Below are 57,671 nucleotides of genomic sequence, written 5' to 3' on the forward strand. Positions count from 1 at the left end.
GAACCGGTTCACCGTTGTCAGCGGCTTCGGCGCCCGAGCCGCCGCGGGTGACGGCGAACCCGATCCCGGCGGCGAGCAGGACCGCGAGGGTCGCTGCGCCCGCGATCCAAGGCCATCGTCGACGATGGGACTCAGCACTTTCGATGGAATTGCGTAGTTCAGACATGGTCTGCCCCCAGCTCGATCGGGGTCGGATGGCGAAGAGAGACGGCCGGCGGCAGGTTGGCGGCCAAGGTCTGGCCAAACTATAAGCCCTATAGGTTCAGTAGGATAATCCTTGTCCCGCGACTCAGGACGGATCCCTTGACGGGCTCGATGCACGCCCGGCAGGGCGAGCCACTCGCCGCCCGCGATCCTTCACCAGCCACCCCGACCCTGGTCGGCGGCAGCCTCAGGAACCGCTCCCTGCGGTCAGATCCCGCGGCCGGCTCCAGATGTCGCCGCACCGCTCACAGGTCGCCTCCGGGATCACGCCGAGACGCATCAGAACCGCGAAGATCCGGCAACCGAGGCAGTACGCGAACACCGCCTCCAGAGTTGCCGCGGCCGCCACCGCCCCGAGAAGCACATAGGCGGCTGGACGCTTGTCGAATCCCAGCGCCAGCACGGCCGCGCTCACCGACAGCGCCGCACCGATGCCCTGAGCGAAGCGCTTCGGCGGACCGGGAACGAGCTTGGCCGGCAACCGCAGACGGGGCGTGATCACTCGGGTGACCAGCTGCCCGAGCGGGCTCAGGGTCGGACCGGTCAGCACGCGTGCCACGAAGCCGTATGCGATCACCGCGGACAGCCACGGCAGGTCGAACGCGATGGACACCAGGCACATCGCGCCCACACCGGCCGCGACCAGCCGCGCCGACACCTCGTTGACCGGGTCCGGGAAGTCGAACAACCGGCGCACCTTCTTTTGACCATTATTCATATAGGCATGGTAGGCATGGCGGCCGGTCCGAGGTCGCGGGCCGGCACGATGCTCGCTACCGTGACACCTACAAAACCGATAGGTTTTATGGAGTGACGTCAGCCGCAGCCGTTCGTCGATACGCCCAGGAGGCTCACGTGAGCAGCGAATACCTCTGGTACATACCCAACCAGGTCACGCCCGGACACCGTGGCGACGACGTGGTGGAGGGCCACAACAGCCTCGACACGCTCACTCAACAGGCCCGCGCACTGGAACAACACGGCTGGGGCGGCGCGCTGCTCGGCACCGGTTGGGGACGGCCCGACACGTTCACCGTGGCCACCGCGCTGGCCGCCCGGACCACCACGTTCCAGCCCCTCATCGCGATCCGGCCGGGCTACTGGCGGCCGGCGAACTTCGCATCGGCGGCCGCCACCCTGCAGCACCTCTCCGGCGGGCGGGTGCTGGTGAACATCGTCTCCGGCAAGGACAACCTGGGCGCCTACGGCGACAGCGAGAAGGACCAGGCCGACCGGTACGGGCGCACGCGCGAGTTCCTGCGGCTGGTGCGCCGGTTGTGGACCGAGGAGAACGTCACCTTCACCGGCGAGCACTTCGGGGTGACCGGCTCGACGGTCGTACCGCGCATCACCAGGCCGCCGCGGCTCTACTTCGGCGGCGCGTCCGAGGCCGCCGAGCGGGTCGCCGCCACCGAGGCCGACGTGCAGCTGTTCTGGGGCGAGCCGCTCGACGGCGTCGGCGAGCGCATCGACCGGCTCAAGCGGCTCAGCGCGGAGCTGGGCCGCGAGCACGCGCCACTGGAGTTCGGGCTGCGGATCACCACGCTGGTCCGCGACACCAGTGAGCAGGCGTGGGCGGACGCCGAGGCCAAGGTCGCCCAGATGGCCCGCAACCAGGGTGCGCCCCGTGACTTCCAGCGGCGCGAGGCGGTCGGCCAGCAGCGGCTGCTCGACCTGGCCGCCCGCGGCGAGGTGCTCGACGACAACCTCTACACCACACCCGGCAAGTTCGGTGGCGGCGGCGCGGCCACCACCTGGCTGGTCGGGTCGGCCGAGGACGTGGCGAAGTCGCTGCGCCGTTACCAGAGCCTCGGCGTCACCCACTTCGTGCTCTCCGACACCCCGTACCTCCCGGAGATCCGCCGGCAAGGTGATCAACTGCTGCCGCTGCTCAGGGCTTGACGGCCCCGGTAGTACCCGGGTTCCGGCGACCGGCCGTTCACCAGGTGGTCGCCGACCACCCGTGGCTTGTAGATCACCGGGTTGTGTGAGGCCAGCGTGCGGGCGTTGCGCCAGTGCCGGTCCAGGTGCACCGGGTTGCGGGCGGCCGACGAGCCCAGGGCGTTGAAGGCGGTCGACGCGGCGTCCAGGACGGCCTCGATCGACGCGATCTGTGCGGCCGAGGTGTCCTGGTAGGCGCGGGTGAAGTCGCCGTCGTGGTGCGCGGCCTCCAGACGTTCAGCGGCGTGGCGCAGCAGCGTGTCGGCGACCAGCCGCCGGGCCTGGAGGGTGCCGATGACGCCCAGCACCTCGGGGTCCTCGGCGGCGGACTCCGTGAGCCCGTGCAGGCTGGTCCGGGTGCGACCGCGGACCAGGGTGACGGTCTCGGCGACCAGGTTGCGGGCGATCCCGGCCAGATTGGCCAGGTGAACGATCTGGACGAACGAGTCGAGCCCGGCCAGCGCCTCCCGGTGACGGCCGACGTCGCCGAGCTCCTCGACCGGCACGTCGGCGAAGATCGTGGTGCCACTGCCGGTCTGCCGCTGGCCGATGCCGTCCCAGTCGTCGACGTGGGTCACCCCGGGATGCCGGGCCGGGATCACCACGAACCCACGGTTGCCGTCGTCGTCGGTGACCGCGGCCCGGATCCAGTCGGCGAACCGGGCCCCGGTCGAGTAGAACTTCGTGCCGCTCACCTGCCGACGACCGTCGGCGCCGGTTCGGACCCGAGTCACCGTGCCCTCCGCGGCCAGCGCGGACGGCTCCGACTGGGCGTTACCGAAGATCGCGCCCTCGCCGATCGCCCGGAACCACTTCTCCCGTACCGCCCGGTCGGTCTCCCGCCGCAGGATCTCGGTGGTGGTGAAGTGGCCGCGCCAGATCTGCGGGACGTTGGAGTCGGCCTCCCCGGCCTCGGCCAGTACCTCGAACAGCGCGGGCAGGGGCAGGTCGAAGCCACCGAACTCGACCGGCACGCGCAGCCTGCCGAACCCGGCGTCGGCGAGCTTCCGGATCAGCGCGTACGGGTGCTCGCCGGTCCGGTCCCGCTCGCCCGCGCCCGCGGCCAGCTCGGCCAGGACCGCCCGGATGCCGTCCAGGTCGGCGCTCATCGGGCACCCACCAGCAGGTCGCGGCCGGCGATGGCGTCGAGCAGCTGCACCGTGTACTCGTGCTGCGGGTTGCTGAACACGTCCTGCACCGGCCCCTGTTCGACGATGCGCCCGTTGCTCATCACCGCCACCCGGTCCGAGATGGCCCGCACCACCGCCAGGTCGTGCGAGATGAACACGTAGGTGAGCCCGCGGTCCTCCTGCAGCCGCCGGAGCAGGGCCAGGATCTGCGCGGCGACCGACACGTCGAGCGCCGAGATCGGCTCGTCCAGCACCACCACAGTCGGCTCCAGGACCAGTGCCCGGGCGATGGCGACCCGCTGCCGCTGCCCGCCGGACAGCTCCCGCGGATGCCGTTCTGCGAAGTCGGCCGGCAGCGCGGCCGCCTCCAGCGCGGCAAGCACCCGGTCCTCGTGGGCGGCCCGCCGTTTCCACGGCCACCGGGCCGGGGCGAACGCGCGCAGCGGCTCCTCGACCACGTCGAAGACGTCGAAACGCGGATCGAACGAGGAGTACGGGTTCTGGTGGACGATCTGCACGTCGCGGCGCAGTGGCCGGAACCCGCGGCGGCTCAGCGCGGTCACGTCGGCGCCGAGCACCGTCACGCGGCCCGAGGTGGCCCGGGTCAGGCCGGTCAGGATGCGGGCGGTCGTCGACTTGCCACTGCCGGACTCCCCGACGATGGAGAAGGTCTCGCCCCGGCGTACCTCGAAGGAGGTGTGGTCCACGGCGGTGTGGCGGCCGAAGACCTTGGTCAGGTCGCGTACCTCGATCACGGTGTCACCGGACGGGCGCCCGGCGGGCCGCCGGTCGATCCGGGACGGCACGCTCTCCACCAGTTTCCGGGTGTACGGATGCTCCGGCGTGCCGATGACCCGCGCGGTCGGCCCGGCTTCGACCAGACGGCCGCCTTGCATCACGCCGATCAGATCGGACCGGTCGGCGGCCACCCCCAGATCGTGGGTGACGAGCACCACCGCCGTGCCGCTGCGCGCCCGCAACTCGTCGATCAGATCGAGCACCTGCTTCTGCACGGTGGCGTCCAGGCCCGAGGTCGGCTCGTCGGCGATGATCAGCTCGGGGTCGGCCGCGATGGCCGCGGCGATCAGCACCCGCTGGCGCATGCCACCGGACAGCTCGTGCGGATACTGCCGGTAGCGCCGCTCCACGTCGGTGAACCCGACCTGCTCGAACAGCTCGTGCACCCGCTCGCGACGAGCCGCCCGGTCCAGGTCGGTGTGCAGCAGCAGGACGTCCTCCACCTGCGCGCCGACCGGCCGGACCGGATCCAGCGAGACGCCCGGGTCCTGCGGGATCAGGCTGACCGCCCGCCCCCGCAGGTCGCGCCGGCCCTTGGCGGACAGTTCGGTCAGCTCCTGGTCGCGGAACCGGATCCGGCCACCGATCACCTGGCCGTTGGCCGGCAGCAGCCCGAGAACCGCGTGCCCGGTGGTGGTCTTGCCGGAGCCGGACTCGCCGACCAGCGCGAGCACCTGCCCCGGCTCGACCTCGAAGGACACCTGGTGCACGACCGGGGTGAGGCCGTTCGGACCGCGGTACCCGACGGTCAGGTCGTCGACGGTCAGCAGGGTCATGGCGTTCTCCTTCGGCCCAGGTGATGGGAGAGATGGTTGGTGGCCAGCACGACCGCGACGACGGTGAGACCCGGCCACAGCGTCAGCCAGCCGCGGCTGGCGATGTAGTTGCGCCCGTCGGAGACCAGCAGACCCCACTCCGGCTGCGGCGGCTGCGCGCCCAGGCCGAGGAAACTCAGCGACGCGATCCAGATGATGGCGATGCCGAACTGCACGGTGATCAGGGCGAGCGTGGCCGTGAACGAGTTCGGCAGCACGTGCCGGCGCAGGATCGCGAACGTGCTCGCGCCGCTGGTGATCGCCGCCTCGACGTAGTTGCTGGACCGGGCCTTCAGTACCTCGGAGCGGATCAGCCGGGCGAACGTGGCCGACGAGGTGAGTCCGACCGCCACCGCGGCCTGCAGGACGCCGAACCCGAGCAGCACCACGATGGTGATCGCGAAGAGGAAGCCGGGAATGGACAACACGACGTCGATGGCCCGGCCGATCACGCTGTCGGTGACACCGCCGAACCAGCCGGCCACGGTGCCGAGGATCGCGCCGACCAGCACCGCCAGCGCAACCGCCACACCAGCGCCGGTCAGGGAGGCGCGGGCGCCGTACACCACCCGCGTGTAGAGGTCGCGGCCCAGCTGGTCGGTGCCGAACCAGTGGTCCGCCGACGGTGGCCGGAACCGCAGCGCCGGCTGCACGGCGAGCGGATCGGCGCTGGTGAACAGGTTGGGAGCGACCGCCCACAGGAGGGCGACGGCCACCACCAGCGCCGCCAGGTAGACGCCCGCATCGCCGAGAGGTCGGCGTGACCGGCGCGGTGGCGCGGTGCGGGTCTCCGCCTCGGCCTCGGCGATCAGGGTCATGAGGTCACTCCCACCAGCACTCGCGGGTCGATGAACGGGCAGGCGACGTCGACGGCCAGGTTGACCAGCACGTACGTCGTGGTGGACAGCAGCACCACGCCCTGCACCACCGGCAGGTCCTGGGTGTTGACCGCGCCGACGACCAGGTTGCCGACGCCGTCGCGGGCGAACACCGACTCGGTCACCACCGACCCGGCGATCAGCTCGCCGAACGCCAGGCCGAGCAGCGTGAGCACCGGCAGCGACGAGTTGCGGAACACGTCCTTGCGGAAGATGTAGCCCTCCCCCGCGCCCTTGGCGTGCAGCACGTGCACGAACGGCTGGGACCGGGTGGTGCGGATCGAGGCGCCGAAGACCTGGGCCAGCGGCGCCGCGATCACCAGCCCGAGCGTGACCGCCGGCGCCAGCAGAGCCGTCAGTGAACCATCGTCGACCGACGGGATCAGGCCGGCTGTGAAGGAGAGATACTGCAGGGCCAGGATGCCGACCACGAACGTGGGCACCGAGGCGAACAGCGACGGCGCCCCGGCGAACAGGCCTCGCAGCCGGGCCGACGGCAGGTAGTTGACCGCCAGCGCGATCACCGCAGCCAGCAGGATCCCGACCATCAGGGCCAGGCCGGTGAGCGCCAGGGTGCTCGGCAGGGTGTCGGCGAGCAGGTCCTGTACGGGCTGCGCGGTGTGCAGCGACAGTCCGAGGTCACCCCGGGCGGCCCGGGCGATACCGCGCAGATACTGCTCCCACAGCGGCTGGTCGAGGCCGTAGTAGCGCAGCAGCACCGCACCGGACTCGGCCGTCAGCCCCGAGTCGGGGGACGCGATCCGGTTGCTTATCGCATCCCCTGGCAGGGCGCTGAGCAGGGCGAAGGAGAGGCTGTAGGCCGCCCAGAGGACGAGCAGCGCCTGGCCCAGCCGCCTGATCAGGTAGCGGCGCATGGCTACTTGTCCAGCCAGGTGTCGTAGAGCCAGGTGCGGCCGGTCGACTCGGTGGCGAACCCGTGCACGCTCGGGGCAAGGCCGAAGACCTGTGTCTCGTCGTACAGCGGGATGATGTAGGCCTGCTCGAAGATCCGGTCCTCGACCTTCTGGATGGCGGCCTTGCGCTCGGCGGGGTCGAAGGTGACCGCCTGTGCGTCGAGCAGCGACTCCAGGGTGGGATCCGGGGTGAGGAACCGCAGCGCGTTGTAGCGGCCGGCGCCCAGCGAGACGCGGAGCACGTTGGCCTCGGCGGTCGAGGTCTGGCCCTGTTCGAAGGTCCAGTCGTCGTCGGTGGCCTTGGCGGCGGCGGCCTCGGCGGCGGTGTACTCGGCCTGCGACGCGGAGCGGATCCTCAGGTCCACGCCGGCCTTCTTCCACTGCGCCTGCAACAGCTCCAGCACAGCCTGCGCGACCTGGTAGTAGGGCGCGACCCAGATCTCGAACTCGAGCCGCTTGCCGTCCTTGACCCGCACGCCGTCGGCGCCCGCCTTCCAGCCGGCCGCCTCCAGCAGCGAGGTGGCCTTGGCAAGGTCATAGGCGAGGTACGACGACGCGTCGCCCCGGAACGGCGTCCCTTTGACCAGCGCGCTGGACGGGATCGGGTAGTTCGGCGACAGGACCGTCTTGTTGATCTCGGTGCGGTCGGTGGCCGCCTGCAGAGCGAGCCGCACCTGCACGTCCCGGGTGGGCGCGTCGGTGTCGAGCTGGATCTTCAGCGAGTTGACCTCGCCCTGCACCGGGATGCCGATGACGCTGCCGCCGCCGTCGACGATGGTCTGCTCGTCATACGGTGCGATGTTGCGAGAGATCTGCGCCTCGCCGGACTGCAGCGCGCCGACCCGGGTGCCGGCCTCGGGAACCGACTGGTAGACGATCCGCTCCAGGTACGCCTTCCCCTGATGCGCCGAGCCCTCGGGTGCCCAGTTGTAGTCGTCGCGGCGTTTGAGCGTGACACCGGTGGTGCCTGCGACCTTCTCCACCGTGAACGGCCCGGTGCCGACCCAGTTGGTGAGCTGCCCCTGACCGGCCAGATCGAGCTTGAGGAACGGCTTGCCGAGAATCGAGCTGGCCCGGTAGTTCGACAGGATCTGCAGGAACGCCGCGTTCGGCTTGGTGATCCGGACCCTGACCGTCTGGGCGTCGACCACGTCGGTTCCGGCGTAGTCGGTCCAGAACGAGTCCTTCGGGATGCCGAGCTTCTCGTCGCCCGAGCCGTGCTGGTCGAAGTTGAGCTTCACGGTCTCCGCGTCGAGCGGGTCGCCGTTGCTGAAGGTGACGCCCGGGCGCAGCTTGAAGGTGTAGCTCAGCTTGTCGGCGCTGATCTCCCAGGACTGCGCGAGCCAGGCCTTGAAGTCGCCGGTCTTCGGATCCTGCCAGATCAGGCGCTCGGCCACGTTGCCGGCGACGTTGCTGTTGGACCAGATCGACGCGGTGGGCACCCAGGCGGCGTACTGGATCGGGTCGTAGAAGGTGAGCGTACCGCCGTGGACCGGCTCGCCGGAGGCCGTGTCCCGTGCGTCGCCGGAGCCGCCACAGGCGGCGGTGAAGAGGGTCGCCGCCAGGCTCACGGCCAGCAGCGTGCGGAGTCTCGTCGGTCCCATGCCCTGGAGTAAATCATACTCAGCCTATAGATTTAATAGCCGATGTAGGTCTTGATGGGACGGTCGAGAGTGGGAACTGACGTGATGACATCCTTCGTTCGCCGGGTCGAGGACTACGCCGAGAGAGTGCTGCGCCCCAGCGCCCTGCGGACCGAACGCGACGGCGTCGACGCGGTGCGGATCGGCGAGCTGCGCGAGCTGGGACTGCTCCGGCACCAGGCCCTGGACCGCGATGACGAGCGCCGGCTCCACGAGATCATCTCCGGCGCCTGCTTCAACACCTGGCTCGTCTGGGCGCAGCATGCACCGCTCACGGGCCGGCTCGCCGACGCCGACCGTGCCGGGCGCCCGCTACCGGTACTCGCCCGCAAGGCTCTGGCCGGAGAGATTCTGCTCGGTGCCGGCATCAGCGACGTCCGCGGCTATCCGCGCCGCTTCGTCTCGGCCACCCGGGTCGACGGCGGATGGATCCTCAGCGGCACGATCTCGTGGGTGAGCGGCTGGGGTCTCAGCGAGGCGCTGACCGTCGCCGGCGTCGACCCCGCAACCGAGACCGTGGTGACGGCACTCGTCGAGGTGGGCGATCGCACCCGCCGAGCTGAGCCGCTGCGCCTGGCCGTCCTGGACGGCAGCCACACCGAGCGCGTCCACCTCAATGACGTCCACGTGCCCGACGAGTCGGTCATCGGCCGCAAGACGCTGGAACAGACCCGGTTCGACGACCTGGCCATCGCCAGCGACGCCCGCGGCCACCACTTCGGGCTGGCCGGCACCGTCCTGCGCGAGCTCGACCAGCATCCGGACCCGCTCGCGCGGTCCGTCGCCACCGCCTGGCGGCCACGAGTCGCCGCAATCCGGAAGACCGCCTACGGCTTGGCCGACGAGGCGGCCGCCAACGGGGGCGGCACATACCGCCTGGAGGAGCGACTGGCGACCAAGGTCGCCAGCGGGGAGGCCCTGGCGGCCCTCACCCGGGCGCTGGTGGCCGCCCGCGCGGGGCGGGGCCTGGCCGGCGACGACACCGCGCAACTGCACGCGCGCTCGGCGCTGTTCATCCTGGTCCAAGGACAGAGCACGGACGTACGCCGGGCGCAGCTGACCCACCTCGCCGGGCTTGCCGCGTCCGCCGCGCCGGTCACCCACCCCGGGTCCTCGACCGGCGAGGCGGCCAGCTGCTGATGACCGCGGGCTCGGTCCTCGGCGCGGTCGCCGTGGCCGGGTGGTCGCAGGCCCGTACCCTCGCCGAGCTCTATCTGTGGTTCGCCGTGATCGGCGTCGCCCTCGCCCTGTCCACCTACGAGGCCGCCTTCGCCGTGCTCGTCTTCGCCACCGAACCCTCGCACCGCGACGGCGCCATCGTCGCCGTCACCATGGCCACCGGTCTCGCCACCAGCTGTTACTACCCGCTGGTCGGCCGGCTGGAGGCCCACCTCGGCTGGCGCGACACACTGGCGCGCTGGCGGTGAGCCTCGCCGTGATCGCCGTCCCCATTCATCTGCTGGCCGTGCCCGACCGGCACGCCCACGCCGGCCACCTCGGCCGCCGAGCCGGCCTGCCGGTGGGCGACGTCCTGCGCAGCGCGCGCTTCTGGCTGCTCGCTTTCGCATTCGTGGTTCAGACCGGCGCCGTCACCGCATTCCTGCTGATCATGGTGAGCTACTTCCGCGACGTCGGCTTCTCCCCCACCGTCGCCGCGTCGATGCCCCTGGCCGTCGGCGCCCTGCAACTGACGTCCCGGCAGGCCCTCGCGCCGCTCGCCCGGCGCTACGGGATGGCTCAGGTCACCGCGGTGGCATGCGCGATCCAAGAGCTGGGCCTGCTCGTCCTGCCGCTGACCGGTCATGCTCTCGTGCCGGCGCTGATCTGTGTCGCCGCGTTCGGCACCGGCTACGGCATCGGCGTGGTCGCCCGCCCCTCCATCGTCGCCGATGCGTTCGGGATCGCACGCTTCGCGAGCGTGATCGCGGTGACCACGGTGCCCATCGCGCTGGCCCGGGCCGGCGTGCCGCTGCTTGCCGTCTGGCTCGCCGACTGGCGGTTTCTCGTACTGCTGGGCGTGGGCACTCTGCTCGCCGCGGTCGCGCTGATCCCGTCACGAGCCCTGTGACCGCGCCGTCGCTCGGAGGCTCGGCGACGGCATGATGCGGAAATGGACCTGTTCACGGCTTCAGTCACCGACGCAACCACGAACCTGCTCGGTGAGGGACGTGTCGGCTGGGCGAGTGACGGTCCGGTTCCGAGGTTTTCAGCAGATACGAGAGGCCACCGGCCGGGTCGAGGACTTCGCCGATCGGGGCGGTACGGCCTGGACAGGTGTACCGGCCTCGGCGTCGAGCCTTGTGCTGCTCCGGACGATCACCTCGGCCGGCCTTCGCGTAGTTCTCGCACGAGCGAGGAGACGACTGCCTTGAGGCTTCCGCCCTGAGCCTTCGCGACCCTCAGCTGACGCTGATAGCTCGCGCCGCCGACGATGATGTCTCTCACGTCATTCAGCTCTGCCGAGCAGCCGAGCGATTCAGCGGTGGGCTCGAGCAGCGGCAGCAACTCCGCGAGGTCCTCGGTGACGAGCCGCTCATCGCCGGCAGCGTTGCGGACGATGATGGCGTCCATGCCGTAGCGGGCCGCCCGCCACTTGTTCTCACGGACGAACCACGCCGGGAGCGTCGGTATCGCCCGGCCGGCGTCGAGCTCTCGGGAGAAGTGTTCGACCAGGCACTGGGTCAGGGCCGCAATCGCGCCGATCTCGTGCGGGGTGGAGATCCCGTCGAATGTCCGGACCTCGATCGTCCCCCACCTCGGTGACGGACGTATGTCCCAGCGCAGCTCGTTCAGCTCCTCGATGACGCCGATGTGCTGCAGGTCGGCCACCATCTGCTCGTACTGGGCCCACTCGCTGAACTGCGGCGGCAGCCCGGCGGTCGGCAGCTGCTGGAACATCAGCGCCCGATTGGACGCGTACCCGGTGTTCTCCCCCGCCCAGAACGGGCTCGACGCGCTGAGCGCCTGAAAATGCGGCAGATAGGTGAGCAGACCGTCGATGATCGGCAACACCTTGCGGCGGTCCTCGACCGAAACATGGACGTGCACACCCCAGATCATCATCTGCCGGCCCCACCACCGGGTCCGGTCGATGAGGATGTCATAGCGCGGCTTGTCCGGCGTCACCTCCTGTTGGAACCACTGGCTGAACGGATGCGTACCCGCCGAGATGAGGTCGACGCCCATGGGTTCGGCGACCGTATCGACACGCTCGACCAACCGAACCAGGTCGTCGATCGCGCCCCGGACGCGGTGATGCGGTGCACTCACGATCTCGACGGTGTTGGTGAGCAACTCGTTCGTCACGTGCGGAAAGGTGTCGGCGGTGCCGAGCTTGTGAAGCAGCTCGGGGGCCGCCGGGGAGAGCTCGCCGCTTCGCCGATCAACGCACGCGATCTCCCACTCGATACCTAGACGCGATCTGATTGAGGGCGCGAAGCCGATACGCATGACCCAACAATAGGAACGCACCCCGGTGCCGTCGATCCTCGCCGACCTGCGCCCACCCTGCGGACCCCTGATCGTCGGGGCTCCGGCCGGACGATGCCCGGAGCCCCGACGAGTTCAGCGGGACGGGGCGCGCCGGGCCGGGCGTTGCCGGCAACCTGTCCGGCTTGGGCGATGATCATCGTGGCGACTGTGCTGTACACGCCCGGCCAGGTATGACGCCGGGGAGCCACAGGGGTGGCAGCGAGGCCGCCGCCGAACAGACCTGGCCCGGGCCGATATGTCCACCGCGCGACGAAGATCAGCGTATGGCCGAGGAGGACCGGGCCCAGTTGTGCTCCGAAACCACCAGAGATACGTCTCGCCGCTGTGTGGACAATCGGGACGGCGCGGTCAGGGGTGCGGGCTATGATCGCGGCGGCGCGCCGAGGCCGAAGGCGCTGCGGTGGAAGACCAGCGGCAGAGAATGGTCGGCGTGTTCGACAGCGTGCAGGCGCAGCAGCACGATGGTGTGATCGCCCGCCTCGACCTCGCGGTAGATGGTCGTGTCGAACTGGGCGAGACCATCCGGGAGGGTGACCGCGCCGTTTTCGCCGATTTCCACATCGACGCCGTCGAAGCGGGCTTGCGGCGGACCGGCCAACCGGCGGGCCAGGCTGCCGTGCCGGTCGGCCAGGATGGTGATCCCCAGGTGACCGGCACGGCGCAGGTCGGGCCACGTCTTGGAGGCGTTGGCGATGGAGAATTGCACGAGCGGCGGATCGAGGCTGACCGGGGTGAACGAGCTCGCGGCCAGGCCGACGAGAGCGCCGTCGACCCGAGCGGCCACGGCGACCACACCACTGGGGAAGATGCCGAATACGGTCCGCAGCCGTATCGGGTCGAGGTCCTGATTGGTCGGGAAAGTCATGGTGACCTCTCTACAGATGGTCGGTGATGCCGTCGGCGACGTGGCCGCACACTGCGTCGCTGCCGTTCCGGCCCGGCCGTTCGGGTGGACTTCGAGGTTGCGCCGGTCGCCGGCATGCACGGCGGTCATCCAGCGCGCTTCGCAAGCGCGCATTGCCTGTCCCGAGACCGCCGGGACAGCTGTCACGCTACCACAAATCCTACTGAAGCGATAGGGATTAAGGACAGTTCTCTCGCTAGATCGCTTTTCCTGGATTCAGGATCCCCAGTGGGTCGAAAACCGCCTTGATCCGACGCTGCAGGTGGTGCTGCTCCTCCCCCAGTTCCCGCGCCAGCCAGGCCCGTTTCAACACACCCACCCCGTGCTCGCCGGTGACCGTGCCGCCCAGGGACAATGCCAGCGCGAAGATGTCGTCGGCCGCCCGGTGCGCCGCCGAGGGGATCGGCGAGCCGTGCGAACCGGCCACGATGATCGGGTGCAGGTTGCCGTCGCCGGCGTGGGCCAGGGTGCAGATCGGTACGTCATGCCGCTGGGCGATGTCCGCGATCGATCGAACCGCGGCGGCGAGTCGCGATCGCGGCACCGCGATGTCCTCGATCAACGGGCGGCCGAGGCGTTCGATGGCGGGCAGTGCCTGACGACGGGCGGCGAGCAGTTCGGCCGGATCGCCGTCGCTGCGTACCGAGGTGGCGCCGCGCCGCAGCACCTCCAGGGCGCGCGATGTCTCGACCGGCCCGCCGTCGAGTTGCACGATCAGCAGCGCGCCGCCGGATTGGCGCAGGCCGTGGTCGGCGAGCGCGCTGAGGGTGGCCTCGTCGAGGAGTTCGGCGAGCACCGGCTGGACGTGGGCTCCGGTCAGTGCCACGGAGGCGGCCGCCGCGGTCGCGATGTCCGGATAGGCGGCCGCGATCGTCGCGGTCGGTGTCGGCAGGGTCCGCAGGCGCAGGGTCGCGCCGACGACGACGCCGAGGGTCCCCTCCGAGCCGACGAAGAGGCCGGTCAGGTCGTACCCGGTAACGCTTTTCAGTGTGGCGCGACCGGTATTGATCAAGGTGCCGTCGGCGAGCACCACGTCGAGGCCGAGGACCGAGTCGCGGGTCACGCCGTATTTGGCGCAGCGGAGTCCGCCGGCGTTCGTGGCGATGTTGCCGCCGATCGTGGAGATCTCCACGCTGGCGGGGTCGGGCGCGTAGCTCAGTCCGTGCTCGGCTGCCGCCCGATCCAGGTCAGCGGTGACGACGCCGGGTTCGGCGATGGCGATGCCGTCGGCTGCGCGGATCTCCACGATCCGGTTCATGCGCGACAGGTCGATCACCACGGTGCCGGCTCCGGCGGTGCTCGCACCGGTGAGCGCGGTGCCGGCGCCGCGAGGAACCAGTGGGGTACGGGTTGCCGAAGCGCCTCGCAACACCGCCTGGACCTGGGTGACCGTGCGAGGGAAGACGACCGCCGCCGGCCGGCCGTCGGGCTCCCATCCGGAGCGGTCGAGTCGCGACCGCCCCAGGATCTGCTGATCAGTGGTCCACTCCGCGCCGGTGTCCGCCAGCCAACGCAGCGGCTCCGGAGGAGACCCTGGGTCCGACGCGCGCGTAGCCGACGCCACGACGGGATCAGCGGGGACGGGAGAGGAGGTGGCGGCGCTACCGATCGTCACGGCTGCTCACCGGTGGCGACCGGCCGGTCCGGGTCGGACGACCAGGCCGACCACGATCCCGGGTAGAGGGCGGCGTCGACACCGAGGGTGGCCAGGGCGGCGATCTGGTGAGCTGCGGTCACCCCGGACCCGCAGTAGACGCCGACCGGTCCGGTCACCCCGGCGAACCGCTCGCGTAGCTGGTCGGCGGTCTTGAAGCAGGGCACGCCGTCCTGCAGATTCCCGCCGGTGGGTCTGCTGATCGCGCCGGGGATGTGACCCGCCCGCGGATCGATCGGCTCGATCTCGCCGCGGTAGCGTTCGCCGGCCCGGGCGTCGAGCAGCGTACCGGCGCCGGGCAGTGCGGCGGCCTCGTCGGCGGTAAGGGTGGGCAGGTGCCCGGCGGTCAGAACGACGTCGCCGGGACGGCGGGGCGTGGCCGATCCGGTGGCTTCGGCATATCCGGAGGCGCGCCAGGCGGCGAGTCCACCGTCGAGGATGCGCACGCCGGTGACTCCGGCCCAGCGCAGCAGCCACCAGGCGCGAGCCGCGGCCAGCCCGCCGCTGTTGTCGTAGACCACGACGCGGCTGTCGGCGTTGATGCCCCAGCGGCGGGCGGCGCTCTGGAGCGCGGCGATCGACGGAAGCGGGTGGCGGCCGGCGCCGGGTTGGTGCGGTCCGGCCAGCTCGGTGTCCAGATCGACGTAGACCGCCCCGGGCAGGTGTCCGGCCCGGTAGTGTTCGGCGCCGTTCGGGTCGCCGAGCGCCCAGCGGACGTCGAGCAGCACCGGCGGGTCCGGCTCGACTGCCGCGCGGTACACCTCTTCCACTCCGGCCAGCACCGATGCCCGGGCCGCGGCGAGGACGTCCGCGTCGACGGTCACATCGTCGCCGGACGCAGCATCGACCGCATCGGTGCTCACGATGACATCGTCTCCCCTGAGGGAGGCGGCCGCGGCGACCGTCGGCAGCGTGGCGGCCAGATCCCGCTCACCGAGGGATCCCGCGGCCGTGCCGTCGATGACCGCGCGGTGCACCCGGGCCTGGATGGCCTCGTTGAGCGGCGCCGCCGCTCCGTGCAGCCGCGCCAGCAGGACGATCTCCCCGTCCAGGTAGTCGGTCTCGGGTCGGGCCGCGCGGGCCAGACTCTGCCGGGTGGAGTTGCCGACCCGTTCCCGGCCGGGGATCGCGGCGACCCCGAAACCGCTGCTGTTCGGTGTGGCAGGAACGATTCCGGCGGCGGCATAGACAGCACGGGCCTCGTCGCGCAGCGCGTCGACGGCGGCGTCGCGCAGCGGGCCCGGCTCATAGAGCGCGTCCAGGCTGTTGAACAGGTTGCCGATCAGCTTGGCGGCCTTGTGGGCGGTGATGTCCTCGACCTCGTTGACCGTGAAGCCACCCCGGCGCAGGTCGGCCGCGATCGCGGCGGAGACCTCGTCGGTTCCGGACGGATAACGGCCGAGCCACAGGACCGCCGGCACCGGGTGAGCATGGTTCACGACCTCGCCGGGTACGACGAAGGTGGCCGGAATCCATACCACGATGCCGTGGACGCGGGCGAACGAGCGCAGCGCGATCCGTTCGGTCTCCAGGCCGTTCTGCAGTGTGACCAGTGGCAGGGTGGTGGCCGCCACGCCGGCGCTCCCGTCGGCTCGCTTCACCGGGCGCCACGCCCAGTCCTGGACTGCGGCGGCGCTGTCGGTGCTCTTGGTGGCGAGGATCAGGATGTCGTCCTGGGTCAGGTCGACCTCGCCGGGGCCCGCTGTCACGGGGATGGCCAGCTGGTGGGTGCCGTCCGGGCGGACATAGGTCAGTCCTGATTCGCGCAGGGCGGCGAGTTGTGCGCCTCGCGCGACCAGGACGGTGTCGATGCCGGCGCGGTGCAGTTCGGCGGCGACGGAGGCCCCGACCGCGCCTGCTCCGATGACGATGTAGCGGCTCATGCCGCCACCTCTGCGGCGATCACGGGGAGGTCGGCGCCGAGCTTGAGCCTCTCCAGGAACAGGATGATCGTGGCGGCGGTGGTCCGGTGGGTGACGTCGTTGAGGATGTCGTGGCGGCCGCCGGTGATGCTGACCAGCCGGCCGGGGTACGAATCGCGGGCCGAGGCCAGCGGGCTGATCGTGTCGGAGTCGCCGTGCAGGCCGAGAGTGGGTATCGTCACATCACCCGCATAACCGATGAGTTCAATAGGAATTCGGGCCGAAAGAAGAGCGCCGGGACTGGCCGCGCCACTGGAGAGAACGCCGCGGTGGGCAGGGCACCCGGTACGTGCGTCGAGTTCGTCGTCCCACCCCAGCAGGTCATCGCCGGCAGACGCGGGGACCGGGATTCCGGCGAGCACGACGGCATCGAGTCCCGGTGCCGATCGACGGGCGAGCGACAGCGCGAACAGTGCCCCGGCGTCCGATCCGACGACCACCTTGGGCCCCGGCAGACCATCGTCCACCAGGAGTTTCTCAGCCTCGGCAAAGCTGGCGGCGACATCGGCGGTGACGTCGGGCAGCAGCCGCACCTTGTAGCCGTCGGCCGCGATCCGCTTGCCGAAGCGCTGATAAGCGTCGATCGTCTCGCCACGCCCGGCGGCGACCAGCACGGTACCCCGGGGAGCTATCCCGACGGGCTCGTCAAAAGCGTCAGTCATGTTTTCCTCGCACGAAGAGCGGAGCGGCTACTGTCGGTCAGCATCGCCTGATCGCCGGTCGCATGTCCAACACCGATCCCCGATCGGAACCGAACACGAGTTCTTATCAATTGATTGTTAGCGTCCGGGACATGGCACAGGTTCTGGACATCCTCGCGCTGCGCAGCCTCGTCGCGGTCGCCGACTGCGGAGGCTTCCACCGGGCGGGCGCCACGCTGCGGGTCAGCCAGTCGGCGGTCAGCCAGCACATCCGGCGATTGGAGAAGGTGATCGGTCGCCCGCTGGTCGAGCGGCAGGGGCGCGGCACCACGTTCACCCCGGACGGTCAGGCACTTCTCGGTGAGGCGCGCCGGATCCTGACGGCCCACGACGACGCCCTGCGCCGGCTGGTCGGCCCGGAGCGTCCGACCGTGACGATCGGCACCACCGAGCACGCCGCCGAGCTGATCCTGCCGGCGGTGACCGCGGCACTGCCGGACCATCAGGTTCGGTTCCGCATCGATCGCACCCGGCGCTTGGACGCGGCGGTCGACCGGGGCACCATCGACCTGGCCGTGCACCTGACCGAGGCGTCATCGGCGGAGGGCACGCCGGTCGGTTCACTGCCACTGAGCTGGTATTCCGCGAAGGCCTGGCAGGCGCCGAGCGGCCGGGACTGGCCGGTCGTGGCGATCGAGGAGCCGTGCGTGCTGCGCCGCCGGGCACTCACCGCGCTCGCGTCGCGAGGATTGGATCCCTATGTGGTGTGCGACAGCGGTTATGTGGCGGGGGTGCTCGACGCCGTCCGGACCGGGCTGGGTGTCGCGCTGCTGGCCAGCGCGGTGAACACGCCGGACGGGCTGACCGAACGTGACGATCTGCCGAGCGTGCCGCCGGCCACGATGAGCCTGCGTGCCAGGTCAGGCGCCGATCCCCGAGTCGCCGAGGCGGTCACCGCCGGTCTGCGCACAGTTCTCGGCCCAGTCCCGAGCTGAGTCAAGAGGGCACGACCGATAAGCGATCGTAATCACGTTGATCGCGGATCGTCGTTGGACACCCTTCCTAAAGACCTATTACATTGGTAGGAGTTATAGGGATGTGGCGGGCGCCGAACCGCTGCTTGAGGGGTGACTCCGCGTGGCCGTAGCGTTCATCAGTGCCGTCAACGTCAATCCGAGCAACGAGCTCAACCGGCTCGGCAGACCCGAGGTCGACCTGCCGTTCTTCATCCGGTACGTCAACGCCCTCGAGGACGCGGGCTTCGATTACACACTCTGCGCCTACGCGTCGGCCTTCCAGGACCAGTTCGCGGTGGCCAATCAGATCGTGGCCAGGAGCGAACGGGTCACCCCGATCGTCGCGCTGCGGCCCAACACCATGTACCCGACCGTCGCCGCCAAGGCCCTGGCAACGCTCGACCAGTTCGGTGGCGGCCGGGCCGTGGTGCACTTCATCTCCGGCGGCAACGACGCCGAACAGGCTCGCGAGGGCGACTACCTGACCAAACAGCAGCGGTACGCGCGGACCGCCGAATACATCGACATCGTCCGTAAGGTCTGGACCGGCACCGAGCCGTTCAGCCACGAGGGCGAGTTCTACCGGTTCGACGACTTCGTCAGCACGGTCCGCCCGACCCGCGGCACCATTCCGGTGTCGGTGGGCGGTTCGTCGGCCGAGGCCTACCAGGTCGGCGGGTCCCGCGGGGACATCTTCGGCCTCTGGGGCGAGCCGCTGGCGGACACCCGCGACCAGATCGACGCGGTGTACGAGCAGGCCGAGAAGGCGGGGCGCACGGACAAGCCGCGGATCTGGGTGACGTTCCGGCCGATCATCGCGGCCACTGAGGAACTGGCGTGGGAGAAGGCCCACCGGATTCTCGCCGCTCTGCGGCCCTTCGAGAAGCGGTTCCTCGGCGGCACGAACCCGCAGAACGTCGGTTCCCAGCGGCTTCTCGACATCGCCGGCCGTCAGGACGTGCACGACCGGGCCCTGTGGACCCCGACCGCCACCGCGACCGGTGCCGCCGGAGCCTCGACCGCCCTGGTCGGCACCCCGGAGACGGTCGCCGCCGCGATCCTCGACTACATCGACCTCGGCGCCGAACTGATCTCGATCCGCGGCTACGACAACCTCAACGACCTCATCGACTACGGACGTTTCCTGCTTCCGCTGGTCCGCCAGGAGCTGGCCCACCGGGACGCCACCGGGCAGCGCGGCACCCTCCAGGCCGACCATCCGGGAGCACTCGCAGACAGGACTGCCGCATGAGCACCTTCGACCCCGCCATTCCGGCCACCGCCTCGCCCGAGGTGGAGTTCATCAGCCTCTCGCACCTGAACCCGTCGACCGAGATCAACCCGGTCCCGTCGCGGGGCATCGACCTCAAGTACTTCCGCAGGTACGTGCGCTCCCTCGAAGAGGGCGGCTTCGATTACACGCTGCTGCCCTACGGCTCTAGCTCCGCCGACTCGTTCGTCACGGCCGGCGCGGTCGGTCAGCTCACCGAGCGGATCAGGCCGATCGTCGCTCTGCGGCCCAACACCACGCCGCCGACGGTGGCCGCGCAGAAACTCGCCACGCTGGACCAGCTCACCGAGGGCCGTGCGGTCGTGCACCTGATCTCCGGCGGCAGCGATGCCGAGCAGGCCCGGCAGGGCGACTACCTGCCCAAGAACCGCCGGTACGCCCGCACGTCGGAATACATCGACATCCTGCGTAAGTCGTGGACCTCCCCCGAGGCGTTCAGTCATGACGGCGAGTTCTACCGGTTCGACGAGTTCGGCCCCGGCTTCGCGCCGTACGACGGCCCGATCCCGATCTCGATCGGCGGCCAGTCCGACGAGGCGTTCGCGGTCGGTGGGGCCAAGGCCGACATCTTCAGCTTCTGGGGTGAGCCGCTCAGCGACCTGCGCAGCGAGATCGACCGGGTCAACGCCATCGCGGCCACCGCAGGCCGGCCGAAGCCGCGGATCTGGGTGACGTTCCGCCCGATCATCGCGCAGACCGACGAACTGGCCTGGAAGAAGGCCCACGACTACGTCGACAGGATCGCCGAGACCTTCCGCCAGGGCGCGTACGGCCAGCAGCGGCATCGCCAGGCCGGGCCGCAGAACGTCGGCTCCCAGCGGGCGCTGGCCCACGCCGGAAAGGCCGAACTCTACGACCGGGCGCTCTGGACCCGGACCGCAGCGGTGACCAACGCGGCCGGCGCCTCCACTGCGCTCGTCGGTTCCCCGGAGACGGTCGCCGCCGCGATCCTCGACTACGTGGACCAGGGCGCGTCACTCGTCTCCATCCGCGGCTACGACACCCTGGCCGACGCGGTCGACTACGGCCGCTACATCCTGCCGCTGGTCCGCCAGGAGATCGCCCACCGCAAGTCCACCGGGCAACGCGGCACCCTGCAGGCCGAGCACCTCGGCAACCACGCTCCCGAGTACGGCCGGTTCGCCGCGGCGGGACGACAGTGACCGCCCTCGACCTCTCCCCCGACGCGCTGGCCAAGGTCACCGCGGAGATCGCCGCCACGGCCGCCGAGTACGACCGCACCGGCGACCTGCCCTGGGCCGGCATCGAGGTGGCGCACCGGGCCGGGCTGCTCACCGCCACGGTCGGCACCCGGTACGGCGGCCCCGGCGCCGGCCCCCGCGACACCGCCCGGATCCTGACCGCGATCGGCGAGGGCGACGCGTCGGTCGGGCTGCTGGCCGCGAACTCGCTGAACACCCACGCCGCACAGGCCGCCTTCGGCACCTGGCCGGTCGCCGCCTACGAGGACCTGCTGCGCCGCTCGCAGGAGGGCCCGGCGCTGGTCAACGCGATCCGCGCGGAACCCGAGCTGGGTGCGCCGGCCCGGGGTGGCCTGCCGAAGACCACGGCGGTCCGCAACGGCGACGGCTGGCTGCTCAACGGCCGTAAAGCCTATGCGACAGGCGGTACCGGGCTTGCGTACCACGTGGTCTGGGCCGTGGAACCGGAGACCCAGCGCGTCGGGCACCTGATCGTCCCGGGTGACCTGCCCGGCATCACCTGGATCCCCACCTGGGATCACCTGGGACTGCGGGCGTCGAACACTCACGACGTGGTCTACCAGGACGTCCAGTTGCCGGCCGACGCGTTCTGCGAGATCCCCCGCCAGAGCGACGGCAGCTACCGTGACCCCGCCGCGGCGGCCGGACCTGGCAGTTTCGGTCATCCGGCGCTCTATGTCGGGGTGGCCCGCGCCGCGAGGAGCGCCTTCGCCGCCTATGCCCGGGAGCGCGTGCCGGCCGCCCTCGGTAAGCCGATCGCACAGACCGAGCGGATCCAGTCGGTGGCCGGCGAGATCGACCTGCAGATCGTGCAGGCCGAGACCCTGCTGCACGGGGCGTTGCTGCGCCTCGAAGCGGGTGACACCTCGATCCTGCCCGAGCTCTCCGCGATCAAGGTGGCGATCGGCCGCTCGGTGATCGCGGCGGCCCAGACCGCGGTGGCCGCGCTCGGCAACCCGGGTCTGTCCCGGCACCAGCCGCTCGAACGCCACCTGCGGGACGCGCTGTGCATCCGGGTGCATCCGCCGCAGGAGGACGCCGTGCTCCTCGCCGCGGGCCGACGGGTGCTCGGCGTCTGACCGTACCCCCGCGATCTTGATCTTGCCCTCCGCCCCTTCAGAAGGATCGAAATAATGTCTGTTTCTCGGTTTCTCAGACCCATCGCCGTCGCGGTCACCGCTTCACTTGCTCTGGCCGCCTGCGGCGGCGGAGAGGAAACCAGCGCCGCTTCGGGTACGCCGAAAGCCGGCGGCACCGTGAAGGTGTCGTTCTGGCCGGACAACCCGAACTTCTCCTGCATCGACCCGTTTCAGGTGTACTGGATCGAGCACCGGTCGATCATCCGCAACTTCGCGGACTCGCTGACCGATCAAGATCCGGAGACCGGCAAGATCGTCCCCTGGCTCGCCTCGAAGTGGGAGATCAGCCCGGACGGCCTGACCTACACGTTCACGCTGCGTGACGGCGTCACGTTCAGCAACGGCAAGAAGGTGGACGCGCAGGCGGTCGCCGACAACGTCACCGGCTGGATCGAGACGGTCAAAGCCACCAACGGAGCCGCGTTCGGCGCCTCCTACATCCAGGGCTTGACCGGCGCGACAGTGGTGGACCCGCTGACCGTCAAGCTGACCCTGAGCAAGCCGAACTCGTCGTTCCTGCAGGCCACGTCGACGACGAACCTGGCCATCACCGACCCGGCCGAGTTCGCGCTCCCGGCGGCCGAACGGTGCACCGGCAAGGGCGTGATCGGTTCCGGACTGTTCGTCCTCGATCACTACACGCCCAAGACCGAGACGGTCCTGACCAAGCGGGCCGGCTACAGCTGGGGCTCGGAGCTCTCCGAGAACAAAGGTGAAGCCCGCCTGGACAAGGTGATCTTCAACTACGTGGCCGAGGACAGTGTCCGCACCGGCAACCTGACCAGCGGCGCCATCGACGTCGCCTGGCCGCGCAACCCGTTCTCGCCGCAGGACGAGACCCTGATCGAGAAGTCCGGCAAGAAGATCGAGGAACGGTCGCTGCCGGGTGTCTCCTACACCCTGTTCGCGAACACCACTGCGGGCCGGCCGCTCGCCGACAAGCAGGTCCGGCTGGCGCTGTCCAAAGCTCTCGACCGCGCCACCTACGCCAAGACCATCTACGGCGACGGCTACCCGGTGGTCAAGGGTGCGTACAACTCGACCACTCCGTACTTCAAGAGCCAGGAGAGCAAGCTCGGGTACGACCCGGACGGCGCCGCCGAACTCCTCGACGCGGCCGGCTGGACCCTCGGCGCGGACGGGATCCGCGTCAAGGACGGCAAGCAGCTCACCGTCGACTACCCGCTGACCTCGTTCGTCGGCAACGCCGAACTGCTCCAGGCCCAGGCCAAGAAGGTCGGCATCAACCTGACCCTGCGCCAGCTCACCCCGGCCCAGCAGGCGACCTATCTGAACGAGGGCTCCTACGACCTGACCTCGACCTACTTCACCCGGGCCGACCCTGGCGCACTGCAGTTCATCCTCAACCCCGACGTGGCCAACTCGAAGGCGCTGGCCCGGCAGTCGTCCACGCCCGACGCCGTCGTCAAGGTCCAGGACCTGTTCGCCAAGGCGCTGCAGACCACCGACCAGAAACAGACCACGACCGCCTACGAGGACCTGCAGGACTTCCTGATCGACGAGGGCATCACCATCCCGCTCAACGAACGGGTACAGAAGGTGGGTCTCAGCGAGAAGGTGCACGGATTCGCCTTCACGTCGGAGAGCTTCCTCAAGCTCAACGACGTCTGGAAGGACTGACGTCGTGGGCCGGGCCGTCCACGTGGACGGCCCGGCCTTTGCGAAAGGTTGCCGATGACCAGATATGTAGTGGGTCGAGTCCTTCAGGCCGTCGTCGTCCTCTGGGCCGCTTACACCCTCACCTTCGCGATTCTCTACCTGCTGCCCAGCGACCCGATGGAACTCCAGCTGGCCGCCGCCGGGCTGCAACTGGATTCCCTGACCCCCGAGCAACTCGCCGCGGGCAAGGCGCAGTTCGGGCTCGACCAGTCGATCGCGGCGCAGTACTGGCACCACCTGTGGGCCGCGCTGCACGGCGACTTCGGCATCTCGCTGACCCAGCAGACGCCGGTCACCGACCTGATCGGCCAGCGGATCGGCAAGACTCTGTTGCTCAGCGTCAGCGCGGCGACCGTGGCACTGCTGGCCGGGTCGGCGCTGGCCTACCTCGCGACGTTCGCCCGCTGGAACCCGCTGCGCACCTTCCTCACCCGGCTGCCGGCTCTGGGCGCGTCGTTCCCGCAGTTCTTCATCGCGCTGTTCCTGATCCAGTTCTTCTCCTTCCAGCTCGGCTGGCTTCCGGCCACCGGCAGCGAGGGCCCGTCGTCGCTGGTCATGCCGGTGCTGACGATCTCCGTGCTGAACTCGTCGATCCTCGCCCAGGTGCTCATCAAGAGCTTCGACGAGACACTGTCCCAGCCGTACATCACCACGGCCCGGGCCAAGGGCCTGTCCCGCTCGGCCGTGCACCTGCGCCACGCGTTCCGCAACGCGGTGCTGCCCGCCATGACGATCCTCGGCGTGATCGTCGGCCTCACCGTGACCAGCTCGATCGTCGTCGAAACCGTCTTCACCCGCGAAGGGGTCGGCAAGCTCGCCCAGGAGGCGGTGCTGTCCCAGGACGTACCCGTGGTGCTGGCCGTCGTCACCATCGCAGCCGCCCTGTTCGTGACCGTCAACCTGATCGTCGACCTGCTCTATCCGCTGCTCGACCCGCGCATCTCGCACACCCGGACCCGCATCGACCCCGAAGTGGTGACCGCCGTATGACCGCCGCTGTTCTTCCCGACGTTCTGGTCACCAGCAGGCGTGCCGGGCTCTTCACCACCGCGCACCAGCTGATCCGTAAGCCGGCCTTCCTCATCGCGGTCGTCTACGTGCTCTTCGTGATCGTCTCCGCGTTCGCCCCCACGCTGTTCACCTCGTGGGAGCCGTACGACACCTACCCCGAACAGGCGATGCTGCCGCCCGGCGCGGACCACCTGTTCGGCACCGACGTCTACGGCCGTGACCTGTGGACCCGGGTCCTCTACGGCTCCCCGCTGACCATCAAGGCGACGCTGCTGGCGCTGACCATCGCAGCGATCGCCGGCCTGACGATCGGCATCGTGTCCGGCTTCTTCGGCGGCCGGCTCGACGCGATCCTGATGCGTATCGTCGACGTGCTGCTCGCCATCCCCGGCCTGCTGCTCGCCCTGTCGATCGTCACCGCCCTCGGCTACGGCACCCTTCCGGTGGCCGTCGCCGTCGGCATCGGCATCGTCCCCGGCTTCGCCCGCACCACCCGCGCCGAAGTGCTCCGGGTCAAGACGCTGCCGTACGTGGAGGCGGCCCGCGCGGGCGGCGCCTCCTGGACCCGGGTGCTGCTGCGACACATCCTGCCGAACTCGTGGGGCCCGGTCGCGGTGCTCACCGTCCTCGACGCGGGCGTGGCGATCCTGGCGATCGCGTCGCTGAGCTTCCTTGGCTTCGGCGCCGCCCCACCGGCCGCCGAATGGGGCACGCTGATCTCCGACGGCCGCAACTACCTGGTCACCTCGTGGTGGCTGAGCCTGCTGCCCGGCCTGTTCGTGGCGATCCTGGTGCTGAGCCTCAACCACATCTCCAAAACGCTGCAGGAGCTGACCCGATGAGCCTGGTCGACATCAAGGGACTCGACGTCGGCTACCTCCGGCACCGCACGATCACACCCGCCGTCATCGGGCTCGACCTGACCGTCGGCGCGTCCGAGGTGGTCGCCATCGTCGGTGAGTCCGGCTCCGGCAAGACCACCACCGCCAACGCCATCATCGGCCTGCTCCCGGCGAACGGCCGGATCACCGCGGGGTCGGCGATCGTCGACGGCATCGAGACGGCCGGCGCCCGCGAGCGCACCCTGCGCCGGTTGCGCGGATCGGTGGTCGGGCTGATCCCGCAGGACCCGATGGTCGGCCTCAACCCGACCAAACGGATCGGCGCCCAGGTGGCCGAGGCGATCAAACTCCGCGGCGGTACGGACGACGCGCTCGACTTCCTGTCCGAGGCCGGCGTGCCCGACCCGCAGCTGCGAGCCCGCCAGTATCCGCACGAGCTGTCCGGCGGCCTGCGCCAGCGGGCCCTGATCGCCATCGCGCTGGCCGGCAAGCCGAAACTGCTGATCGCCGATGAACCGACCAGCGCCCTCGACGTCACCGTACAGAAACGGATTCTCGACCACCTCAGTGGCCTGGTCCGCGAGCAGGGCATCTCGCTGCTGATCATCACGCACGATCTGGCCGTGGCAGCCGACCGCGCGGACCGGGTCGTCGTGATGCAGGGCGGCCGCAAAGTCGAGGAGGGCGATCCGGCCACGATCCTCTCCTCGCCCCGGGACCAGTACACCAGGAAATTGATCGCGGCCGCGCCCCGCCTCGCTCACTCCGGGCGGGTGGTTCCCCGGTTCGACGTACGCGGGGAGGATGTTCCTGATGCGGTCCTGACGCTCACCGACGTGAGCAAGACGTTCTCGGTCAGCGACACGCGGCGCGGCCGGCGCGGTTTCAACGCTCTCGACAAGGTCAGCGTGCAGGTGCCGCGTGGCCGGACGCACGCCCTGGTCGGCGAGTCGGGCTGCGGGAAGACCACCACTCTGCGGATCGCGCTCGGCCTCGAATCGGCGACCAGCGGATCAGTGGTCCTGGACGGCACCGAGATCAGCGGCCTGTCGTGGAACCAGGTCCGGCCGTTGCGCCGCAAGGCCCAGCTAGTGCACCAGGACCCGTTCGCCACCCTCGACCCGAGGTTCACCATCGAGCAGTCGATCGTCGAACCGCTGGTGTCGTTCCGGATCGGTGACCGACGGTCCCGCAAGGCCCGCGCCCGGGAACTGCTCGACCAGGTGGCGCTACCGGCCTCCTACCTGGACCGGCTGCCCCGTGAGCTCTCCGGCGGACAGCGGCAACGGGTCGCCATCGCCCGCGCGCTGGCGCTGGAGCCGGACCTGCTCATGCTCGACGAACCCGTGTCGGCGCTCGACGTCCTGGTCCAGGAGCAGATCCTGCAGCTGCTGGCCGACCTGCAGAAGAACCTCGGCCTGTCGTACCTGTTCGTCTCCCACGACCTGTCCGTGGTCGCCGAGATCTCCCACACGGTCTCGGTGATGAGCGAGGGCAGGGTGGTCGAGGAAGGGCCGGTCGCCGAGGTGTTCACCAATCCCCGCAGCGAATACACCCGGGAACTCATCGACGCGATCCCGGGACGCCGTGCCGACGCTGCCTGACACCCGGCGCGGGTCGGCGCTTCTGGCCCAGCTGGCCGCAGCCCGGGCCAATCCCGGCCCGGCGGCCGTCGCCTCGATCACCGGGCTGATCAACGGGGCGACCATGGTGGCCGGGGCGGCTGCGATCGGCTGGTCCACCGACCACCTGGTGCTGCCCGCGCTCGCCGGTGATGCCGTATCGGCGAACACGTGGTGGACCAGCGGCGGCCTGGTGCTGGGGATCTCGGCGGCACGCTGGAGCACGATCTTCGTCCGCGGGCTTTCCACCGGGCGTGTGCAGTACCGGGCGCAGGCCGAGACCCGCCGGGCCGTGGCTCGCCGATACCTGGCACTCGACCCGGCCTGGCACCGGCGGCACTCCCCCGGCCGGCTGCTCGCCCACGCGATCTCCGACGTGGACGCCCTCTGGTCACCGACGCAGTTCGCCTACTTCGCGTTCGGCATGGTGTTCATGCTGCTGCTCGCGCTCACCGAACTGTTCTTCCGCGCACCCGTACTCGGGCTTGTCGGACTCGTTCTGATCGTCCTGGTCTTCGCGCTCAACCTCACCTACCAGCGCCTGCTCGCCCCGCGGGCCCGCGACGCCCAGGCCGCCCGCGGCGTCGTCGGCGGTGTCGCCCTGGAATCGATCGAGGGCGGCCCGGTCGTGCGCAGCCTCGGCCTCACCGACGCGGAGGACGCCCGATTCGCACCCGGTGTGCACCGGCTGCGTGCCGCCGACCTGCGGATGGCAGCGATCAGTGCGGTCTTCGACCCGCTGCTGGAGCTGCTGCCCACGGCCGCGATCCTGGTCGTTCTCGCCGTCGCGGCGCCCCGGGTGCAGCAGGGCGACCTCAGCGTCGGTGACCTGGTCGGCGTCGTCTATCTGCTGCTCACCGTGGCGATCCCGCTCAACGTGATCAGCCGGTTCCTGTCGATGCTGCCGATGTCCGGCGCCGGCCGCGAACGTGTCCAGGCCGTCCTGGACTCCGGCGAGGTGCTCCGGCACGGCTCACGTGACCTCGAACAGCCCAGCCCGATGCGGGTCGAGCTGCGGGCCACCGGCGTCACCCGCGGGCAGCGGCACCTTCTGCGCGACGCCGATCTGACCCTGGAACCCGGGACCGTCACCGTCGTCCTCGGCGCTGTCGGCTCCGGGAAGACCACCCTGCTCGACGTGGCCGGCGGGCAGATCCATCCGACCGCCGGCACCGTCCTCTTCGACGGCGTCGACGTCCGTGAGCTGACCGCCGGTGTCGTCCCGGAGGCGGTGGCCGTGGTGTCGCAGAGCCCGTTCCTGTTCGCCGAGTCCCTGCGGGACAATCTCGCCCTCGATCGGCCCCTGGCCGATGCGGACCTCTGGGCTGCGCTGCGAGCCGCCGCAGCCGACGACATCGTCCGTGAGCTTCCGGACGGCCTCGACACCGTGGTCGGCGAACGTGGGGCCACCCTTTCCGGCGGGCAACGCCAACGGATCTGCCTGGCTCGTGCCCTGGTCCGGCAGCCCCGGCTGCTGGTGCTCGACGACGCCACGTCGGCACTCGACTCCCGGGTCGAGCAGCAGGTCCTCACCTCGCTCGCCGCGCTCGTCGCCGACGGCGGGCCCACGATCCTGATCAGCACCAACCGGCCGGGAGCGGTCGCGATCGCCGACCGGGTGGTGCTCGTGCGGGCGGGACGGATCGCGGCCACCGGAACCCCGTCGTCACTGATGCACGTGGAGGAGTACCGGCGGATCGTGACCGCCTACCAGTCTTCCGTCCAGGATGAGGAGGCGGCCGGCGGTGCGCGTACCCCCGTCTCCTGATCGGCAGCGGACCATCACCACCGGCCTGGCCCCCCTCGCCGGCCGTGCTTTCCTGCCGACGGCGCTACGGTTCTCGCCGCAGCTGCGGCAGGGACTGCTCGTCACCGGACTGCTGGCCCTGCTCGCCGGTGGCGGCCGGATCGTGGCGCCGCTGAGCATTCAGCGAGCGATCGACGCGGGTCTCGCGCCGGGCACGGTGACACCGGCGGTCACGGTCGGCGGTGTCGCGGTGCTGGTCGCCGGACTCTCGTCGTTGCTGCTCAACCGGCGTCTGCAGGAGAAGGTGGAGAACGCCCTGGCCGGCCTGCGCCGCGATGGGCTGCGCCGGGTGCACGACATGGCCGCGTCGACCGCCGACCGGGTGCCGAGCGCCGATCTCGTCTCCCGGCTGACCAGCGATGTCGATCAGGTGACCACCTTCCTGCAGGGTGGTGGCATTCAGTTCGTGACCAACAGCGCCCAACTGCTGATCGCCGCAGTGATCATGTCGGTGTTCAGCTGGCAGCTCGCGGTGCCCGTACTGCTGCTCTCCGCCCTGTTGATCGGCACGATGACACTGATGCAGCGGGTGATCGCACGCCGTTACGCGCAGGCACGCCGCGAGCTTTCCCGGTTGCAGAGCGTGGTCGCCGAGTCGGTCGCCGGCGCACCGGTGATCCGCTCCACAGGGACCGCGGCACGCGCCGCCCGCAAACTCGACGACGCCGTCGATCGGGCCCGCGACAGCCTGCTGCGCACGCTCGTCCCGCTGCACGGCAACACCGCGCTCGGCGAGGTCACCATCGGGGTGATGACGGTGACCGTGCTCCTCGGCGGCGTCTGGTTCGCCCTCGCCGGCGATCCCGCGCGGCCCCGGCTCAGTTCCGGCGAGGTCGTCGCCATGGTTTTCCTGGTCACCTTCTTCGTACGGCCGCTGCAATTCCTCGTGCAGAGCCTCGGCGAAGCGCAGAACGCGCTGACCGGCTGGCGCCGGGCCCTCGAACTGGCCGCCACCCCCAGGGAGGCGGCCGGTGACGGGCCGGCGCTGCCCGCCGGCCCACTGGGCGTACGGATGTCGCAGGTGTCCGCACGCTACGGGTCAGGCCCCCTGGTCCTGCGCTCGGTGTCGGTGTCGATCGAGCCGGGCGAACATGTGGCGGTCGTGGGCCGGACCGGCTCCGGCAAGTCCACCTTCGCGAAACTGCTGACCCGCCGAGTCCTCGCGTCCACCGGAACGATCCACATCGGTGGGGTGGCCCTCGACCGGATCACCTCACTGGCGGGGCGAGTGGTGATCGTCCCTCAGGACCCCTTCCTGTTCGACGCCACGATCGCCGAGAACATCCGCCTCGGCTCACCCACCGGATCCGCGGCCGGCGAGATCTCCCGGATCATGGGCGATCTCGGCCTCGACGACTGGCTGTCCGGTCTGCCCGACGGCCTGGACACCCGGGTGGGGCTGCGCGGCGAACGGCTCTCCGTCGGTGAACGCCAGCTCGTCGCTCTGGCCCGGACCGCCCTGGCCGGCCCCGACCTGGTCATCTTCGACGAGGCCACGTCCGGGGTGGACCCCGCCACCGACGTGACCGTGCAAAAGGCCCTCGCCATCCTCACGCGGGGCCGGACCAGCATCGCCATCGCCCACCGCATGATCACCGCCGAGACCGCCGACCGGGTCCTGGTCTTTGACGGCGGCCGCATCGTGCAGTCCGGCCACCACTCGGTCCTCGCCACCCGCCCCGGCCCGTACTCGGCCCTCGTCGACGCTTGGAGAACACCGTGACCCGACTCGGTTTCAACACCCGGGTGTCGTTCCCCACCGGGCAAGCGGCCCGCGGACTGCGTGACGGCATCGCCCTCTTCCAGGCTGCCGAGTCGCTCGGATATCAGTCCGGCTGGGCCTACCAGCGTCACTTCGACAACTACCTGTCGTCACCGATGCCGTTCTTCGCGGCGGCCGGCCAGCACACCAGCCGCATCCTGCTCGGCAGCGCGGTGATCCCGGCCCGCTTCCAGGAGCCGATCCTGTTGGCCGAGGCCGCCGCAACCGCCGACCTGCTCATCGACGGCCGCCTGCAGATCGCCTTCTCCAGCGGCACCGACCAGTGGGACGCGATCTTCGGCACCGTGCCCGTCTCGGCTCGTGAGGAGGGGCAGCGCCGCCTGGCGCGGTTCCTGTCCGCCGTCGCCGGCGAAACCATCCACACCGTCACCGAGCAGAAGGGCGTCGGCGGGCCACCGGTCGGCACCGAACTCAAGGTCACCCCACACAGCCCGGGCCTGCGCCAACGCATCTGGTACGGCTCCGGCAGCATCGCCTCGGCAGTCGCCGCCGCCCGCCAGGGCCTGCGGCTGATCACCGGGACGATCCTGCACGACGTCCCCGCCGGTGTCTCCTTCCCGCAGCACCAGGCCGACCTGATCGCCGCGTACCGGACGCAGTGGGCCGCCACCCACTCCGATCCCTGCCCACCGGTGGCGGTGGCGGCGTCGATCCTGCCCGGCACGACGCCTGCGCTGCGCGACCGCTACGCCGCTTACGACCTGGAGCGACGCACCAGCGGCCCGGGCGCGTCGCGGCCGCGGGGCGCCCTGACACCCACGCTGACCGCGGCCCTGCCGCCCGGGATGCTGATGAGCCCGGTTCATCACGGCAGCCCCGACGAGGTGACCGAGGCGGTTCTGACCGATCCGGGCCTGACGGCGGCCGACGAGATCGTGCTGTTCCTGCCGCCCGCGTTCGAACTCCCCGACAACGTCACACTCCTGGCCGACCTGGCCGAGACCGTGGGCCCGGCCATCGGGTGGAAGCCCGATCAGACGGGCCGGTCGCACCCGGCGGTCAGGCCGCCGGCGGCCGCCAACCCGTGAAATCCTGCAGCCGGAAGTGACTGGCCACGGTACGGAACGCGAACCAGCCGTTCGGCTCACCGACGTACCGGGGGAACCGGGTGGTGGTGTTGAGGTTGGTCGCCCTGCCGCCGCGAGACCGGCGTGCACCCCCGGGAAACAGTGACCAGGCCGGTTGCCGTGTCAGCGGCAAGGTGGCTGCCTCGCGGAAAGACGGGAAGCGCCCGAGGCCACCTCAGCCGGATCGCGGCGCCGGGCCGTGTGCCGTCGCCGGTGAAGACACACCGGCGGTTGCGGCCAGGGCGTCGATCAGGCCCGGAAAGCGAGCGTCGAGTTCGTCGCGGCGCAGCTCGATGCTGTGGGTGCGCCCGGCCACGACGGTGCGGGTCAGGCCTGCCTGACGCAGGATGCGGAAGTGGTGCGTCATGGTCGACTTGTGCACGCCGAAGTCCCAGTGCGTGCCGCATTTGCCGTGCCGCAGGCCGTCGGCGAGCGTCTGCACGATGCGCAGGCGGATCGGATCGGCGACCGCCCGCAGCAAGTCGATCATCGTCACATCGGCGATGTCGGGCATCGCGTCGTCGTCTCGTGCCACACCCTCACCCTACAGTTGGACGTTCGTCATACGGTCGTCTACGTTGACGGTATGACGGATGTCCAACAATCTGGTTCGGCCCGATGGTCCTGGGACGCCGAGGGCGTCGTCACCGTTGTCCTCGACGACCCCGGCCGTACGGCGAACATGCTCAACCGGCGCCACTACGACGGGCTCACGGACTGCCTCGACGACCTCACCCGTCAGCTGGGACGGCTGCGCGGCGTGGTGCTCACCTCGGCGAAACACTCCTTCATCGCCGGGCCCGACTTCGTGCCGAGCGAGATCACCCCCGACGAAGCGGCCGGCCTCTATGACCTGCTGACACCTCTGCGCGACCAGGCACGCCGACTGGAGAACCTGGGCCGGCCGGTCGCCGCCGCGCTCAACGGCTCCGCACTCGGCGGTGGCTTCGAGCTGGCACTGGCCTGCCACCACCGGGTCGGCACCAACGACCCATCGGCGGTATGGGCACTCGCGGAGACCGGGATGGGCATCCTCCCGGCAGGTGGCGGAACGGTCCGGGCGACGCGGATGTTCGGGATCGCCGCGACCGTGCTGGACATCGTCGGGCCCGGCACGGCCTACCACCCGGCGCAGGCACTGGCCGCGGGCCTGGTCGACGAACTCGCCGACGACGTGGTCGCCGCGGCCCGGACCTGGGTACTGGCACAACCGTCCGGGCACTACGTGCAACGGTGGGAGCGGCCCGGCCATCAGATCCCCGGAGGCACCGCGGAGCCGCCAGGGCTCGCCGACGAGGTGAGCCGCCGCTCGAAGGGTTCGCCGGTCCGAGCACTCGCCGCGGTCCTGGAGGTAGCGGTACGAAGCGCTTCGGCACCCCTGGAGGAAGCCTTCGAGACCGAGACGGCGGCTTGCCGGGCGCTGCTGAGCGCGCCCGAGTTCCCCGATCTGACTCACCTCTTCCATGCGATGCGTGCCCTTGCCACAGCGCCGGCCGAGCCGCCCGCAACAGGCATGCCGGCCGGCATGCACGAGTTCCCGCAGATCGTCGCCAATCCCCTGGCCGCGGTGTTCTTCGCGCCCGACGCCCCCGTCGTCGAGATCACTGACGCTGACCTCATCCCCGCGGTCCGCGCGAGAGGCGGCATCCCTGTGCTGATCCACAGCGGAGATGTCTCGTTCATACAGACCCTCCTGGAGGCCGGTCCCGACCCCACCGCCATGACCGACGCCGCCCACCGCGCCCTCGACGACGGCCTGCGGATCGACCCGGCCGGCGCCGACGTCGCGTCGGTCGTCGCGGCCGGCTTCCCGGCCTGGACCGGCGGCGTCCTGCACGCCGGAGGCGCCCGGTGAGGTATTCCCTGGTCGAACTCGCTCCGGTCACGCCAGGCGGCACCAACCGGGAAGCCCTCGACCGGGCCCTCGCCGCCGCAGAGGAGGCCGAACAACTCGGTTATCACCGATTCTGGTTCGCCGAGCACCACCATGTGACGGGGTACGCCGCCCAGGACCCCGTCCCGCTGATCGCGGCAGCCACCCAACGGACGACCCGGATCCGTCTCGGCTCGGGTGCCGTCCTGCTCAACCATCACAGCGCCTTCAGCGTCGCCGAACGGTTCCTGATGCTCGAATCGCTGGCGCCCAGGCGCATCGATCTAGGGCTCGGCCGCTCCACGGCCACACCGCTGATCGACCACGCGCTGCGCCGCGACCGGAACAGCCGGCCGGCCGACGACTTCCCCGACCAGGTGCAGGAGATCATCGGCTACCTGCACAGGGCCTTCGACCCGGCTCACCCGTTCACCGCGATCGACCTCACGGCCGGAATCGACACCATCCCCGAGGTCTGGGTGCTCGGCTCGTCCGGTTCCAGCGCCGGCCTCGCCGCCCGGCTCGGCATCGGCTACACCTTCGGCGGCCACATCAACCCGGGCATGACAACGCGCGCGCTCCGCCAATACCGGCAGAACTTCACAAAGACGCCCTTCGGCACCGGCGTTCCACAGGCGATGCTCGCACTCAACATCGTGGCCGCCGACGACGAAGAGAAAGCGCACCGGCTGACCTGGCCCGCACGAGCGCTGCGGGCCGGTGGACGCGACCGGCCCATCCCCACCCTCGCCCAAGCCGAGGCGGAATTAGACGCCTCGGCGAGAGCACGGCCGAGCACCGTCGTCGACGGGGTGATCCCGACGCAGATCTCCGGAACTCCGGCAACCCTGCGGGCTCAACTCGAACCGGTGATCCGGGAAGCGGGAGCCACCGAGGTCATGGTCCAGGACATGCTGACCGACTCCGCGGCGCGAACCCGATCACGCCAGATCGTCGCACAAGTCCTGCAATCCATCACAATCTGACCGCGATGAAACGAAGTCGGCCCGGATAGCACCGACTGGATGTGGACTGTCTCAGCCCCGTGGTGCCAACTATCTCGCTGGGTTCAGCAACACGGGCGTGAAGCATGCAGCCCAAGTTAGAGCGAACCAAAGGTCGACATTCGATGGCATGCATAGCCACACCGCTAAGCCGCGAGGGCGTTTCCCGGGTGTTGTGCGGTCGTACGCAGCATCCACGCGATCCTCCAAAGCTGACGAAAGCGTCCACCGGACACCGCTAGCGACGCCGGCACCGACGGCGAACATGCCGATGCCGACAAGCACCGCTTCCGGGACCTCAGTGAATGGGGCCAGTGACGGCAATCCCCTTCGTACATACGTCGTCGCCGCAAACAGCAGCACCACCACGCCGGCCGTGAACATCCAGGCGACTGCTCGTACTGAATTCGCGGTTTCGATGTCGCCTGAGCCTGTCGGGCCTCGCCGTACATCCTGCCGAAACTCGTCCAGGCCGGTGCGCCGCTCCGGCGGCATACCGCGGTTGAGCCACAACCTCAACATCGCCGGCGCCACAAGATACGCGACCCGGCCGCCGACATCCCGCAACGGCGGTCCGGGTGTCCTGGGCGACTTGCGTGCCCACTCAGGAATTTCCACGCGGCCTCCACACTGCATCTGAATGATCACGGCACTGCAGCACACGAGACGGCGGGCGCATTCCAGCAGGCCGTGACCTTGATCGAGCAGTCTGTGTACGGCCGCGTGGCGTTCGCGGGTGCGCTCGTCCAAGGGCTGGTCCGCCTTGGCCAGGTTCGCCCACAGGTGCCAGCGGTCACCGACCTGCACCGCCTGGGGCGCCCCGGCACGGATCGCCTCGGCATACGCCGCGGAACCGTCGCGGCACACGACCTGCACACCCGGATGTGTCGCACAGCTACGCGGCCAGGGTTTCGGCCTTGCGATCGGGCAGCACATCAACGCGGCGATGGGTGACCGCATCGATCAGCAACGCGGCATAGCGGCGGCCCCGCCGCAGCGCGAAATCATCCACGCTCAGCACGGCCGGAACCGGACGATCGGGGATCGGCGTCGTCATCAGCACCCGCAGCACGGTACTGCGGGAGACCCGGGCTCCTCTACCCGGGACAGCACCGCTGCACCGGCACGACCGGCGGCCACGACGGCCAGATCAGCGACCAGCGCGGTCAACTGCCGGGTCCGCCACGCCCGGCGCCTGGTCAGCATCGGCACCTGCTCCCGGAATGTCCGCCGCGGGCAGGATGACACCAGACAGACCAGGCGACGAACCCGTAGCTGCACGACCACCGCTCGACCACCGACCGGGAGATCAGCCAAGTGCCGCTGGCGATAGGCATGGACCCGTTCGCTGAGCTGCCGGCAATCCGGGCAGGCCACCGCGGTCACCGCGGTTCGGGCGACCACACCCACGATCGCCCCCTGATCGAGCACCTGCTCGATCACCAGGGAAGACAGGCCAGGAAAGATCGTCCCGAGCAGATCACACGGGCATCATGATCATGCATGAGACGGACCACATAGGACCCGGGGTCCTCGACACCGTTTCTGCGCCAGAGCCGCTTTCTTGATATTCCCCGGCCAGACGGAGCCATGTCATGAGCGGGCATGGTTGGCGGCCGGACAGTCCGTCAGCCTTGCCTCATGGACCGAGAACTGGACGGCCGCGTCGCCGTAGTCACCGGGGCCAGCGATGGCATCGGCCGGGAACTGGCCATCCGCCTAGCCCGGGCGGGCGCCGACCTGGTGCTGCCCGTCCGCGATCAGGCGAAGGGAGCAGCCGCGGCCGCCACCATCCGGCAGGCGGTGCCCGGCGTGAGGATACGTCTGGGAACGCTTGACCTGGCCGATCTCGCATCAGTGGTGACCTTCACCGACCGGCTGGTCGGTGAAGGCCGGCCGATCAATTTGCTGGTCAACAATGCCGGGGTGATGCTGCCACCGGCTCGGCAGGAGACGGCCGACGGGTTCGAGCTGCAGTTCGGCACCAACGCGGTCGGTCATGCCGCGTTGACCCTGCGCCTGTTGCCGCTGTTGGAAGCCGGGCACGCCCGGGTCACCACGTTGACCAGCGCGGCCGCGAAACAGGCGCGGATCGACTGGTCAGATCTGCAGAGCACCCGCTCGTACTCCGCGACGCGCGCATATGGCCGTTCCAAACTCGCCAACCTGTTGTTCGCGCTCGAACTCGACCGCCGCAGCAGGGCTGCGGGCTGGGGCATCTCCAGCAACGCCGCCCATCCCGGAACCACGCGAACCAATCTCTATCGCACCACTCCGGGCCTCCTGCGCGGCCTCGCCGCCCGCTTCGCGCAGCCGATCGCCCGCGGAGTTCTCCCGCCGCTGATGGCGGCTGGCCCTGCGGCGGCCGGTGGTCGGCTCTATGGCCCGGACGGATTCGGTGAGTTCCGCGGCGATCCGACTGAACTGCGGCTTTACCGCAGCGCGCAGCGCCCGGGTGACGCCGAGCGCCTCTGGGACGTCATGCACACACTGACCGGTGCACCGCAATGATCGAAAGGCACACTGACACGGTGGATCGGGAACGACTCGCGGCTTCCTGCGCAGCCGGCGCGCGGGCCTGCAGCCGTCCGATGTTGGACTGCCGCGTGGGCTGCGCCGCCGCACAGCCGGCCTGCGCCGTGAGGAGGTCGCCATGCTCAGCGACCTGTCGGTGGACTACTACACCCGCCTCGAACAGCCCCGCGGACCACGCCCGTCCGAGCAGGCGCTGACCGCGGTCGCCCGCGGGCTGCGGCTGACCCTCGACGAGCGTGACCATCTGTTCCGGCTCGGCGGGTACGTGTGTCACTGACAACATCGCGGTCGACGAGGCATGGGAGTACGGCAGATGGCGGCATCCGGTCCGATTCGAGCGCTTACGGTCCGATCTCGCACCAGCTGACGTGCCCCTCTCGTCACGGGCGTTCACCGGTAGCCGCTGATGTTGAGGCCGCTGGCCGTCAGGCGGTCGGAGCCCACCGTCCGGAAGAGCCGAACCCGCGACTGTGACACCCCGTCCACCGTTACCACCAGCGGCGGGCGGGGCCGGTGCGAGGCGACGCGGCGTTCCGCTGCCGTGAACGGTCGGTGGACGATGACGTAGTCGTGGGGCTGGTCACCGCCGGGCTCTGTGGGTAACGGGAGGCGGAGCAGCCGGGCCTGCTGCTGACGGTTGTTGCTACGTCGCCAATGCCAGCCCGCGGGTAGCGACCGTGAGGCGATCCGTTTCCTGCTCACGCGGAACGCGTCGCGCCGCAGCACGTGCGCACGTGCCGCCGACCTGGCCGCCGCGATCCGGTTCCTGCTGGGACCGTTCCCGCTGGCGCCGAGGTCCGGGCCCTCTACGGACGCATACAGCCCCACTGACGCCGCCATGGTCGGCACGCCCTGGTGTGCCGACCATGGCGGCGTCAGGTCATGGCATCGCGCGGCGAAGCAGGCGGTCGGCAGTGGTGGCGGCGAACAGCGAGCCGGGCACGGCGGCCAGCGCCCGTGCCTGCGGCGCCTGGCCGACCGGCTGCCAGACGATGTCGGCGTGCACCGGTGGGCGCTTCCACAGCTGCCCGTCGCCGGTCAGGGCGTATAGGTGGCTGTTTCCGGCCGCGAGTGCGCGTACGCCGTTCGCGTGCCCGATGTGCGTCCAGTTGACGTTGCTGAGCACGGGCGGCCGGGCCCAGAGCTTGTTGTCGGTGGTGGCGCAGTACAGCGTCCCGTCGAGCGCGGTCAGGCCGACGACGGCGTTGGCGTGCCCGATGGTCGCCCAGTCCGCGATGACCGGGGCCGCGTCCTGGGTGAGCAGGGTGTTGCCGGATGTGGTTGCGAACAGGCGGCCACCGGTGGCGGCCAGTCCGGTGACGGCGGGTGCCGCTCCGATCGGCTGCCAGTTGACCTCGGTCGTGCTCGCGGGGCGGACGTTGAGAATGCCGTCGTTGGTCGCGCAGTACAGCCGCCCGTCGGCGGCGGTCATCGCGATCACACCGTTGGCGTGCCCGGCGTCGGCCCAATCGTCGCCGTCGTGCAGCTTCTCCACCTGCAGGTAGATCGAGTAGACGCCGCGCAGGAAGGGATCGTCGGCGTAGCGGATCGATGTGATGCCGGTGCCGAATCCCTGGAGGTTGCTGGTGGCCAGGAACTCAGCGGTCTCGGCGGTGAGGGCGATGGTCACCGGGTTAAACGAGCCGCCATCGGGGTTGGCCGGGTCGCGCTGAGTCCCGATCGGGCGCCGCATGGCTTTGCCCAGCGGTGACCACAGGCCGGCCATCGAGCCGACGGTCTGGATGCCGAGCGAGACCGCGTCGAAGATCGGCTTGGTCACCGGCCAGACGTTTCCGACGATCTCCTTGGCCCGTTTGCCGTACTCGGCGTCTGCTTTGATCTGCCAGTCGAGCCAGCCGTCCCAGAATCCCGCGCCCGGGTCCCATTCCCAGATCGTCGGTGTGAGCATGACGACGCGGTCCGGGTCGAGCGGTCCTTCGAAGATGGTGTACGGCGGGAAGCGCAGCGAGTTGATCGGGCCGTGACGTCGCCACGGCTCGGGCACGGCCGGCACCTTGTCGCCGGTGATGATGCCGCCCTGACTGGAAGCGGAACCGGCCTGGACTCGGCCCGGAAGGTTCGAGGTGTCCCCCATCAGCTCGCTTTCCTGGTCCAGCCGTGTCAGCACGGTGCCGTTACGCTCCAGCACCCTGGTGTTGACGTCGATGAACACCTCGTCGTGCTTGCCGTCCCAGTTGAGTGCGTCGTCCCAGGTCTCGTTGTGGCACCGGAATCCGTTGATGGTCACGCGGTAGACGCTCGAGGTCATGACTTTCTTCTCCTGTTTCGATAAGTCGTCGGTGTATGGCAGCTGGCTCACCGGGTTGTCTGAGCGGATTCGCAGAGGGCTGCGACGGCCGCAGCCCGGATGGCATCGCCGGAGGATTCGGCCTGTTCCAGGTCGGAGAGCAGGGCGTAGACGGCGGAGGCCCGGACTCCGGCGTAGCCGCCGGCCTGGTTGATCAAGCCTGCGACGTCCTCCTCGGTGACGTTCGCGTAGGTGTCGTTGATCATGCAGGCGAGGGTGACGGTCTCCCGGGTGCGGGACGAGGCCAGGCGGCGCGCTTCGGCGTTGACGGCGCCGGCCCGGCTGCCGGCTTCACCGAGGTCGTCGACCTGGTGGGCGGGAGCGGGCAGCGGAGCACGGCCGTGTGGTGGCGGCACCTCGGCGTGTGGCGGTTTGTGGCATGCGGTGAGCAGGAGCCCGGCGAGGAGCACGGCCGCCGCGCGGTTCGTCGATCGCGGCGACCGGGGCGGCAGCGGTTCGGTCATGGCACACTCCGTTTCTCGGGTTTGCTCGAGTTGTCGCCGTGCGGGCCACCTCCGGTTCTAGATCGCGGCGGGTACGGCGGCGTCGTGCGCATCGTGTAGGAAGACGATGCGCAGCGAACCGGTCGACCTCGGCCCCCGTATTACTGACCGTTGGCGCGTCGGCGGCCCGCGGCGCACCCGGTCACGTCACCGCGTCTGCAGCTGCGGTAGCCACCGCGGCCACCACTGCGGCGGCGCACAATGCCCGGCGCGGTCCGGCGGTGCGCAGCAGCGCCGCGATTGCGGCCAGGACCCCGAGGCCGAGCAGGTACGCCAGGTGCCACATCTCCTGATCGAGCGGCTGCCGCGGTAGCAGGCCCGCGTCCGTGGATAGCCATACCGGCCACAGGGCGAACCAGGTGCGGTCGTACGGTGTGCCGGTTGTGGAAGGTTGGTAGAGCGGGACCGTGCTGATCCACACCAGGAGCACGGTCAGCGGTAGCGCGCCGGGCCGGGGCAGCCATCGGGCGACCGCGACGCCCAGCAGGCCGGCGCCCAGGACGACTGCGGGAATCTGCAGGTATTCCAATGCCGCGCGGTGGTGCACCACATCGATGGGCCGCTCCGGGTGCGCGGTGGTGAACTCTCCGATCACCTGCAACAGTCCGGTGGCCGCGAGACTCACCAGGGCCGGGCCGCGCAGCACACCGATGATCGCGGCGGCGGTGTGTTGCCGTACGCCGACCGGTGTGCCATCCAAGGGCTCATGGACCCGGGACCGGAACGTGGCCGCGGCGACCCGGTTACCGGCCACGACAGTCGCGGGCGCGTAGACGAGCAGCAGACTCAGCATCACGACCACGTACGCCCCGTTGGCGGCCGGGCCGGTCTCCCCGCTCCGGATCGCCCCGGCGACGTAGGCCGCGATATACAGCATCGCCACCGGGTACACCGGATGGCACACCAGCCGGCGTGCCTCGACCGCGCCGAGCCGCCACACGGCCGCGGCGCCGACGCTCACCGGGTCGCCTTCACCGCACGCGCGCAGTCGCCCACCAGCAGCAGGTAGCCGTCCTCCAGCGACGGTTCGACGAGGGTGGCGCCCGCCGGTGGTGAGCCGATCTGCCGCACCCCGCCGTCGCCGGTGCGCCAGGCCAGCCGGGCGCCTGGATCACGTTGGTCGGAGCGCCACACCCGGCCGGTCGCGGCGGCGGCCAGAAGGCGCGGGTCACCGTCGAAGCGGACGCTGCCCTCGTGCAGCACCACCACCCGTGGGCAGAACGCCGCCACGTCCTCGGTCTGGTGTGTGGACACGACCACGCACCGGTCCTCGGCCAGCGCCGAAATCGTATCGCGCAGGCGCAGGCGCTGCTCAGGGTCCAGGCCGTCGGTCGGCTCGTCCAGGATCAGCAGCCGCGGGTCACCGAGCAGCGCCTGCGCGATGATCAAGCGACGCTTCATACCACCGGACAGGCGCCACACCCGGCGGCGCGCCACGGTGGTCAGCCCCACGGCTTCGAGCACCCGGCGTACCTCGTCGTGCCTGGCCCGGCGATCGGTCATCTCTTTGAGAATGCCCACGTAATCGACGTACTCGAAGGCGGTGAAGCCACGCGGGAAGCCGATCTCCTGCGGCACGTAGCCCAGCCGGTGGCGGATGGCGACCCGCTCCAGCGGATCCCGCGCATCGCGGCCGAGCAACTCGACCCGGCCGGCGTCGGCTCCGGCGACGGTGGCCAGCACGCGTAGCAGAGTCGTCTTGCCTGCGCCGTTCGGGCCGAGCAGGCCGAGTACACCGTTACCGACGTCCAGGGTGACCCGGTCCAGGACCCGGCGCCGTCCGTAGCTCTTGCTCACCTCGGTGAGCTGGATGCCGGTCACCACAGGTTCCTTGTCCGCCGGGCGCCGACCAGTGCGGCGCACACGATGCCGAAGACGATGGTCGAGGACAGCACCTGTACGACCGGTGAGAAGGCGCCCAGCACGGAGCCGGTGGTTATCCGCGCTATGGCGACGCCGCCCATCCACAGCCCGGCCAGACCGGCGATCGCCACCTGGATGCCGAACAGCCGCTCGGTGACCAGGCCGAGAGCCGCCAGAGCGAGCCCGGGCAGCAGCCACAGCGCCGCCCGCGCCGTGCCCGGTAGCACCAGCCCGCCCACGGCGAGCAGCAGGGCGGTCATCGGCAGCACCGGAAGGCACCGCAGCAGCATCAGCCGCAGCCGGGGGTACGGCGCGGCGGCCACCACCTCGTGCATGGAGAACACGCCCGGTCCGTAAGCCAGCGCCACCCCGGTCAGGGGAGCCAGCGGAGCCACGGCGAGGAACCAGAGGGCCATCCCGCCGTCCATCTGCCGAGCGACGACGGCGAAGCCGGCCACCAGCATGCACCCGGCCATCCAGGCCCGGCGTGCCGCCGAGGCTCCGGTGGCCAGCCGCGCGGCCGACGGCGACAGCCCCAGCCTGGTGAGCAGCCGTTCGAAGGGGGCGGTGCGGGGCTGGTCCAGCCGGTCCAGCGTGTCGGTCCAGGCCCGGGCGATCAGCGCGGCGTCGGCGTGCGCCGCGATCGCGGTCCGGCAGATAGCGCAGCCGGCCAGATGCTGCTCGACGGAGGCTGCGCGGGCGTGGTCGAGGTCGCCGCTGGCGTATGCCGCCAGCAGGGCGTCCTCAGCGTGCCAGACGGTCATGACAGCGCCTCCCTCAACAGCATCCGGGCGCGGGCCATCCGGGTCTTGACCGTGCCCTGGGGGATCTTCAGAAGCCGGGCCGCCTCCCGGGTGGTGAGCCCGTCGAGCACCGTCGCCTGCACCACGGCGATCAGGTCCGGGGATAGCCGGTTGAGTGCCGTGGCCACGGCGGCGTACTCCACCCGTACCAGAACCTGCTCCTCGGCCGAGGCCACGACGGGGTCCGGGACACCGGCCAGCGGGCGATGCGACGGACGCTTCGCGAGCAGGTCGATCAGGCGGCGAATCGCGATACCCCACAGCCAGGCGCCGACGTCGCCGTCGCCGCGCCACCGGCCGGCGCCACGCCAGGCCGCCACGAACGTCTCCTGCAACGCCTCGGCGACCACCTCGTCGTCGGCGCAGCGCAGCCGAAGACGAACCTGCAGCCAGGGCGCATGCCGCTCGTAGAGCGTCGCCAGCGCGTCCTGGTCGCCCCGGGCGATCAACCCGATCAGAGCGGCGTCGTCGGCCATGTGGTCCTCCCCCACCCGTTCTGAAGAGTCTGTCCGCGCCGACGTGGAAGCGGTTCATGAACAGATGGCGGGGCATCGTGCCCCAGGTGCACCTCGGGACAATTGGATGGCGGAGGTCAGCCGAGCTGGAGCCAGGCGGCCACCGCGGTGACCACGACGGCACCCCCGGCCGTGACGTACAGCGCCCGGCGCGGCCCGTCGGTACGCAGTAGAGCCGCGATCCCGGCCAGCACGCCGAGTCCGAGCAGGTAAGCCAGGTGCCACATCTCCTGGGCGAGCGGCTGCCGGGGCAGCATGCCCCCCATGTCGACGAACCAGACCGGCCACAGCGCGAACCACGTCCGGGCGGGCACGACCTCGTAGGTGGTCGTTTCATACACGATGAAGTGCTGGTCGTACATGACGATGGTGCCGAGCCACAGCGCGATCGCGGTCAACGGCAGCATCCCGGGCCACGGCAGCCAGCGGGCGACCGCGATGCCGAGCAGCCCGGCGCCGAGCACGATTGCCGGCACCTGCAGGTACTCCAGCGGGGTGCGCTGATACACGCGGTCGTTGGCCGGGGCGAGTGGGGAGGCCGATTCGCCGATCATCAGCAGCACCAGCGCCCCGCCGAGCCCGACGACAACCGGGCCGAGCAGCAACCCGACGACGGCGCCCACGGTGCGCTGCCGGTCGTCGACCGGGGTGGCGTCCAACACGTCGCGGACTTGAGAGCGATAGGTCGTGGCGGCAACGCGGTTGGCCGCCACGAAGGTCAACGGCGCGTAGATGAGCAGCACGCTCACGGACACGACGGAGTAGGCGAAGTTGGCGGTCGGGCCGCCCTCGTTGTTGGCCCGGACCGTGACGGCAAACATGACGGCGTAGAGCATCACGATCGGATAGGCGGGGTGGCGCAGCATCCGGCGGGCCTCGACGACGCCGAGTCGCCGTGCGGCCGGAGTCCACGCCCTCGCACGGCCGGCCGTGGCGGCCGAGGCGGGCGGCGCGCTCATCAGGTCGCCACCTCCCTTATCGGACCGTCCTGAACAGTCTGTCCGGCGACGGGCCCGATCGGTTCATGAACATCTTGTGGAGGCCGATGGCACCAGGCGGCGTCGTACGCGTTGAGGTCGCCGACCGCGGCCTCGGTATTCCGGAAGCGGACAGGCCCAAGGTATTCGAGGCCTTCCACCCGTCGGCCAACAGCGGTAGCTACGTGGGCACCGGACTAGGGCTGGCCATATGCCGGCGCATTGTCGAACGACATGGCGGCCGCATCGGCGTCGAGCAACGTCCCGGGGCGGTAGCCGGTTCTGGTTCACGCTGCCGTTGCAGCCATGCTGATCCGCAGCGGAAGATTTTCGAATCAGACGCAAGGCCGCGCCATCCGTCGTTCTCCAGACTTACTGCTGTCTCATGAGACGCAGACCGACTCGCCAGACGTCGGAAGCGTCGGCTAGCGAGCACACGGATCGCGGCTACTTGTTTCATTGATCTACGACCGCAGCCCGGCCAGGCTTGGTCGAGGTGACCGGTGGGATCGCTCTGTCGCGGCTGTCCACCGCAGGTTTGGTGTGACTCACTCATGGCATGCGCCTGCCGGTCACCGCGGCGCGGAGTGGCTCAAGAGGGGTATGCCCAGCTCAAAGTAGCGCTGCCCTCCCGTCGACCATCGGATCGAGGGAGAGGTAACCAGATGGGCCAGGTCGTCATCGGCGTAGACCCGCACAAGCGTTCCGCCACCATCGAGGTTATCGACCAGCGCGAACGCGTCCTGGGCAAGGGCCGGTTCGGCACCGACACCGACGGTTACCAGGCCATGCTCGCCGCTGGCCGTGAACACACCGACCGGATCTGGGCCGTCGAGGGCTGCAGCGGCATCGGCCGGCACGTCGCCCAACGCCTGGTCGCCGACGGCGAGACCGTCCTGGACGTCCCGGCGAAGCTGTCGGCCCGGGCGCGGGTGTTCTCCACCGGCCAAGGCCGTAAGACCGACCCGGTCGACGCCCACAGCGTCGCCGTCGTTGCTTTGCGCACCTCTGACCTGCGGCAGGTCGTCGTCGACGACACGACCGTGGCGTTGCGGCTTCTGGTCGACCGGCGTGATCAGCTTGGCCGGGCCCGCACCGAGGCCGTGTCCCGGCTGCATCACCTGCTGCTCGAGTTGGTGCCGGGTGGGGCGAAGAAGTTCCTGTCCGCTCAGCAGGCGCGGGCGCTGCTCAACACCGTCCGCCCGCGTGACGTCGTGGGCAAGACCCGCCGCTGGCTGGCATCCGAGCTGATCCACGAGCTCGTCACGATCGACAAGAAGATCAAGGTCGCGAACGCCGAACTGACCGAGCTGGTCGACTCGACGGGCAGCCGACTGCGGACGCTTCACGGTATCGGCCCGTCCGGCGCCGCTCGCCTCATCGGCGACATCGGCGATGTCAGCCGGTTCACCGGCCGCGGTCACTTCGCGTCCTGGAACGGCACCGCCCCTATCGACGCGTCCTCCGGCGACCAGAACCGGCACCGGTTGTCGCGGGCCGGGAACCGGCGCATCAACCGGGTTCTGCACATCATGGCCGTCGTCCAGCTCCGCAACGACACCGAAGGACGCCGCTACTACCGGCGCAAACTCGCCGAAGGCAAGACCACCATGGAAGCCATGCGCGCCCTCAAACGCCGGCTCTCCGACGTCGTCTATCGGCTGATGACCGCCGACGCCAAGCGGCTCAGGACGGGCCCGGGAGGACAAGTGGGGGCGACTCTGCAATCCGGCGCGGCCGACCCAAACCCCAAGGCCGACACTTCGGAGAAGTCACTTCCCGGACCCGCCGAAGACCACCTTAGAACACCGCTTCTCACCGCCTCTTGACACAGAGGGGTGCCATGAGAGTGAACTGCTTGGCCGCAGTCCAGCCGTGCTGCTTGGCGGCAAATCCGGCCGCTAGTCAAGTCCGGATGCGGGATTCAACGGCAAAGCCAGACGCCGACTCCCTCGTATCGAGCCACTTCGCAGTCCAGCCGGCGAACGAAAAGGGACGAACCGACAATCCAGACGTGCTCGTCGGGATGCAGGAGCAGCGGTCGCGGGAGCTCAACCGCCCAATCACCGGCTTCCACCATGGTTACCAATGTCAGCCGTGCCACCGGCGCCGGATCGGTTCGGACAACTCCGCTGGAGTCATCCCCCTGACCCAGCTGCATCTGCATGCAAGGAGGCTACCGGCAGCGCTGCTTCGCCATGCAAAGACCGAGGCCATCCCGCACTCGTCCACACGTGTCAACGGTCAAGACGAAGTGGCTCTGGCACGAAGTTCGTGATTGCGGGCGGACCCCGCGACGCACGGATGGTCTGATGTGGATGATCATGTGCGCGGTGTGGCGATCATGGTCTCGGGGTTCTGCTTCCGCACCTCGCGCCGTTGCGGATCAGTCAGGTACGTGCTGGCGGACGGTCGATCTGGCTGGACGCCGACGTTCTGGCTGATGAAGCGCGGTGTCCAGGCTGCGGAGGCAGGTCAGCGCGGGTGCACAGTCGGTACTGGCGGATCTTGACGGACTTGGCAATGGGCGGTCAGCAGACGCTGCTGAAGGTGCGGATCCGGCGGTTCTTCTGCGACGACGTCAGCTGCCCTCGGCGGACCTTCGCCGAGCAGGTGCCCGGCGTCACCACGCCCTACGCCCGGCGGACTCCGCTGCTGCGCGGCGTTCTGGAGAAGATCGCCTTGGCGCTGGGTGGGCGGCCAGGCGCCCGGATGACCCGTCTGCTGGCCGCCGAGGTGTCACGCACAACCATGTTGCGGCTGGTCCGAGCCTTGCCGGTGCCCGCGGCGGGAACCGTGACCGTGCTCGGTGTCGACGACTTCGCGTTCCGCAAGGGCTGCAACTACGGCAGCATCCTGGTCGACATGCATACCGGCCGGCCCGTCGACCTGCTACCCGACCGCCTCGCCGACACCTTCGCCGCCTGGCTGCGCGAGCATCCCGGCGCCGAAGTGATCTGCCGCGACCGCGCCAGCGGCTACGCCGAAGGGGGCCGGACCGGCGCTCCGGACGCGATCCAGGTCGCCGACCGCTTCCACCTGCTACAAAACCTCACCAAAGCCGTCGACCGGGCAGTCCGTGCTCACGGCAAATGCCTCAAGGACCGGCCAGAATCCGAGGCCGTCGCCCAGCCGCGACCGGCGACGGACGCCCCCGAGGGCCGCCGGGTCGAGGTGACCCGACAGCGCCACGCCGAGATTCATGCTCTGCACGTCAAAGGCATCGGCAACACCGCGATCAGCCGGGCACTGAACCTCGACCACAAGACCGTGCTGCGCTACCTGCGGGCGGCAACCGCCGACGAACTGCTCACCGAGGTCGTCCCCCGAATCCGTGACCTCGACAAATACGTCGCCTATCTCGCCGAGCGCTGGGAACAGGGATGCACCAACGCCGCCTGGCTGACCGCCGAGCTCCGCGGACGCGGCTACCGCGGCAGCGAACGCACCGTGCGCCGGCAGCTGCACCTGTGGCGTGACGGCAGCGTCAAACCGACCGCGGTAAAAGCGGTCGCGCCCAAGCCGCGAGAGGTGACCGGTTGGATCATCCGCCCCGCGGTCGAGCGCACTGAACGTGAACAGGCTGACCTGGCCCGCATTCTGCAACGATGCGACAGCCTGCGCACCGTTGACCGGCTGGTCAGCGACTTCGGTGGCATGCTCCGCCAACGCCAGGGCCAGCACCTGGACGCCTGGATCGCTCAGGCCCGAAGCAGCGGAGTCACTCAACTCGTCGGCTTCGCCGACGGCCTGATCAAGGACTATGACGCTGTCCGCAACGGGCTCACCCTGCCCTGGAGCAGCGGCGCGGTCGAGGGCAACGTCGGCAGACTCAAGACGATCAAGCGTCAAATGTATGGCCGCGCGAACTTCGATCTTCTGCGCCGCCGCGTCATCCTCGCCGAGTAGGACACGATCACGAACTACGTGCCAGAGCCAATTCCGGTGTCCGCGAGCCGGGACCCAACTGTCCGCTGACAAGGATTCTCGCGTTTCCGCTAGCAACACGGTCGGCGGCAGATCCGGATGTTCGATGTGAGCCAGATATGTCGAGCTGGTGAGGACGGTACGGCGTTCAGGCACCATCGACCATGAGCGGGGTGGAGGACCCCGTCATACTGGCGTGATGGAGATCCACGAGTTTTGGCGGATCGTGGATCAAGCCCGCGACGATTCGGGCGTCACGGCGGGCCCGTTTGACGAAGCCGAGGTCGCCGAAGCGCTGGTCGCACGGCTGATGATGTTGTCGCCCAACGAGATCCTCGGTTTCGACGACCTTCTAGGTGAGGTCATCGGCCAGCTTGACAATCCGAGAGTCGCCCTCGCGTGTCAACTCATCACGGGTTTCCTCTCCGATGACCTTTTCTCGTCCTTCAGGGCTGGGCTCGTTGGTCTGGGGCGTCACACTGTGGAGCAGATCATCGCCGACCCCGACTGCCTGGCTGAGCACCCTGTCGTCATCGACATCGCCGCGGGGCGTTGTGAGCGGAAGTCGCTCGACGGTGAAAGCCTGCTGTTCGCGGCGTCATCCGCATATGCCCGGATCAGCGACGGCGACGAGGACGCTTTCTGGCACGCGGTCGATGCCCGCCGAGAGGCGATGGGATCCGGCGGTCTCGTGCGGCCGGCGGGGGAATCCGGTGCCGACGACGCCGAGCCCGTCCGCGAGGGACTGCCGCGCCTTTCGGCGCTTCTGCCTCCTGGACACTGGGCATCCGAATCACAACCAGCCAGGCCGGCGCCACAGGCTGATCCCGACGAGCGATGCCCGCTGTGCGGTGGTGCGTTGCGGGCGCACTCGGTCGAGTCAAGCAGCCGTCGCGAGGACGGGACTTTCCTCACGCGGGAATTCAGGCGGTGCCTAGATTGCTCACGGGTGGTTGAGCGCTTCAAGCACGCCGACAGCTGGGATGGGTGGCGGGAGTCAGACCCAGTCGAACTTGATCACCTTGTCGGCATACGGTTCTTACTCAACCAATAGCTATTTCCACGTCGTGGAATTGCAGGTAGCGAACCATTAGGAACACGGACAAAACGCACTCTTCTCGGCAGAAGCGGATAGGTGCTCAAGGTGGCGCTCAACGTCGGTAGCACCGGCGCTCGAGCCATCACACCGACATGACTAGGTACGATTCGCTGATTTGTCTACGCCTGGGCTTGCCGTCGACCGACGATCAAGGGGTGCGCGCGGCTACGGGGCTACCTTCCGCTATCGCCCCGATGCTGGCTACGCCCGGACCGGTGCCGACAGGCGAGGGGTGGGCAGCGGAGGCCAAGCACGACGGAATGCGAGCCGCGGTCAGCGCCGCCGATGGCCGCTGGCGCCTGCGTAGCCGCACCGGTCGCGACGTCTCGAGCACCTTCCCGGAACTGTCGGTGCTGCCGGAGCTGCTCGGCGGCCGTCGGGTGGCGTTGGACGGCGAACTGGTGGTCCTGGACCCTGCCGGCGTCTCGGACTTCACGCGTCTGCAGCAGCGCATCAGGGTACGCAACCCCAGCACGCGGCTGCTGCGCGCCGCGCCGGCCACCCTGTACGCGTTCGACCTGCTGGTCCTTGACTAACAGGATCTGCTAGCCGTGCCCTACACCGAACGCCGGGCGATGCTGGACGACCTGCAGCTGCACGGTGCTGGTGTGGACACGCCACCGTTCTTCGTCGACGGGGCCACTGAGCTGTACGCCGCAGCCCAGCAGCACGGCCTGGAGGGTATCGTCTGCAAGCGGCTGACCTCGCCCTACACTCCGGGTCAGCGATCTAAGACGTGGGTCAAGACGGTTTCTGTCAGACACCCCAGCTTCTTGAATGTCAAGCTGCGGCAGGTTGTGTGCGGTGTGACCAGGCAGTCGTCTGGTCGTAGCGGGTGGTGGTTTTGAGGCAGCCGTGGAGGATGCCGACGAGGCGGTTGCCGACCTGGCGCAGGGCGGCGTTGTGGCCGACCTCGCGGCCGCGGAGTTCGTCGTAGTAGGCGCGGACGCCGGGGTCGTGCAGGATCGCGGCGCCGGCCTGCATGTGCAGGGCGTCGACGAGGCGGTCGTTGTGGATGAACCGGGCGTGGACGGTCTTGGACTTGCCGGACTGCCGGGTGATCGGTGCGGTGCCGGCGTAGTTCTTGCGGGACTTGGCGTCGGCGTAGCGGCCGTCAGCGTCGCCGAACTCTGCGAGCACCCGGGCGCCGAGGATCACGCCGATGCCGGGCTGGCTGAGGTAGACCTCAGCGTCCGGGTGCTGACCAAAATGGGCCTCGACCTGCCCTTCGAGAGTGCGGATCTCGGTGTTGAGGGTTTGCAGGATCGCGACGGTGGCACGGACGGTGGCGGCGTAGGCGCCGGCGACGATGTCGGCCTGGCCCAGGTGCTCGGTGCGCAGGACCTGCTGGATCGCGGCGGCCTTGGCCACGAGGTCACGACGGCGGGCCTTCTTCAACACGGCGCTGATCTGCCCGATGGTCAGTTTCGCTGCCGCGGCCGGAGTGGGTGCCTTGGCCAGCAGTTCCAGGGCGTCCGCGCCGGTCAGCGTCAACGGCTGGTAGGCCGCCAGCGCCGCGGGGAAGTAATCGCGTAGCGCTGCCCGTAGCCGCAGCGTGTGCCGGGTGCGTTCCCAGATCAGCGTCTGGTGAGCGCGGGCCACGACCTTGACGGCCTCGGCGATGTCGGAGTCCGCGGCGACCTGCCGCAGCTGGTGACGGCGGGTTCTCACCATGTCGGCCAGGGTGTGCGCGTCGGCCTTGTCGCTCTTGGCCCCGGACAGCGACAGCAGCTCACGATGCCGGGCGGCCTGCTTCGGATTCACACCGTAGACCTGGTAGCCGGCCGCGACCAGCGCCCGTACCCACGGCCCGCGGTCGGTCTCGATGCAGACCAGCACGTCCGACGGTTTCGCGTCATCGGGCAGGAACCCGGCGACGAGCTCGTGGAACCGGGTCATCCCGTCCACGCCCTCGGGTAGCCGGGCCGCGCGTACAGCCCGGCCGTGTACGTCCTGTATCTCCACGTCGTGGTGGTCTTCCGCCCAGTCATCACCGACGAACAGCACTTGCGATCTCCGCCCTGCCACAGATCCACAACGGCCGCCTGCGGAAGACTTCAGCGCCCTAATGGACCAGTGCTCACGCCAACACCCGGCGGGCACGACACCCCATCAGCCGTTCGTCTCCCGACCACGAGCGGGGGCACGGTCTGACACCAGGACTCAACCTCGGTCCAGGCAAGGGAAGTGCTCACCCGCTCGCGGCTACCAGCTACCGAGTCTGCCAGCGGCTGACCCGGTAGCTCCCATTAGGCAAGAACCGGTGTACGCACTGAGATACAGCAGTTCACGTCAGCACCGCTCCTAGCCTGTTATCCGCGACATGTGTCGCCGCAAGCCTCGAGAGGCCTCAGAGGGTTGAAGTTTCACCCCTGACCGGGCATGCGCCGGAGGTCCATGCCCACGAGGGTAATGGGTGAAATTGCAAGCCAAGTCCGTCGCGCGATCACCGCATTGCCGCGACGCCCATGCCGCCTGATTCGCGGCTCCTGGCGTTCGCACTACGCCAGGCAGTGGCGAACCGATCCCAGCCAATGTCCTCGGCGAGGAGAGTAGAGAGGTCGGCCCTGTCCGGTACTGATCCTGACCGGGCCAGACGCAGCGCCTGTCGTGTGATGCTCGATTCCAGCAGGGTTCGCGCGGTCCTTCCGTTGGCGAACTCCGGGACATTACGTGCGGCAGCGAGGTGTAGTTCCGCTACCTCCTGAGCGCTGGCCTCAACGCGAAAGTTCTGCCGCGCGGCCATGCTGACGAAGATGTTCCGCAGCTCCGCATCGTGGTAATCCGGAATCGTGAGGTGCCGGGTGACGCGACTGCGTAGCCCGGGGTTGGTGCTCAGAAGGGCTTGCATCTGCACCGGATAGCCGGCGAGTACGCAGATGAACTCGTCACGGTGTTTCTCCATGAGCATCATCAGCTCATCCAGGGCTTCCCGACCGAAGTCGTACTGGCTCTCACCACCGACCATCAGGGAGTAGGCCTCGTCGATGAACAGCACGCCACCCATCGCCTTCTGCACCAAGGCCTTTACCTTGAGCGCGGTCTGGCCCACATAGCCAGCGACTAGGTCTGCCCTAGATGCTTCCACGACATGCCCGGATGGCAGCAAGCCGAGGGACTGGTAGATGCTGCCGAGGAGTCGAGCGACGGTCGTCTTGCCTGTTCCCGGATTGCCCATGATCGCCACATGAGAAGACATATCTACGTTCGGCAGGCCATGAGCGACGCGGTGCAGATGTACGTGCGCTAGCGCCGTCATCGCGTAGATTTCCTCCTTCACCTCGCTCAGACCCACAAGAGCGTTAAGTTGCCCGAGAACCTGGTTGACGTCCTGGCGTGGCCCGGTGCGTACCGGGCCGGGTAGGGGAACGTCGGCGGCGGTGATGATTTCAAGGTCATCGTCGAGACCGACGGCAAGACGATCGGCCTGCCGGAGCCGGACCTGATCGAAGAGGTTCCGTGCGCCCCGAGCGTTCTCGTTGCGGCCGCGCCGGATGGCATGCTCCACCAACGCCTGGACACGATGCCGCGCGTCCGGTTCGACACGGTAGCCGTCCCCGGCAAAAAGCAGATCCACGGTCTGCATAATTTCCTCGCCGCTGTGGTCGGCGAACGCCACGGTTTTCGGGAAGCGGCTACGCAGACCGGGGTTGGACGCCAAGAGGCGCTCCATCTCCGCGGGGTACCCGGCGGCGATGACGATCAGATCGCTGCGGTGATTCTCCATGCCCAGCAGCAGCGCCTCGATGGCCTCACGGCCGGAATCCTTTGGGCGCCCCTGCTCGTTCGGGCCCAAAGCGTAGGCCTCGTCGATGAACAGGACACCGCCGAGCGCCTTTTGCACGGCGGCGTCCATCCGGAGTGCAGACTCGCCCTCGCACGACCCCAGAATGTCCATCGGCCCAATCTCGACGCAGTGCCCCTTCGAGACCAAGCCGAGGCCGCCGAGGAGTTTGCCGAGGATGCGGGCCACGGTGGTCTTCCCAGTTCCTGCGTTCCCGGTGAAGACCATGTGCTGGTTCACCGGAGTGGTTGCCATACCCGCCGCCGACCGGCGTTGCTGGACTGCGGCGAGACTGACGACCCGGTGGATGTCAGCCTTGACCTCTGCCAGCCCGACGAGCCTGTCCAAATCGGCGAGGGCCGACTTGACCATGGCCGGGTCGGGCCACTGTGCAATGAACGGCGTAGCCCGTCGGCCGCCCTTACCTGAATCCGCAGTGGGCATGGTGGGACTCGGCGCATCGCCGGGTTCCGGGTTGCCGTCCAGGGCGACATTCCCATCGAGGGTGAACCGAGGAAGCGACCGGGCGTGTCTGCTGAGAGCGGCCGGGGTCTCGCAGGCGCCCCACCGCTGCACCAGGATGCGGTAGGCAGTCGTGTCCCGGCCGGCATTGGCGTCAGCCTCGGCTACCAGTCGTGCCTGCATACGCGCCGCCAAGCGGAGCGCGGCGGCGCAGTAGGCGTGCCGAGACTTTGGCATATCTCGCTGAAATAGCCGTGCCAGATGACGCGAGGGTCGAAACTTCCAGAACCGCGCCTGCTGCCACGCGGCCTCGTCGAACATGACGGGAAAGTCAGCCGTGGCCTGCATCGCCCAGTCCTCACCAGCCGGACCGGAACAACCGCTAGCGATGAAGCTGAGGTAAAGCCGCATTCCCTCTTTGATCAGGTCGAGATATGTGCCCTGATTGGTGTTGGTCAGCGGCTGCGGTGCTGTTTCGGCGGCGAACTCCGCAAGGATGGCACCAGCCTCTGCATCAAGGTTCCCTCCGGTTGAGTTGTGGACCAGCCGCAACACCCTGTCGAAGGCAGCTTCGTGCTGACCGAACTGGTTCGTCCCAGATCCGTGCAACCACATCCGGTAGCTGTCGCCGGTGAACAGCCGTTCGATCTCCGCCGCATGTCGCATAGCGTCCTGCGCAACATGCGCCGCAACATTACGAGAGGCTGCATGCGCCACCGCGACATACGCCTCGCGTAGATGTTCGCCGGCGACAGCGTCCTCTACCACGAGCATCCGGGGGAGGGCATACATCAACAGCGATTGACCGAGCGGGGACCGCCGGGCTTCTACCTCGCCCGTCAAGCCGTCCGACAACCGGGCTTGGGCGAGCAAGGCGGCCATTGCCCGGTGTGCAGGCACCGGAAGCCAGTCAATCGATCCGTACTCCTCCTCCAACGTCCAGAAGGAATCGACCATGTCGTGAGCCTGCTGCTCAAGTCGGATCCGGTCATCCATATCGAGACTGGCTAACTCGGCCTCACGCAGCAACAGACCGATCGTCTGGACAACCTCATCCATGGTGGCTCCCTCGCCCTACGACATCTCGACCGGACAGTTCTAGTCGTCATGAGCGCCAGCGACTTGAGGCTCGGGCTGCCCTGGATCTCGCGCCGAGCCGGTAGCGGTCATTCATCTGCTAGCAAGAACCGATCCCCCGAATTCAGTAAGTCGATTGCTTGCCGTGCCAATAAATAAACCGGCTTGCCTCAATCCGAAGCCAGATTGGCGATTTGACTGACCGGGCAGGGGTGTCGTGGTAAAAATAGCTTGTTTGTCGAGTGCCCGATCACCCCGAACCCGAGGGCAGCGATGCGTAAGGTGCGCCAACTGAAGCCGGGTAAGCCATCTGCGGACTTCCAATGGTTCGATGAAATACTGATGCTAACTCAGGCCGCGATCTCTGTTGCTAATACGCAGAGATGGGCTTTGTCTTGGGACTTGCCGCCGGGAGTTGCCTCGCAAGGTCGTGGCGCAGCCTATGAGGTCACCGTGGTCGATCAATTCCACCAACTCGGCCAGCGCTACTTCGCGAACCGTAACGAGACAGCAGTATGGGAGTGCCCCTTCCCTACGGGTGGAGTTGGGCGACCTCCGGCTGTGGACGTCGTCTTATACAACAACGATGGCACGATCAAGACTCGGCTTGAGTTTGGCATCTTTACTCCCAAAAAGCTGAAAGACGACGCCGAGAAGCTGCACAAAATGGCTGCACGGTTTCTGAAGGAGAATCCGAAGGCTAGGAATTTCGTCGTTCTGTGGCATGAAGAGCGGCGCAAATTGAGCGACGTGCGAATTCAGACTCAAGTGACGCAATTTGCGGATGCCGCAACTAAGGCCATTGCTGCCATCCCTGGCATGGGTATCGCTTTAGGTCTGGCATCAGGAGTGGATCTATTTGCTGCGGAGAAGGAATCGCACCGCGTTATTTACGTAGCAATTTTTGAGGTTACTTAAAGCCGTGCGGGGCCGCGCTCATCGGCCGCCGAGAAGGTGTCGAAGGAGAGGGTAGCTACGCGGTCAGTCGACCTCAGCGCCGTGAAGAGGAACCAACGGCGACGCCACTCTCGTCGTGCTCGAGCGTGATCTCAGCCGGGCGGAGATCCAGCCGTACGCGTATTAGGCGGACGCCGTGGCGGGCGCGACCATATGGGCCGTCCAGAGCGGTGTCGATCTCTACCTCGACGACGGTGGTCGGTTCGACCGGGGTGAACGCCAGCGGCTGCCGATCGGCGAAGCCTCTAGGCCGCGTTTCGTAAATGGTCCTCAAAGCCACTGGTTGATGACGGCGATGGTGACGGTGGCTTCGAAACGGACGGCGAGTTTGTCATACCGCGTGGCCATCGCCCGGTTCTGTTTGAGCTGGTTGATGCCGCATTCCACGGCATGACGCTGCCGGTAGACGACCGGATCGAATGCTGGGGGACGCCCGCCCTTGGAGCCTTTGGCCTTGCGGTGGGCGTCCTGGTCGGCCTTGCTCGGGATACACACCCTGATCTTGCGGCGGCGGGCGTACCCGCGATTGCCCCGGCTGGTATACGCCTTGTCCGCCAGGACCAGATCCGGCCGGGTACGGGGCCGGCCACCACCGACCCGATAGACCTTGATCCGTTCGAGGACCCTGATGAACTGCGGACTGTCACCACGCTGACCAGCAGTGATAACCGTCGACAGCGTCTTACGGCCTTGCTCGCAGGCCAGATGGGTCTTGGTGGTGAACCCGCCCCGGGACCTGCCCAGACCGTGATCGTCGGGTTCGGTGAACACCCCACCCGGCGGCTCCTTCTGCAGGTCACCATCCCGGCGGGCACCCCCGGCATGCTGATGGGCACGGCTGATCGTGGAGTCGACGCTCACCGCCCACTCGATGTCACCGGCCGCGTCGGCCCGGGTCTGCAGCCGCGACAGGATCGTCGCCCAGGTCCCGTCGCGCTGCCAGCGCCGGAACCAGCGATACAACGTCTGCCAGGGCGCGTACACCTCGGGCACGTCCCGCCACGGTGTGCCGGCCCGGACCCGCCACCGGATCCCATCGATGATCTGCCGTTTCGTCCATCGTGGCGGACGACCTCGTTGCGGATCGGCAGGCAATGCGGGTTCCAGCACCGCCCACTGAGCGTCGGTGAGATCGTGTCGCCTCGCTGCCGCTACCCTGAGCACGAGGTCTCCGGTTGTTCAGGTTTGCTTGGTCGCTAACCCGTCTACCGGAGACCTCACTTCGTATCGACAACCGCCACGCCGAGACCCGTCACACCTCGCCCGGACTTACGAAACGCGGCCTAGTCCACGCTGCCGGGAGTGGGGACGGCCACGGGTGGCCAGCGTGAGGTCCGCTGAAGGGAAGCCCTCGCAAGGCAGGAGCCAGGTCCCGTCGGTGCTCAGGCCGGATGGGATGAGTCCGACCGGTGTACCGGAGCATCCCAGCGTCATCGAAGCGCCCCAGCAGCAGCGCCGTCGGGTGCTGCAGGGTGCCGGTCACTCCGCCGATGACATATTCAGTGGTGTCGCGAGCACGGGCCTTCGTCCACGACTTAGCGCCGGGCCGGTATCGGTCGCTGACCTGCTTGATGACTACGCCCTCGACTCCGGCGACGGCGAGGTCTTGGAGCCACCCCTGTGCCACCGCATGATCTGTGGTCTGCGGGCAGATCACGAGCTGTGGCGGCGCTGCTCGTAGCATCCGTTCCAGTTTCGCGCGCCGCACGGACAGCGGCTGATCAAGCAACTCGGTGCCGCGTCCGTCCCGCAGGATGTCGAACGCGACAAGATGGGCCGGGTACTTGCCGGCGACCTCGGCGATGCGGCGACCGGCCGTGAGTCGCCGCTGGAGGAGGGAGAAGCTGCACCGGCCTCGCTCGACATCGCAGGCCAGTAGCTCTCCATCGATCACGACCTTTGGTGGCAGCGCTGTTGCCAACGGATTGGTGAGGTCAGGGAAGTAGCAGGTCAGATCGGTGCCCTGACGCGATTGGATGCGCACGCCATCTGAAGTCCGCCAGATGATCGCGCGGAAGCCGTCCCACTTCATCTCGTAGACCACCGGCGTCGGGCCCGGGTCAGGAAGCGATCTAACGGAGACCGCGCTGACGGGGTCGACGGGCCAGCGCAGCATGACGGTCCCTTCGCCATTGGGATCTCACGCTAGCCTCGGCGCGGTGGCCCTGACCTGCGAATACGCCGATTTCATGCAGGCCGCGTCGGTATGGCAGCGGTTCGGCCTTCGCGGGTCAGCTCTGGTGCCGGTTGATCAGGGTCATGAGGTTCCGGTTGGCTACCCGGGCTGCTTCCAGGTCATCGGTGCGTTCTTCGAGTTGATGGGTGAGGTCGCGGACTCGTTGTTCGAGTTCGAGGCACCGGTATTCGAGTTGGGCGGCCTTGTCGGGGGCGCCGATGCCGCTTGCCTGGTGGGCTTGGACGCCGAGCGCGTCGGAGAGCCTGTTCTCCAGCAGCTTGATCTGTTGAACCAGGCGGGCGTTCTGGGCTTGGGCATTCGCCAGGTCGGTGTGGAGCCATGCTGCGGAGGCGACGGCTGCCGTCGAGATGGTCGTGCTCCGTTGGGCCTG

52 protein-coding genes and 3 pseudogenes (2 of these 55 only partly in view) are annotated in these 57,671 nt (G+C 69.0%); 25 read left to right on the forward strand and 30 right to left on the reverse strand.

Features of this window, described 5'->3' with window-relative positions:
* A protein-coding gene (locus BM290_RS36685) for an ABC transporter substrate-binding protein (RefSeq protein ID WP_093620548.1) crosses the window boundary here: on the reverse strand, positions 1-166 show its 5' end (the start). 1,556 nt of this gene lie to the left of the window's left edge; only the first 166 of its 1,722 coding nucleotides appear in the window; its start codon is at positions 164-166; the stop codon falls past the left edge of the window.
* A 225-nt stretch (positions 167-391) separates the two neighbouring features.
* Positions 392-922: a DUF4395 domain-containing protein gene (locus BM290_RS36690; RefSeq protein WP_093620549.1), complete on the reverse strand. Its 531-nt coding sequence runs from the start codon at positions 920-922 to the stop codon at positions 392-394.
* A gap of 137 nt (positions 923-1,059) precedes the next feature.
* On the opposite strand from BM290_RS36690, the gene BM290_RS36695 reads away from it, so the two are divergent.
* The gene (locus BM290_RS36695) at positions 1,060-2,106 is read left to right on the forward strand and encodes an LLM class flavin-dependent oxidoreductase (protein ID WP_093620550.1); all 1,047 of its coding nucleotides are present in this window, start codon (positions 1,060-1,062) and stop codon (positions 2,104-2,106) included.
* On the opposite strand, the gene BM290_RS36700 is transcribed toward BM290_RS36695, so the two are convergent.
* Genes BM290_RS36700 through BM290_RS36720 form a run of 5 tightly spaced genes read right to left on the reverse strand, consistent with a single transcriptional unit; the run spans position 2,079 to position 8,284 of the window.
* Positions 2,079-3,254, reverse strand: a complete 1,176-nt coding sequence (locus BM290_RS36700; RefSeq protein ID WP_093620551.1) for an acyl-CoA dehydrogenase family protein — start codon at positions 3,252-3,254, stop codon at positions 2,079-2,081. The two genes, BM290_RS36695 and BM290_RS36700, sit on opposite strands and share 28 nt — an antisense overlap.
* Positions 3,251-4,849 carry a dipeptide ABC transporter ATP-binding protein gene (locus tag BM290_RS36705; protein WP_093620552.1) on the reverse strand — a complete coding sequence of 533 codons (1,599 nt, stop codon included), beginning with the start codon at positions 4,847-4,849 and terminating at the stop codon, positions 3,251-3,253. Before BM290_RS36705 ends, BM290_RS36700 begins: the two co-directional genes overlap by 4 nt.
* A complete protein-coding gene (locus tag BM290_RS36710) occupies positions 4,846-5,706 on the reverse strand; it encodes an ABC transporter permease (protein ID WP_093620553.1) in 861 nt (286 codons plus the stop codon). The genes BM290_RS36705 and BM290_RS36710 overlap by 4 nt, the downstream gene beginning before the upstream one ends.
* The gene (locus tag BM290_RS36715) at positions 5,703-6,641 is read right to left on the reverse strand and encodes an ABC transporter permease (RefSeq protein ID WP_093620554.1); all 939 of its coding nucleotides are present in this window, start codon (positions 6,639-6,641) and stop codon (positions 5,703-5,705) included. The genes BM290_RS36710 and BM290_RS36715 overlap by 4 nt, the downstream gene beginning before the upstream one ends.
* 2 nt (positions 6,642-6,643) lie before the next feature.
* Positions 6,644-8,284: an ABC transporter substrate-binding protein gene (locus BM290_RS36720; protein WP_093620555.1), complete on the reverse strand. Its 1,641-nt coding sequence runs from the start codon at positions 8,282-8,284 to the stop codon at positions 6,644-6,646.
* 84 nt (positions 8,285-8,368) lie between these two features.
* Between BM290_RS36720 and BM290_RS36725 the strand changes: the two genes are divergently transcribed.
* Genes BM290_RS36725 through BM290_RS36735 form a run of 3 tightly spaced genes read left to right on the forward strand, consistent with a single transcriptional unit; the run spans position 8,369 to position 10,391 of the window.
* A complete protein-coding gene (locus BM290_RS36725) occupies positions 8,369-9,463 on the forward strand; it encodes an acyl-CoA dehydrogenase family protein (RefSeq protein ID WP_177320044.1) in 1,095 nt (364 codons plus the stop codon).
* Positions 9,463-9,750: an MFS transporter gene (locus BM290_RS36730; RefSeq protein WP_093620556.1), complete on the forward strand. Its 288-nt coding sequence runs from the start codon at positions 9,463-9,465 to the stop codon at positions 9,748-9,750. Before BM290_RS36725 ends, BM290_RS36730 begins: the two co-directional genes overlap by 1 nt.
* Positions 9,747-10,391, forward strand: a complete 645-nt coding sequence (locus BM290_RS36735; RefSeq protein ID WP_093620557.1) for an MFS transporter — start codon at positions 9,747-9,749, stop codon at positions 10,389-10,391. The genes BM290_RS36730 and BM290_RS36735 overlap by 4 nt, the downstream gene beginning before the upstream one ends.
* Before the next feature lie 248 nt (positions 10,392-10,639).
* Here the strand turns inward: BM290_RS36735 and BM290_RS36740 are convergent, their stop codons facing one another.
* The 6 genes and pseudogenes from BM290_RS36740 to BM290_RS36760 form a co-directional block, all read right to left on the reverse strand.
* Positions 10,640-11,773: a glutamate--cysteine ligase gene (locus tag BM290_RS36740; RefSeq protein ID WP_093620558.1), complete on the reverse strand. Its 1,134-nt coding sequence runs from the start codon at positions 11,771-11,773 to the stop codon at positions 10,640-10,642.
* Positions 11,774-12,176: 403 nt separating this feature from the next.
* On the reverse strand, positions 12,177-12,809 hold the full coding sequence (locus BM290_RS36745) for a flavin reductase family protein (protein WP_244903956.1): 633 nt from the start codon (positions 12,807-12,809) through the stop codon (positions 12,177-12,179).
* A gap of 106 nt (positions 12,810-12,915) precedes the next feature.
* Positions 12,916-14,334 (reverse strand): FAD-binding oxidoreductase, encoded by a 1,419-nt coding sequence (locus BM290_RS36750; protein WP_203779692.1) that lies wholly within the window; start codon positions 14,332-14,334, stop codon positions 12,916-12,918.
* Positions 14,331-15,152 carry a sulfurtransferase gene (locus tag BM290_RS50295; protein ID WP_373871138.1) on the reverse strand — a complete coding sequence of 274 codons (822 nt, stop codon included), beginning with the start codon at positions 15,150-15,152 and terminating at the stop codon, positions 14,331-14,333. The genes BM290_RS36750 and BM290_RS50295 overlap by 4 nt, the downstream gene beginning before the upstream one ends.
* Before the next feature lie 204 nt (positions 15,153-15,356).
* Positions 15,357-16,256: pseudogene (locus BM290_RS50300) on the reverse strand (ketopantoate reductase family protein); the annotation flags it as partial.
* The gene (locus tag BM290_RS36760) at positions 16,253-16,909 is read right to left on the reverse strand and encodes an alpha/beta hydrolase (RefSeq protein WP_203779694.1); all 657 of its coding nucleotides are present in this window, start codon (positions 16,907-16,909) and stop codon (positions 16,253-16,255) included. The pseudogene BM290_RS50300 and the gene BM290_RS36760, both read right to left, overlap by 4 nt.
* A gap of 179 nt (positions 16,910-17,088) precedes the next feature.
* On the opposite strand from BM290_RS36760, the gene BM290_RS36765 reads away from it, so the two are divergent.
* From BM290_RS36765 to BM290_RS36815, 11 genes are all read left to right on the forward strand, one after another.
* Complete coding sequence (locus tag BM290_RS36765) at positions 17,089-17,931, forward strand: LysR family transcriptional regulator (protein ID WP_093620562.1); 843 nt, start codon at positions 17,089-17,091, stop codon at positions 17,929-17,931.
* 142 nt (positions 17,932-18,073) lie between these two features.
* Positions 18,074-19,204, forward strand: coding sequence for an LLM class flavin-dependent oxidoreductase (locus BM290_RS36770; RefSeq protein WP_093620563.1), 1,131 nt, complete (start codon positions 18,074-18,076; stop codon positions 19,202-19,204).
* On the forward strand, positions 19,201-20,406 hold the full coding sequence (locus tag BM290_RS36775; RefSeq protein WP_093620564.1) for an LLM class flavin-dependent oxidoreductase: 1,206 nt from the start codon (positions 19,201-19,203) through the stop codon (positions 20,404-20,406). Before BM290_RS36770 ends, BM290_RS36775 begins: the two co-directional genes overlap by 4 nt.
* Positions 20,403-21,545 (forward strand): acyl-CoA dehydrogenase family protein, encoded by a 1,143-nt coding sequence (locus tag BM290_RS36780; RefSeq protein ID WP_093620565.1) that lies wholly within the window; start codon positions 20,403-20,405, stop codon positions 21,543-21,545. The genes BM290_RS36775 and BM290_RS36780 overlap by 4 nt, the downstream gene beginning before the upstream one ends.
* 54 nt (positions 21,546-21,599) lie before the next feature.
* On the forward strand, positions 21,600-23,246 hold the full coding sequence (locus BM290_RS36785) for an ABC transporter substrate-binding protein (protein WP_093620566.1): 1,647 nt from the start codon (positions 21,600-21,602) through the stop codon (positions 23,244-23,246).
* A gap of 54 nt (positions 23,247-23,300) precedes the next feature.
* A complete protein-coding gene (locus tag BM290_RS36790) occupies positions 23,301-24,275 on the forward strand; it encodes an ABC transporter permease (RefSeq protein ID WP_093620567.1) in 975 nt (324 codons plus the stop codon).
* The gene (locus BM290_RS36795; protein ID WP_093620568.1) at positions 24,272-25,138 is read left to right on the forward strand and encodes an ABC transporter permease; all 867 of its coding nucleotides are present in this window, start codon (positions 24,272-24,274) and stop codon (positions 25,136-25,138) included. Before BM290_RS36790 ends, BM290_RS36795 begins: the two co-directional genes overlap by 4 nt.
* Positions 25,135-26,742 (forward strand): dipeptide ABC transporter ATP-binding protein, encoded by a 1,608-nt coding sequence (locus BM290_RS36800; RefSeq protein WP_093620569.1) that lies wholly within the window; start codon positions 25,135-25,137, stop codon positions 26,740-26,742. Before BM290_RS36795 ends, BM290_RS36800 begins: the two co-directional genes overlap by 4 nt.
* Positions 26,726-28,528 (forward strand): ABC transporter ATP-binding protein, encoded by a 1,803-nt coding sequence (locus BM290_RS36805; protein ID WP_203779696.1) that lies wholly within the window; start codon positions 26,726-26,728, stop codon positions 28,526-28,528. The genes BM290_RS36800 and BM290_RS36805 overlap by 17 nt, the downstream gene beginning before the upstream one ends.
* Positions 28,506-30,290, forward strand: a complete 1,785-nt coding sequence (locus BM290_RS36810) for an ABC transporter ATP-binding protein (RefSeq protein ID WP_203779698.1) — start codon at positions 28,506-28,508, stop codon at positions 30,288-30,290. The genes BM290_RS36805 and BM290_RS36810 overlap by 23 nt, the downstream gene beginning before the upstream one ends.
* Entirely contained in the window at positions 30,287-31,378 is a 1,092-nt protein-coding gene (locus tag BM290_RS36815; RefSeq protein ID WP_203779700.1) for an LLM class flavin-dependent oxidoreductase, read from the forward strand. The genes BM290_RS36810 and BM290_RS36815 overlap by 4 nt, the downstream gene beginning before the upstream one ends.
* 214 nt (positions 31,379-31,592) lie before the next feature.
* Here the strand turns inward: BM290_RS36815 and BM290_RS36825 are convergent, their stop codons facing one another.
* On the reverse strand, positions 31,593-31,931 hold the full coding sequence (locus BM290_RS36825) for an ArsR/SmtB family transcription factor (RefSeq protein WP_093620649.1): 339 nt from the start codon (positions 31,929-31,931) through the stop codon (positions 31,593-31,595).
* A gap of 72 nt (positions 31,932-32,003) precedes the next feature.
* On the opposite strand from BM290_RS36825, the gene BM290_RS36830 reads away from it, so the two are divergent.
* Together BM290_RS36830 and BM290_RS36835 are read left to right on the forward strand one after the other, a co-directional pair.
* Positions 32,004-33,272 (forward strand): enoyl-CoA hydratase/isomerase family protein, encoded by a 1,269-nt coding sequence (locus BM290_RS36830; RefSeq protein ID WP_093620573.1) that lies wholly within the window; start codon positions 32,004-32,006, stop codon positions 33,270-33,272.
* Positions 33,269-34,276: an MsnO8 family LLM class oxidoreductase gene (locus tag BM290_RS36835; protein ID WP_093620574.1), complete on the forward strand. Its 1,008-nt coding sequence runs from the start codon at positions 33,269-33,271 to the stop codon at positions 34,274-34,276. Before BM290_RS36830 ends, BM290_RS36835 begins: the two co-directional genes overlap by 4 nt.
* 69 nt (positions 34,277-34,345) lie before the next feature.
* On the opposite strand, the gene BM290_RS47685 is transcribed toward BM290_RS36835, so the two are convergent.
* The 3 genes from BM290_RS47685 to BM290_RS36840 are packed head-to-tail and all read right to left on the reverse strand — an operon-like array spanning position 34,346 to position 35,737.
* Positions 34,346-35,170 (reverse strand): transposase, encoded by an 825-nt coding sequence (locus BM290_RS47685; RefSeq protein ID WP_177320045.1) that lies wholly within the window; start codon positions 35,168-35,170, stop codon positions 34,346-34,348.
* 19 nt (positions 35,171-35,189) lie between these two features.
* Positions 35,190-35,357 (reverse strand): hypothetical protein, encoded by a 168-nt coding sequence (locus BM290_RS48760; RefSeq protein WP_177320046.1) that lies wholly within the window; start codon positions 35,355-35,357, stop codon positions 35,190-35,192.
* The gene (locus BM290_RS36840) at positions 35,351-35,737 is read right to left on the reverse strand and encodes a transposase family protein (RefSeq protein WP_177320047.1); all 387 of its coding nucleotides are present in this window, start codon (positions 35,735-35,737) and stop codon (positions 35,351-35,353) included. The genes BM290_RS48760 and BM290_RS36840 overlap by 7 nt, the downstream gene beginning before the upstream one ends.
* A gap of 198 nt (positions 35,738-35,935) precedes the next feature.
* Here BM290_RS36840 and BM290_RS36845 point away from each other — a divergent pair, with 198 nt between their 5' ends.
* A complete protein-coding gene (locus tag BM290_RS36845) occupies positions 35,936-36,805 on the forward strand; it encodes an SDR family oxidoreductase (protein ID WP_093620576.1) in 870 nt (289 codons plus the stop codon).
* Positions 36,802-37,094: pseudogene (locus BM290_RS36850) on the forward strand (helix-turn-helix domain-containing protein); the annotation flags it as partial. The gene BM290_RS36845 and the pseudogene BM290_RS36850, both read left to right, overlap by 4 nt.
* A 615-nt stretch (positions 37,095-37,709) precedes the next feature.
* Here the strand turns inward: BM290_RS36850 and BM290_RS36860 are convergent.
* From BM290_RS36860 to BM290_RS36890, 7 genes are all read right to left on the reverse strand, one after another.
* Positions 37,710-39,149 carry a hypothetical protein gene (locus tag BM290_RS36860; protein ID WP_143134053.1) on the reverse strand — a complete coding sequence of 480 codons (1,440 nt, stop codon included), beginning with the start codon at positions 39,147-39,149 and terminating at the stop codon, positions 37,710-37,712.
* Entirely contained in the window at positions 39,146-39,601 is a 456-nt protein-coding gene (locus BM290_RS36865) for a hypothetical protein (protein ID WP_093620580.1), read from the reverse strand. The genes BM290_RS36860 and BM290_RS36865 overlap by 4 nt, the downstream gene beginning before the upstream one ends.
* Positions 39,602-39,782: 181 nt before the next feature.
* On the reverse strand, positions 39,783-40,601 hold the full coding sequence (locus BM290_RS36870; protein WP_093620581.1) for a hypothetical protein: 819 nt from the start codon (positions 40,599-40,601) through the stop codon (positions 39,783-39,785).
* Positions 40,598-41,461 (reverse strand): ATP-binding cassette domain-containing protein, encoded by an 864-nt coding sequence (locus BM290_RS36875; RefSeq protein ID WP_093620650.1) that lies wholly within the window; start codon positions 41,459-41,461, stop codon positions 40,598-40,600. Before BM290_RS36875 ends, BM290_RS36870 begins: the two co-directional genes overlap by 4 nt.
* A complete protein-coding gene (locus BM290_RS36880; RefSeq protein ID WP_093620582.1) occupies positions 41,458-42,267 on the reverse strand; it encodes a zf-HC2 domain-containing protein in 810 nt (269 codons plus the stop codon). Before BM290_RS36880 ends, BM290_RS36875 begins: the two co-directional genes overlap by 4 nt.
* Complete coding sequence (locus tag BM290_RS36885) at positions 42,264-42,782, reverse strand: RNA polymerase sigma factor (RefSeq protein ID WP_093620651.1); 519 nt, start codon at positions 42,780-42,782, stop codon at positions 42,264-42,266. Before BM290_RS36885 ends, BM290_RS36880 begins: the two co-directional genes overlap by 4 nt.
* A gap of 116 nt (positions 42,783-42,898) precedes the next feature.
* Positions 42,899-43,780: a hypothetical protein gene (locus tag BM290_RS36890; protein ID WP_093620583.1), complete on the reverse strand. Its 882-nt coding sequence runs from the start codon at positions 43,778-43,780 to the stop codon at positions 42,899-42,901.
* Positions 43,781-43,866: 86 nt separating this feature from the next.
* Here BM290_RS36890 and BM290_RS36895 point away from each other — a divergent pair, with 86 nt between their 5' ends.
* Together BM290_RS36895 and BM290_RS36900 are read left to right on the forward strand one after the other, a co-directional pair.
* Entirely contained in the window at positions 43,867-44,187 is a 321-nt protein-coding gene (locus tag BM290_RS36895; protein WP_239144009.1) for a sensor histidine kinase, read from the forward strand.
* Between the two features lie 114 nt (positions 44,188-44,301).
* On the forward strand, positions 44,302-45,627 hold the full coding sequence (locus tag BM290_RS36900) for an IS110 family RNA-guided transposase (protein WP_244903957.1): 1,326 nt from the start codon (positions 44,302-44,304) through the stop codon (positions 45,625-45,627).
* Positions 45,628-45,722: 95 nt separating this feature from the next.
* Here the strand turns inward: BM290_RS36900 and BM290_RS47690 are convergent, their stop codons facing one another.
* Entirely contained in the window at positions 45,723-45,965 is a 243-nt protein-coding gene (locus tag BM290_RS47690; protein WP_143134054.1) for a hypothetical protein, read from the reverse strand.
* Positions 45,966-46,177: 212 nt separating this feature from the next.
* Here BM290_RS47690 and BM290_RS36905 point away from each other — a divergent pair, with 212 nt between their 5' ends.
* From BM290_RS36905 to BM290_RS50305, 3 genes and pseudogenes are all read left to right on the forward strand, one after another.
* Positions 46,178-47,707: an ISL3 family transposase gene (locus BM290_RS36905; RefSeq protein ID WP_203779704.1), complete on the forward strand. Its 1,530-nt coding sequence runs from the start codon at positions 46,178-46,180 to the stop codon at positions 47,705-47,707.
* A 217-nt stretch (positions 47,708-47,924) separates the two neighbouring features.
* On the forward strand, positions 47,925-48,779 hold the full coding sequence (locus tag BM290_RS36910; protein ID WP_143134055.1) for a DUF4240 domain-containing protein: 855 nt from the start codon (positions 47,925-47,927) through the stop codon (positions 48,777-48,779).
* 239 nt (positions 48,780-49,018) lie between these two features.
* A pseudogene (locus BM290_RS50305) lies at positions 49,019-49,672 on the forward strand (ATP-dependent DNA ligase).
* On the opposite strand, the gene BM290_RS36925 reads toward BM290_RS50305, so the two are convergent.
* Positions 49,605-50,831, reverse strand: coding sequence for an IS110 family RNA-guided transposase (locus BM290_RS36925; RefSeq protein ID WP_093620588.1), 1,227 nt, complete (start codon positions 50,829-50,831; stop codon positions 49,605-49,607). The pseudogene BM290_RS50305 and the gene BM290_RS36925 sit on opposite strands and share 68 nt — an antisense overlap.
* 439 nt (positions 50,832-51,270) lie before the next feature.
* On the reverse strand, positions 51,271-54,129 hold the full coding sequence (locus BM290_RS36930; protein WP_093620589.1) for an AAA family ATPase: 2,859 nt from the start codon (positions 54,127-54,129) through the stop codon (positions 51,271-51,273).
* Between the two features lie 300 nt (positions 54,130-54,429).
* On the opposite strand from BM290_RS36930, the gene BM290_RS47695 reads away from it, so the two are divergent.
* Positions 54,430-55,065: a hypothetical protein gene (locus tag BM290_RS47695; RefSeq protein WP_143134056.1), complete on the forward strand. Its 636-nt coding sequence runs from the start codon at positions 54,430-54,432 to the stop codon at positions 55,063-55,065.
* Positions 55,066-55,374: 309 nt separating this feature from the next.
* On the opposite strand, the gene BM290_RS36940 is transcribed toward BM290_RS47695, so the two are convergent.
* From BM290_RS36940 to BM290_RS36950, 3 genes are all read right to left on the reverse strand, one after another.
* Positions 55,375-56,268, reverse strand: a complete 894-nt coding sequence (locus tag BM290_RS36940; protein ID WP_093620591.1) for an IS5 family transposase — start codon at positions 56,266-56,268, stop codon at positions 55,375-55,377.
* 88 nt (positions 56,269-56,356) lie between these two features.
* The gene (locus BM290_RS36945; protein ID WP_093620592.1) at positions 56,357-57,220 is read right to left on the reverse strand and encodes an ATP-dependent DNA ligase; all 864 of its coding nucleotides are present in this window, start codon (positions 57,218-57,220) and stop codon (positions 56,357-56,359) included.
* Between the two features lie 115 nt (positions 57,221-57,335).
* Positions 57,336-57,671 carry the 3' portion of a DUF6262 family protein gene (locus BM290_RS36950; protein ID WP_093620593.1) on the reverse strand. 192 nt of this gene lie beyond the right edge of the window, so only the last 336 of its 528 coding nucleotides appear in the window; its start codon lies beyond the right edge, outside the window — the gene reads right to left on this strand; it ends in the stop codon at positions 57,336-57,338.

The organism is Actinoplanes philippinensis (assembly GCF_900113015.1).
Taxonomy (GTDB): domain Bacteria; phylum Actinomycetota; class Actinomycetes; order Mycobacteriales; family Micromonosporaceae; genus Actinoplanes; species Actinoplanes philippinensis.

Excerpts from the sequence above, each read along its gene's own strand:
- BM290_RS36825 (WP_093620649.1), bottom strand. The coding sequence starts at position 31,931 with ATGCCCGACATCGCCGATGTGACGATGATCGACTTGCTGCGGGCGGTC.
- BM290_RS36715 (WP_093620554.1), bottom strand. The coding sequence starts at position 6,641 with ATGCGCCGCTACCTGATCAGGCGGCTGGGCCAGGCGCTGCTCGTCCTC.
- BM290_RS36930 (WP_093620589.1), bottom strand. The coding sequence starts at position 54,129 with ATGGATGAGGTTGTCCAGACGATCGGTCTGTTGCTGCGTGAGGCCGAG.
- BM290_RS36710 (WP_093620553.1), bottom strand. The coding sequence starts at position 5,706 with ATGACCCTGATCGCCGAGGCCGAGGCGGAGACCCGCACCGCGCCACCG.
- BM290_RS36845 (WP_093620576.1), top strand. The coding sequence starts at position 35,936 with ATGGACCGAGAACTGGACGGCCGCGTCGCCGTAGTCACCGGGGCCAGC.
- BM290_RS36740 (WP_093620558.1), bottom strand. The coding sequence starts at position 11,773 with ATGCGTATCGGCTTCGCGCCCTCAATCAGATCGCGTCTAGGTATCGAG.
- BM290_RS36765 (WP_093620562.1), top strand. The coding sequence starts at position 17,089 with ATGGCACAGGTTCTGGACATCCTCGCGCTGCGCAGCCTCGTCGCGGTC.
- BM290_RS36885 (WP_093620651.1), bottom strand. The coding sequence starts at position 42,782 with ATGGCCGACGACGCCGCTCTGATCGGGTTGATCGCCCGGGGCGACCAG.
- BM290_RS36700 (WP_093620551.1), bottom strand. The coding sequence starts at position 3,254 with ATGAGCGCCGACCTGGACGGCATCCGGGCGGTCCTGGCCGAGCTGGCC.
- BM290_RS36790 (WP_093620567.1), top strand. The coding sequence starts at position 23,301 with ATGACCAGATATGTAGTGGGTCGAGTCCTTCAGGCCGTCGTCGTCCTC.
- BM290_RS36690 (WP_093620549.1), bottom strand. The coding sequence starts at position 922 with ATGAATAATGGTCAAAAGAAGGTGCGCCGGTTGTTCGACTTCCCGGAC.
- BM290_RS36785 (WP_093620566.1), top strand. The coding sequence starts at position 21,600 with ATGTCTGTTTCTCGGTTTCTCAGACCCATCGCCGTCGCGGTCACCGCT.
- BM290_RS36775 (WP_093620564.1), top strand. The coding sequence starts at position 19,201 with ATGAGCACCTTCGACCCCGCCATTCCGGCCACCGCCTCGCCCGAGGTG.
- BM290_RS47690 (WP_143134054.1), bottom strand. The coding sequence starts at position 45,965 with ATGCAGATGCAGCTGGGTCAGGGGGATGACTCCAGCGGAGTTGTCCGA.
- BM290_RS36800 (WP_093620569.1), top strand. The coding sequence starts at position 25,135 with ATGAGCCTGGTCGACATCAAGGGACTCGACGTCGGCTACCTCCGGCAC.
- BM290_RS36910 (WP_143134055.1), top strand. The coding sequence starts at position 47,925 with ATGGAGATCCACGAGTTTTGGCGGATCGTGGATCAAGCCCGCGACGAT.
- BM290_RS36945 (WP_093620592.1), bottom strand. The coding sequence starts at position 57,220 with ATGCTGCGCTGGCCCGTCGACCCCGTCAGCGCGGTCTCCGTTAGATCG.
- BM290_RS36890 (WP_093620583.1), bottom strand. The coding sequence starts at position 43,780 with ATGAGCGCGCCGCCCGCCTCGGCCGCCACGGCCGGCCGTGCGAGGGCG.
- BM290_RS36865 (WP_093620580.1), bottom strand. The coding sequence starts at position 39,601 with ATGACCGAACCGCTGCCGCCCCGGTCGCCGCGATCGACGAACCGCGCG.
- BM290_RS36895 (WP_239144009.1), top strand. The coding sequence starts at position 43,867 with ATGGCACCAGGCGGCGTCGTACGCGTTGAGGTCGCCGACCGCGGCCTC.
- BM290_RS36705 (WP_093620552.1), bottom strand. The coding sequence starts at position 4,849 with ATGACCCTGCTGACCGTCGACGACCTGACCGTCGGGTACCGCGGTCCG.
- BM290_RS36745 (WP_244903956.1), bottom strand. The coding sequence starts at position 12,809 with ATGACCGCCGTGCATGCCGGCGACCGGCGCAACCTCGAAGTCCACCCG.
- BM290_RS36725 (WP_177320044.1), top strand. The coding sequence starts at position 8,369 with ATGACATCCTTCGTTCGCCGGGTCGAGGACTACGCCGAGAGAGTGCTG.
- BM290_RS36730 (WP_093620556.1), top strand. The coding sequence starts at position 9,463 with ATGACCGCGGGCTCGGTCCTCGGCGCGGTCGCCGTGGCCGGGTGGTCG.
- BM290_RS36830 (WP_093620573.1), top strand. The coding sequence starts at position 32,004 with ATGACGGATGTCCAACAATCTGGTTCGGCCCGATGGTCCTGGGACGCC.
- BM290_RS36795 (WP_093620568.1), top strand. The coding sequence starts at position 24,272 with ATGACCGCCGCTGTTCTTCCCGACGTTCTGGTCACCAGCAGGCGTGCC.
- BM290_RS36720 (WP_093620555.1), bottom strand. The coding sequence starts at position 8,284 with ATGGGACCGACGAGACTCCGCACGCTGCTGGCCGTGAGCCTGGCGGCG.
- BM290_RS36880 (WP_093620582.1), bottom strand. The coding sequence starts at position 42,267 with ATGACCGTCTGGCACGCTGAGGACGCCCTGCTGGCGGCATACGCCAGC.